The following is a 55,503-nucleotide window of genomic DNA, read 5'->3' as shown; positions in this document are numbered from 1 at the left end:
ATCGGCGCACGCACCCCGGCGGAGGTGGCGCTGTCGGTGTACGCCGAGATCATCGCGTTGCGGCCGCCGCGCGCCCGGGCCGTGCGGCCCGCAGGCGCCGCCGCCGGGGCGCCCACCGTCGTCGAGGCGGTCGATCCCGTGTGCGGCATGACCGTCGCGATCACCCCCGCCACCCTCTCGCTGGACCGCAACGGCGGCACGGTGTACTTCTGCGGGCCGGTGTGCCAGCACGCCTTCGCCGACGACCCTTCCCGTTACGCGCATGCCTGACCTCGACGCCCTCGTACCGGATGTCCCCGCCCTGCGCTCGCGGCTGGACGCCGTCGGCTATCTGGCGGACGACGCCCTGACCACGGCGCTGCTGCTGGCCGTGCGCATGCGGCAGCCGATCCTGCTGGAGGGCGAGCCCGGCGTGGGCAAGACCGAGGCGGCCCGCGCCCTCGCCGCCGTACTCGACACCCCGCTGATCCGGCTGCAGTGCTACGAGGGGCTCGCCTCGGCCGAGGCTCTGTACGAGTGGAACTATCCGCGCCAACTGCTGGCCATCCGGCTGGCCGAGTCCCGTGGGGAGTCCCTGCGTGACACCGACCTGTTCGCCGAGGACTATCTGCTGCAACGGCCGCTGCTCGCAGCGATCTCCCACCCGGGACCGCGGCCGGCCGTACTGCTCATCGACGAGGTGGACCGCGCCGACGACGAATTCGAGGCGTTCCTGCTGGAGTTGCTGGCCGATGCCGCGGTCACCATCCCCGAACTGGGGACCCGGAGGGCCACGGTGGCGCCGGTGGCGGTACTGACCTCCAACCGCACCCGGGATCTGCACGACGCGCTGAAACGCCGCTGCCTCTACCACTGGATCGACTACCCGGACACCACACGGGTCGCCGCGATCATCCGCAAACGGGTGCCGGAGTCGGCCGAGTGGCTGGCCGCGCGCGTGGCGTACGGGGTGGCGGCGCTGCGCGCCCGGCAGGAGCTCATCAAGCCGCCCGGCATCGCCGAGGCGATCGACTGGGCAGGCGCGCTGCAGGCGCTGGGCCTCTCCGTTCTCGACGCCGACGCCGCGGACCGCACCCTGGGCGCGGTGCTCAAGTACGCCGAGGACCTGCAGGCCGTGCGCCGGGCCGGGCTGGCGGAGCTGGTCGATGCGGAGGCCGGCCCCGATGCCTGACCTGCCGGAACTGGCCGCCTCGTTCGCCGCGGCCCTGCACGACGCCGGGATCGCGGTGGGCCCCGACCGCACACGGTGCTTCGCCCAGGCCATCACCCTGCTGGCACCGTCGACGACGCGCGAGTTGCGGCACTGCGCGCTCACCACTCTGGTGTCCGACCGCGAGCAGATCGAGCCGTTCGACGCGGTCTTCCGCGAGGTCTTCGGCGGCCCGGCCGACCGCGGAACACGGCGCGGGCAGCCCAGCGACCCGCCCCGATCGCTCCCGGGCACCGTCCCCGGCGCCGACAGGAAGGTCACCGCGGACGGAGACGGCCGGGAGGGCGACGCACAGCCGCGGGAGGTGGCCCTGCCCCTTGCCGCCAGTCCCCTCGACCACCTCGCCACCCGCGACTTCGCGGCCCTGTCCGCCGAGGAACTGGCGCGCCTCTCCGAGATGATGCGCACCGTCGCGCTTCGCACCCCGACGCGGCCGTCCCGTCGACGCCGGCCCGCGCCCCACGGCGAGCGAGTCGACCTGCGCCGCACGCTGTCCGTCAGCCGGCGCACCGGCGGATATCCCCTGCGACTGCGCCGCTTCGAACCGCGCACCCGTCCCCGCGATCTCGTCGTGCTCTGCGACATCTCCGGATCGATGGAGCCCTACGCCCGCGCAATGCTGCAACTGCTCTACTGCGCCTCGCGCGCAGCCCGGGCCGAGGTGTTCACCTTCGCCACCCGGCTCACCCGCCTCACGCCCGTCTTCCGGCGGGCCGGGCCGTACGACGCCCTGGCACGCGCCGGGCGGGCGGCCCCGGACTGGTCCGGGGGCACCCGAATAGCAGACTGCCTCGCGGAGTTCAACGAACGGTTCGGCCGACGCGGCATGGCGCGCGGCGCCGTGGTTGTCATCGTCTCCGACGGCTGGGACACCGGCGCGCCCGTCGATCTCACCACGCACATGGCACGGCTGTCCCGTGTCGCATACCGCGTCGTATGGGTCAATCCCCGTACGGCCAGCCCCCGTTACCGTCCGCTCGTCGGCGGCATGGCCGCCGCCTTGCCCTACTGCGACGCCGTCGTCAGTGCCCACAGCTTCGCGGCCCTGGACGACTTCGCCGCCGCCTTGTCCGCCCCTGGCCGCCGACGGTGACCCGGCAGTGTAAGCGGCGTCACGGGCAAGGGCGGAGCGGTCGGCCGTGTCTTGTGCGACGCGCACAGCCGGCGGTCTGCCGCGGCAAGCTGGATCAGGCGCGCGGCGCCGTCGGCGGGCGCATCGAGAAAGGGCCGTGCCAGGTTCTTCAGAACGGCGCCGACGGGGCCCATGTAGCGGCCGGAGTCGGAGGCGATGATGCCGGGATGGAAGTCGCCCCCGTCCGTGGCCGGGTGACGCCGGGCGAATTCGCGCAGCAGTGTCCCGGCGGCGAGCTTGGCACGGGCGTATGCCCTATCTCCGAGGACTACCTCGCTCGGCAGGACAGCGGGACCGATCCGCGGGACGGCGGCACGGAAACGTTCACGGCCTGACAGCCGGGGCACGCGCTTTCGGCACCGCGGGACAGAGCCTCGCCCCACGGTGCCTCCTGCGTTGCCTGTCAGGCGGTGTTGACCGTGACGTCGTCGACGATGAAGTCGGTTCGGAGGGAGGCGTCCTCGTTGCTGACCAGCTTGATCGTCACTGTGTGTCCCAGGTAGGCGGAGAGGTCGTAGGAGCGGTAGACGTAGCTGCTGTTGGCGTTCACGTTGGACAGGGTTCCCAGCGTGGTGGTAGTGGCGCCGTCGACGACCTGCACCTTGAGCGTGTCATACGCCACCTGGTCGGTCTCGAAGGTGCCGATGCGGCTGTAGTACCCCAACCACGCCTGGTTCACGTTGCTCGGGATCGTGACCTGCTGGGACATCGTCTCCGTTTCGGTCGCTCCATAGCCGCCGAACCAGGCGTAGTTGGAGCCGGTGTTGGCCGGGTACGTCGACCAGTTGCCGACGAACGACCCACCCATCGTGGCTGTCCAGTTCCAACCGGCCGTGCCTGTCTGGCCGCCTGACGTGTTGGCCTCGAAGCTGGAGTTGAGCAGGCTGGCCCGGTAGTCGATGGTGTGCCAGTAGACCCAGTTGCGGGTATTGTCCGACGTGTTCAGCCCGGCGCCGGGGCGGTCGTTCTTGAAGTACTCGCTGAAGCTCGACTCCCTGTGATTCAGCAGCAGGTTGATCGTGCTCGCTTTTCCACCATCGACCTGGTTCCACAGGTCGATCAGGGAGCCGGCCACGCGGCCCTCCACCGCGTCGCCGTTCTGCCAGTTGGTGCTGGAGACCGGAGAGCCGGAGTTGAACCAGGTGGAGTTCATCAAGCTCACCGAGGAGCCGTTGGGCCAGACGAACTGGTTGTCGCCCTTGACGCTGCCGGCGACAGCGTTGGCGAACCCCTCGGTCCAGGCGCACGAGGTGTTCAGAGCCCCCCAGATCATGTGATTGTTGCAATTTGCCGTGGGCCACCACCAGTTGTACAGATGGTGCATCAGAGCGTGACCGGATTCGTGGACCACGAGGTGCTCGGAGTCGGGGTCATTGTCCCGCAGCCTTATGTAACTGGCGGCTGCGTTGGCCCCGGGGACGTAGTAGCCGCCGTCAGCGTTGCCGGCCCACCATTGAGCCGTCATCTTGCTGCAGTTGCTGGTCTCGTGGGCGGTCCAGCAGCCGGTGTTGGAGCCGCGCCACCACCAGGTGAGGTTGAGGGTGTCGAAGGTGTGCCAGGCGCGCATCTGGGCTGCCGCCGGCGCCGTCCAGCCGAGATTCTGGTTGGTGGAGACGTTGTAGACGGCAGGCGTAGTGGTCGAGTACACCGACCCGCTGCCGTTGGTCACCTGCCAGACCGCACTCTCCGACCGGAACTCCACGAAGAGCAGGTACATCGAGTCGACCGGCAGGGTGAAGCAGAGGTTGTAGGCGCCGGAGTTGTCAGTCAGGCCGCTGGCGTAGACCTGCTGGGCGGCATTCGCGGTGGTCCGCCCCCACAGTTTAACGGTGAGGTTGCGGCCGCCCAGCCACGTCCCCGCCTGGTTGGTGAAGTTGAAGCCACCGCTCATGCAGACCTGCTGGCCGGCGACCTGGGCAACGACGCCGGTGCCTCCGCCGGCCTTCGGAACCTTCGCGAACTTCTTGCTCACTGAGGCCGACGTCGAGCGCCGCTCGCCCGAACGTCCCGGGAGCGAGGTGATGTCCACCCCCGACCGGGAGACGCTTTCGCCCGGTTTGTTCGTGCCGACGGTGAGCAGCACGGAACCGTGGGCTTCCCGCTCCGGCGACGGCGAGTCGACGTCGGAGAGGTTGGCCTCGATCTGGGCGGGCCCCTCCGCCGTGGCGCGGACATGCAGGGTGAAGGTCTGCTTGTTGGTGTCGAGGGCCACCACGCCCTTGGCGTCCAGCCAGGGACCTACCTGCTTGGGCGCGCTCAGAGGGGAACCCTCGGTGATGAGCTGGAAGGTGTCGGGCACCCGGACGGTCAGTCGGGCGTGTGCGACGTGGACCTGGGAACGGAGGCTGACCCGGAGGGCCACCGTCTCACCCTTGGCAGGGAGCTTGTCCAGCTTCACATCGACCGCGACACAACTGGACGGGGTCTCCGACCTGGGGCTGGCCGGGACGTTGAGCGTACATTTCGGGAGCGCGGACTGCGGGACAGCGGTCGCCGTCGACGCGAGCCCACTCGATATGGCGACGGCCGCCGCACCGATCACGGCGACCCATCGCGCGAACTTCGGAATCATCTCATTTCGGTCCTCTACTGAGACGGGAGCTCCGGGTGGGACTGCCAGGAGGTCGACACAGCATGGACGCACGGAAGTTGAGTGTGCAATATCACATCACACAAAACTTTGCGTTGTTCAACCAACACACAGTGTGATGAAGCCCCCGGCCGGCCATCGGCGGGGCGGGGAGGGGGTGGTCGGGAAACCAGCCCGGGGATCATTCACGGGACGCCCTTACACGGCGTCGAGTTCGGCGAATTCCGCTTCGGTGAGTGTCAGGTCGGCCGCTGCCGCCGGGTCACGGATGGTCGTCGGCCGGGACGATCCCGGGATCGGGATGACGACGGGTCACTTGGCCAACTCCCAGGACAGGGACACTTGCTGCGCGCCGACTCCGCGTTCCTCGGCGATTCGCGCGAACGCGGAGTGCGACGAACCCAGGCCGCCCGCCCGGGAGATATCACCCGGCGGGCTGTAAGGCTGCCCGCCTACACCCTTCAACGCCTTTGCGCCCGCCAGCACATCGCGCGGCGCAAGCACCGAGGCGGAGGCGTCCACCACGGCTCGCGGCACCAGCGACAGCCTCGCCGGAGAGCCCGCGGCTAAGGGTGGTTACCTGTAACGTCCGTCCTTCTCCTTCGGGCGGCACCCCACCGAGTGGACCACGACAGAAGCCGGCCGCCACGATCACCAGCAAGATCCGTCCGACCTTCGAAGACGCTGGTCGGAAGGTTTCTCCACGCGTAGCGCTCAGTGGGGCGGGCGGGACTCGAACCCGCGGCCGACGGATGATGAGTGCCTCGCTCACATCCTGCGGATACGCAGGTACCGCGCGAGATCCGGCAGCAACTGCCTGACAGCGACCACCAGGGCAGCCGCGGCAGCCGCGCCGCCGATGATTGTCCTCTTCATGCTTGTCTCCTCACTTCGCGGCCTCGCCGACCGCAGCCGGTGCCGCCGACAATTCCTGCTCGCTGTCCCGCAGCACGCCCAGGATCAGCCCTACTGCCTCCGGCACCGCGGCGGCCACCGGCGGGCTGAGGCCGATGCCTTCCTCCACGCCGGCGGGTTCACAGCCCACGACCAGGGTGCGCCGCGGTGGCCGGGCGCCGGTGCCCGCGCAGAGGGTCTCCAGGAGGGCCAGGACCGCGTCGGGGGACATCCGGTGGCCGTCCAGCAGGGCGCCCTGGGGCTCGATGTCGCCCGAGCGCTCGGCTTCGATCAGGTAGACCGTGCCGGGGACGCCGCCGCGTGCCGTGGCGTCGACCAGGACGAGGGTGTCGTAGCCGTCGAGGAGTTGATACGCCAGGTGTACGCCCCGTACGCCGATGTCCACGACCTCGGCGTGTTCGGGAAGCTGTTCCGCGGCCAGCCTGCGTACGGTCTCGACGCCGAAGCCGTCGTCGCCGAGGAAGATGTTTCCGACCCCGGCGACCAGAGTCCGGGCGTTGTTGTCCTGTGGCCGTTTCATCCGTCCTCCAGGGGGACGACCTCGTCGGGCTGGAAGTACAGGAAGCGGCCCTGCTCGCGGCGGATGTCGGCTCCCGGATCGCCCTCGACGGTCACCGCCAGGTGCACTGCCCCGTCCACGTCGTGCAGCACCGCCTCGACCCTGGCGCTGCGACCGTGCAGAAACAGATCCTGTGCGTCGGTGCGACGCAGGCCCGGGCGCAGCTGTACGCGGCTCCCGGCGCCCAGCGACCGGCCGTCGACGAGGACCCGGTCGTGTGCCGGGTCGAAGCCGGAGTCGCTTGCCGGGTCCCACCACGGGGTGTCCGGCCGCTGTACCTCGTCCGACATGTCGGAGCCGGTCACCTCCCGCAGCGAACGCACCGCGCCGTGCAGGCGCTCAAGGACTTCGGGGGGCATCGAGTCGGCCAGGTCGATCACGGCGGCGGCCCGTTCGTCGGTGCCGCGGGCCTCGCGCTTCTCCTCGTCGGTGAGGGCCGCGGTGCGCAGCGCGAGAATCTCGTCGATCTCGGTGGCGTCGTAGAGGGTCCCCGGACTCTCCGGGGCGATGGCGGGGTGGTCCTCCAGAATGATCGGGGAGGACAACACCAGGTCCGCGCGGCCGGGTTCCCCGGCGAGGACCGGCCAGGTGTGCAAGTTGCGGCAGGAAGCGATCGCGCCCTTGGCCCACTCGGGCGGATCCGTCATCGACAGGAACGACCCGGCGCTGAGGCCCATCAGAAGGTGCGCGGCCACCAGCGAGTACGCCAGCGCGGCGTCCCGGTCGGCCGAGCCGTCCGGGAGGCTCCAGGTGCTGGTGTTCTCCACGACAGCGGTCAGGCACATCACCCGGTAGGGCCCGTCGAGTTCACGCGCGGACAGCCGCAGGACGCCGTTGATCTCCTCGCATCGGCGAATGAGCCGGCCGACCGTCCGCCCGTCCGCGTCCAGGACGGGCTCGGTCTCTTCGCGGGCCGGGCGGGTGAAGGGGACCGTGAGGCCGTCTCCGGTCAGCCTCCCCACCGGGGCGAGCACTTCGACTCGTTCTTCGACGCCCTCGTCCCAGGGCACCAGGACGCGGTCCTCCAAGTGGAGTTCCGGCACCGTCTCGAAGCCGCCGTCCAGCAGGGCTTGTTGTACGGTCCGGCGCTGCGCGTGCAGGAAGCGCACCTCGACCGCGATACTCGCGCCCGCCTTCGGCTCCATCAGACACTCGGTGTGCTGGAAGTCGTGCTCCTCACGCTCGGCGCCCCACGCGGGCGGCACGAGCACACCGAACTGCCAGCGCAGCCGGTTCTTGGCGGCCGAGGCACGGTACGGGTAGAGCACATAGCCCTCGAAGAGCACAGCGTCCGCCACCTGCCGGGCATGGGCCAGCCTGGCTTCCGTCTCCGGTGCGAAGGCATTTGTCGTCACCGCGCCGTCCTCCCGGTTGCGTGTGGCAGCAACGCCCGGTCCAGGGCGTGGCCCGGCGGGAGCTCCGGCCTGTCGGCCTCGGCCAGCAGGGCCCGTACGGCCGCTTCCCAGGAGGGCAGCGCACGCTTTGACCGGAAGGCGAGCAGTGCGTCCACGGTGTCGCGGGGCAGCCGGATCCAGCCGCAGCCGGGGAAGTGCTGCTCGACCATCTCCTGCCACACCTCTACCGGCATCCGGAAGGCCGCCTCCCGGTCCCACGGCACGGGCTCGACGCGGAAGCCGCCCGCTCCCGTGAATGCCGTTCCGGAGAACAGCATGAGCAGCGGCACCTCGCCCGCCTCCAGGGCATTGAAGTACCGCGTGGCGGCGACGTCCATGTCGTACGTGCAGGGCACGGCGAGGTCGGTTTCCGTCTCCCCCGTGAAACCGGGAACCATGTGCGAGACCTGGGCGAACTGAACCGGCTGGAGCGTGCTGCCCCAGCGCGAGCGGTCTCCGAAGAGGTCGGCGAGCCCATCGGCCTCCGTGGGCTCGTAGCCGCGCCGCGCGGGCTCGATGCGGATCTGGCAGCGCAAGGCCAGGGCGTGCACGCGGGCGTTGTCGGACGCGGTGATGCGCAGCCTGAAGACGAGCGTCGGACCGGCGGCGTACGGGTCGGCTCGTACGCCCGTACAGGTGAAGGCGAACTCCGTCATGGCCGGCCCTCCCCCTGCACCGTCCTGGCGCGGCGGCCGACCTGCTCGAAGAACGCCTCCAGATCGGCCCGGGCCTCGGCTCCGCCGTCGAAGCCCTGCCACAACAGGCGCATGCGGCCCACCAGTTCGTAACAGATGTCGATCGGGACGAGGTAGCACTCGGGCCGGCCGCCGCCCTGTGTGCGGCGCAACAGCAGCGCTTCCACGTCGGGTTGGAGGAGCGCGGCCAGGCGACTGTTTCCCAGCACGGTCTGCCACGCCGAGGGTTCGAGTTCACTCTCGGTCGCGCCCGCGGGACTCGGGTAGAGCGCCACCAGGCGGTTGAGCGCCGCGTTGCGGAAGAAGAAGGCGACACCGACCGGGATCTGCAGAACGTCCCACGCGCTGTCGTCCAGCCGATGGTCCGGGTCGGCCAGATAGCGGTCCGGGACCGCCCGGAAGCGGCCTCCCGCGGCACCGGGCCGCTCGAACAGGAGGGCACACGAGACGCAGGCGCAGGCAAGTGCCCGCTTGTCCGTGTCCACCAGGTGGCGGTGGCTGTCTTCGGCCACCACCGCTCCGCACAGTTCGCATCTTGCCTGCGGGACTGGACGCTCCGTCAGAAACCGGCGCAGTCCGCGGATTTCACCAGCGAGCGGCGCAGGAAGCTGCTGCTGGACGCGAGAGGCGCTCACCGCGTCTTCGCCCCGGCCGCTCCTGGCCCGGTGCGGGAGGTGGGAGGGGTCCCGATCTGGAGCAGCGCGGGCTCCCCGGCGGCGGAGCCCGTCTCCACTTCCACGGCGGTCACCTCGGGCGCGAAGCAGGTGAGAGCGTCCTCGACGGCCTGTTGTGCCGCCGCGGTCGTGGCGGCACATCCGCAGCCTCCACCGCCTGCGGACCGCAGGCGCAGCGTTCCGGAGGAGTCGTCGAAGCCCGCCACCTCCCATGCCTGGTCACCGGCCGCGTCCAGGGCACGCGCGATGCGCGTGCCTGTGTCCTCGGGGTGCAGGTCGTGCAGGAGGAGCAGGCTCGAGACGAGTTCGTCTCCGAGCAGGCCGGACAGGCGGCTGCCGGCGCCGGGGGCGTCGAGCAGCCGGACGATCCGGGCCAGACCGGCGCCGTAGAAGTCCATCAGGACCCGGACCAGTTCCTCGGCCCCGGCACGTGCCGGTTCGTCACCGGTGGCGGCCAGCTTGTCGAGGACCTGTTCCACGCGCCGTCCTGCCTGCTCCGCGTTCATGACCCCGGTGGCGCCGTGTGCCGGCGGGGCCGCGGTGCGGGCTGCCGGGCTCATCCGGCAAGACCGCTCAGGCCGGTGGGCACGTGCATCGACTTCACGGTCTTACCGCCGCCGACGTACATGTGAACGCCGCAGGGCAGGCAGGGGTCGAAGCTGCGCACCGCGCGCATGATGTCGATGCCCTTGAAGTTCTCCGGCGAGTTCTCCTCGAAGATGGGTGTGTTCTGCACGGCGTCCTCGTACGGGCCGGGTGTGCCGTACGTGTCGCGCGTGCTGGCGTTCCACGGAGTGGGCGGGTACGGGTGGTAGTTGGCGATCTTCCCGTCCCGGATGACCATGTGGTGGGAGAGGACGCCGCGCACGGCCTCGGTGAAACCGACGCCGATGGACTGGTCCGGCACCTCGAACTTCTCCCAGGTCTGGGTGCGGCCGGCCCGCACTTCCTCCAGGCCCTTCTCGGCGCAGTGCAGGGCGATGGCCGCGGCGTAGGCCTGGAAGTAGGTGCGGGCGCGGTTGCGTTCCAGCGCGTTGCTCCAGCGCGGGATCTTCCACTCGAAGGTGGTCTCGGGCTTGGTCATCGTGCGCGGCAGGTTGATGACGACGCTGTTGCCGGTCGCCTTGACGTAGCCGACGTCGACGAGGCCGGACAGCGCCGTCGACCACAGGCGAGCGATCGGGCCGCCACCGGTGTCCAGCGGCAGATAGTCCTTGCCGTCGAACCAGCGCGGCGACATCACCCAGCTGTACTTGTCGTTGAAGTCCCGCTTCTGAGGGGCCGGGATGGTGTGCTGGTTCCACGGGTGGCGCGGGTCGACGGGGTTGCCGAGCGGGTCGTGGGTGACGAACTGCTCCTGGCCCTGCCAGTCGTCGTAGTACGAGCTGCCCAGCAGGATGCGGATGCCGAGGTTGATCTCGGTGAGGTCGTTCGTGACGAGCTTGCCGTCGACGATGATGCCGGGGGTGACGAACATCCGCCGTCCCCAGCTGCTCATGTTGGCGTAGGTGAAGTCGCAGTACTCGGGGTCGTTGAGTGCTCCCCAGCAGCCGAGCAGCACGCGTCGGCGGCCGACTTCCTCGTACCCCGGCAGGGCCTCGTAGAAGAAGTCGAACAGGTCGTCGTGCAGGGGGACGACCCTCTTCATGAACTCCACGTAGCGCATGAGGCGGCTGAGGTAGTCCGTGAAGAGCTGTACGGAGGCGACGGTGCCGACTCCGCCCGGGTAGAGCGTGGAGGGGTGCACATGGCGGCCCTCCATCAGACAGAACATCTCCCGGGTGTAGCGGCTCACTTGGAGGGCTTCGCGGTAGAACTCGCCCTCGATGGGATTGAGTGACCGCATGATGTCGGCGATGGTGCGGTAGCCGTGCTCGCCCGCGTGCGGCGCCTCGGTGCGCTCGGCGAGTTCGAGGACGCCGGGGTTGGTCTCGCGGACCATCTTTTCGCAGTAGTCGACCCCGACCAGGTTCTCCTGGAAGATGTTGTGGTCGAACATGTACTCCGCGGACTCGCCGAGGTTGATGATCCACTCACCGAGATGCGGGGGCTTGACGCCGTACGCCATGTTCTGCGCGTACACCGAACACGTCGCGTGGTTGTCGCCGCAGATCCCGCAGATCCGGCTGGTGATGAAGTGCGCGTCCCGGGGGTCCTTGCCGCGCATGAAGACGCTGTAGCCGCGGAAGACGGACGAGGTGCTGTAGCACTCCGCGACCCGCTTCTGCTTGAAGTCGATCTTTGTGTGGATACCGAGACTGCCCACGATCCGGGTGATCGGATCCCAGGACATTTCCATCAGGCCACTGCCGTCGCCGGCCGCCTTCGTCGTCGGTGCCATCGTGAGTGCCGTGCCCTTCTTCAAGCGGGAGTTGGGTCGCGCGGAGAGGTCTCATTCGGATGCGGCGCGGGGAGGTCTGATGCGGATGGGGCAGGGGATCACCAGGGCCGCCGGTAACCGGTGGTCAGCTTCTCCCCCGTGTGGCGCCACTTCGGCTCCTTGTCCACCGTCTTGGCCGTGATGGACCGCAGCCTGCGGACCACCGTGCCGTACACGCCGCTGGCGGCGCTGGAGATCTTCGCGCCCGGCGGTTCGTCCATGAACGGCATGAACTTGTCCGGGAATCCCGGCATCGTGCAGGCGATGCAGATGCCTCCGACGTTCGGGCAGCCGCCGATCCCGTTCATCCAGCCCCGCTTGGGCACGTTGCACTTGACGACGGGTCCCCAGCAGCCGAGCTTGACGAGACACTTGGGTGAGTCGTACGTCTCGGCGAACTGGCCCTGTTCGTAGTAGCCCGCGCGATCGCACCCCTCGTGCACGGTGGCACCGAACAGCCAGGTCGGCCGGAGCTTGTCGTCCAGCGGGATCATCGGAGCAGAGCCCGCCGCCTGGTAGAGCAGGTAGGTCAGGGTCTCGGAGAAGTTGTCTGGCTGGATCGGACAGCCGGGCACACACACGATCGGGATGCCGGCCTTGGACTTCCAGTCCCAGCCGAGATAGTCGGGCACACCCATCGCGCCGGTCGGGTTGCCCGCCATGGCGTGGATCCCGCCGTAGGTGGCACAGGTTCCGATCGCGACGACAGCCAGTGCCTTGGGCGCGAGCCGGTCGATCCATTCGCTGGTGGTGATCGGCTGGCCGGTTTCGGGGTTGTCGCCGAAGCCGCACCAGTAGCCTTCCGGCTTGATCGACTCGTTGGGGACCGATCCCTCGATCACCAGGACGAACGGGTCGATCTCGCCGCGCTCGCCTTTGAAGAACCATTCGATGAACGTGTCCGCTCCCTCGACCGGACCGCATTCGAAGTCGATCAGGGGCCAGTGGACAGCGATCTTGGGCAGGCCGGGCAGCGCTCCGGTGACGATCTCCTCGATACTCGGCTGCATGGCCGCCGTCAGGGCTACCGAGTCGCCGTCGCAGCTCAGCCCGGCATTGATCCAGAGGATATGGATCGGGGCCGCTTCGTCGGCAGGTCCCCCGGCGGCGTCCGCGTCCTGGGCCGCGGTCGGCGTGGCTGCATTCATCAGGATGCCCCCTCGGGGAGGTATGGCAGGAAAGTCGGCATTTCGGTCTCAGTCTTCTTCGTAGCAGGCATCCGGCTCCGGGGCCGAGTTTTCGGGGTCCGGTTCAGTGACACGGGGCTCGGAGCGGAGCTGATCCGTCACGCGCGCTCCCGGCACCGCAACGCCCAGATGCGGCGGCGTTCGCTGCGGCTTCTCCTTGCGGACAAACGCGCGACGCAACGCGTGGTACGGGGCGGACGGGTCGGAGAAGGTCCGCCGCATGCGGGCCAGCTCCTCCTCCCGGAAGGCGGCGAGCGGCCTGAGGCTCTCCTGGTGGTCCCGTTCGGCCTTCTTCGCGGCGATCCGTTGCTGCACGGCGGGCAGGGAAGCGAGATGCCCGGCGAGCCGGGCGGCCTCTGCGGCGAAGTCCTGTGGAGTGCACTCGACGAGGCGGTCGACGAGGCCCAGTCGCTGCGCGGCCGTCCCGCTGACGGGCAGGGCCTGGCGCATCAGACGCTCGGCCACCGCCGGACCGACTCGGCGAGGCAGCGTGTACGTCCAGAACTCGGAGCCGTACAGCCCCATCAGCCGGTAGTGCGGGTTCAGCACGGTGCCCGCTCTGCACCACACCTCGTCCGCGGCCAGTGCGAGCATCACCCCGCCCGCCGCGGCGCACCCGCCGACGGCGGCGACCACCAGCCGGTCGGTGGTCGTCAGCACGGCCTCGACCAGATCGTCGATGGCGTTGATGTTCGCCCAGGACTCCGCACCGGAATCTTCGGCTGCCTCGATGACATTGAGGTGGATGCCGTTGGAGAAGACCCGGCCGCCGCCGAGGACCAGCACCGACGTAGGGCGCGAGCAGGCCTCGCGATAGGCCGCCAGCAGGCGCCGGCACTGCGTGGTGCTCATCGCGCCGCCGGGGAAGGAGAACGAGAGGAAGCCGACATTGCGCTCCTCGCGGTAGCTGATGTCGGTCCACCCACGCCGCTGACCGTCCGGACGCGACGGCGCGGGGCTCTGTGGCAAGGCGGGCAGCCGGCCGGCGAGCGCCGTGACGGCAGGCAGCCTGAACGTGGGGGGCTGCCCCGGCCCGCGCCGGGCCCGCAGCTCGGGAATCCACACCGCGCCGTCCGTCGTCGCCCGGCAGACGGCTCCGGCCCGGGTCGCAAGAAGGTCGCCGGGATGGCCGCGCAGCTCGTACTCGCGGTGGCCGCCGTGCAAGTACCACTCGCCGCCCAGCAGTTCGTCCAATACGCCCGGCTGCGAGTCCGCGGCCCGCAGCTTGCGGAGAATCGACTCGGTGGACTCCGAAGACCAGTCGATCCGCCGGACACTCTGATCGAGATACGGCCGGGCTCGGCCGGAACCCGCACCGCCTTCGGTCTGCGCCCGCGGGGAGTACGTCCCGGTGGCGAACCGCTCCACCGCCAGCAGCACCGCAGCCACCGCCGCGTCGGACACCTCCCCGCGGTAGAGGTCGCTCTTGGCCACCGGCGGCACCGGGCAGGCGACAGAGGCCCAGACGTCGCCCGCGTCCATCTCCGCGTTGGCCTGCAGGACCGTCACACCCCACTCGCCGACGTCCTCGTGAATCGCCCAGTCGAGGGACGAGGGCCCGCGGTCTCCGACGGGCCCCGGATGGACGACAAGACATGTGTACGCGGACCACACCTCGCGCGGGATCGCCGTCTTCAGCATCGGCGCGACGACGAGCTGAGGCTCATGACGGCGTACGGCGTCCGTCAAGGACTCGCCGTGCACCGCGAGTTCCACCGCCACGCTGTGACCGTCATCCCTCAGTTCGGCGTGGAGGCGCTGCGTGAGGCTGTTGAACGCCGTGGCGACAAGCAGAATGTGCATGGCGGGCCTCCCAGCGGTCGACGTCTCAGGCAGGGGTCTCCCCGGCCGCCTGTGATCGTCGAGTACGCCGGATCGGCCAGGGCGGCGCCGGGCCACGAGGGTCACCCGAAAGCGGACATGGCGACGGCCACCCGGCGGTTCGGTCCCGCCGCATGCGCGGCCCGGCGGCCCGCGCACGACGCTGTCGGGTAGGCACGTCGCATGACTCTTCAGCATCCCGCCGACCGCGGTGGCGACGAGCGCGCCCTGTTCGCCCGGCTGGCGGAGCGGGCATCGAACTTCACCAGCTCACCCGTGTTTTTCGGAGGGTGTCTGGCGTTGGTGGCACTCGTCGCCATCGTCCACGCCCTGAAGCTTTCGGACGAGTGGCTGCTGCTCACCGGAGAATCGATGACTGCCGTCACTCTGCTGCTCCTGGCCCTCCTCAAGAACTCGGAGCGGCGGGCCGAGCATGCGATCCAGCGCAAGCTCGATGCCATCGCCGCAGCGCTGCTGGAGATGCACGAGAACAAACCCGGCCAGGCGTTCGAGGACCTCAGGAAGGCCATCCGTATGGAAGAGGAGACCTGACGGACAGCCAGGATCCGTCCTTGCGCCGGGCATTGGGCGGGACTTGACTGATCCGAGGGAGTTTCGGGGCGGAGGAGACCCATAGGCTGGGCCCGAATGATCACTACCGAGCCCAGAGGAGCCCTTGTGACGCCACCCCTGCAGCAGCCTGTCAGGCACCCAACTCCCCACCGGAGAGCCGCCGTTGTCGCGGCAGGCCTCCCCGCCGCCGTCGTGGCGCTGCTCGCCGCGGCCGCCGGACCCGCGGCGGCCGCTACGACGGGCTCGTCCGGTGTGGGGGACCCGTATTTTCCCCTGGCGGGCAACGGTGGCTACAACGTCCACCACTACGACCTCACCCTCGGATACGACCCGAAGACCCGTCACCTCGAAGGACGCGCTGTCATCACGGCCCGGGCCACCGAGCGGCTGACCCGCTTCGACCTCGACCTGAAGGGACTGAAGGTCACGAGCATCACGGTCAACCACGCGAAGGCGGCCTTCCGCCGCGATGGACAGGAACTCGTGGTCTCCCCGAGGAAACCCCTTCGCAAGGACCAGGAGTTCCGCACCACGGTCACTTACGCGGGCACTCCCGGGCCGGTCACCGATCCGGACGGATCCCTGGACGGGTGGATCCCCACCGATGACGGGGCGTTCGTGGCCGGTGAGCCACAGGGCGCCATGACCTGGTTCCCCGCCAACAACCACCCCAAGGACAAGGCGTCCTACGACTTCGCGATCACCGTCCCCGCGGGGCGCACCGCCGTGTCCAACGGTGTCTTCCGGGGGCAGAAGACGGCCAACGGACGTACCACTTTCCGCTGGCGGCAGTCCGAGCCGATGGCGGCCTACCTCGCCACGGCGACGGTGGGCACGTTCAAGGTCGAGCAGTACACGGCCCCCGGCGGCCTCAAGGTCTTCAACGCCGTCGACCCCCGCGAGGCGGCCGCCTCGGCGCCCGTACTCAAGAAGCTGCCGTCGGTCCTGGCGTGGGAGAGCAAGCTCTTCGGCCCCTACCCCTTCAAGGGCGCGGGAGCCATCGTGGACCGTGCCCCGCAGGCGGGATACGCCCTGGAGACCCAGGCACGGCCGGTGTACGACCGGGCGCCGGACCTCAGCACCCTGGTCCATGAGAGCGCGCACCAGTGGTTCGGGAACTCCGTCTCCCTCACCACTTGGAAGGACATCTGGCTCAACGAGGGCTTCGCGACCTACGCCGAGTGGCTCTACGACGAACAGCACGGCGGCCAGAGCGCACAGAAGACCTTCGACGCCCTCTACGCCAGCCCGGCGAGCAGTGACCTGTGGGCATTCCCGCCCGCCAACCCCGGCAGCGGGGCGCACATCTTCGATGCGCCCGTCTACTCACGCGGGGCGATGGCCCTGCACAAGCTGCGCACGGCGGTCGGCGACAAGACGTTCCTCCGGATCCTGCGCACGTGGGCGTCCGACCACCGCGACGGACACGGAACCACTGCCCAGTTCATCCGCCTGTCGGAGCGGCAGTCCGGCAAGGATCTTGACCAGTTGTTCCACACGTGGATCGGCACGAAGGGCAAGCCGTCCAAGCCGTAGGCGCCACGGCGATGTGACGGGCCCGCTGGAGGCGGCGGCAGCGCTCGGGCGATGCCCGGTCGCCGCTGCCCCAGCGGAAATGCGCCGGTACCGTCCCGCCCGCTCGGGCTTGAACGGGACGGTACCGTCCCGCCCACAGGTACCCTTGAGTCGTGTCCGAAGTCTCCCGACGCACCCCGACCGGCAACGCCCTCTTCCGGCCGCGGATCACCTCCGCCATCACCGAGGCCGTCCTGGAGGAACTGGCCGCGCACGGCTACGCGCGACTGGCGATGGAGGCGGTGGCCAGACGCGCCGGGGTCAGCAAGAGCGCCCTCTACCGCCGCTGGCCGTCCAAACACGACATGGTGATCGCGGTGCTGTCGGAGTTCAGCGTCCCGCTCGCCGACCATCCCGAGGGCGTCTCGCTCCGCGAGGACCTGCAGTGCGTGCTGCAGGCGCTGCACGACTGGCTGACCCATCCCCACATGGCAACGATCCTGCCGGACCTGACCGCCGAGGGCGTGCGCAACCCGGCTCTGGCCGAGGCGATCCGTACCACCATCGGCGAACCGAGCCGCGCACTCGGCACGGTCGTACTGCGGCGGGCCGTCGGGCGCGGCGAACTACCCACCGACCTCGATCTCGAACTCGCCCTCGACCTGCTCGCCGCCCCCGTCTACTGGCGGTTGAGCGTCCGCCACGCGCACCTGGAGCCCGATTACTTCGACCGCCTGGTCGAGCACCTCCTGCGCGCCCTCGACGCCCGGCCCGCGCCGCCGAGCCAGGCGCGCGACAACGCCGTCACATGAAGCCAAGTGCCACCCTTGCGGCCCCTGACCCGAGGAGGTCCGTGATGACGAACAAAGCCCGTCCGACCCTGCATCTACAGCGCATCATGCGCGCACCGCGCGCGGCTGTGTTCCGGGCCCTGACCGAACCACAGGAGCTGGCGAAGTGGTTCGGCCCGGACGGATTCGCCATTCCCCGTGTGGAAAGCGACCTCCGGACCGGCGGCGACTATCGCATCGCCATGCAGCCGGCGGAAGGAGATCTCTTCCACCTGACGGGCCAGTTCCTCGATGTCGACCCGCCGGCTCACCTGTCCTACACCTTCCGGTGGGAGCCCCCCACCCCCGACGACCGGGAGACAGTGGTGACGCTCGCCCTCCACGATCTCGGCTGGACGGCCACGGAGCTGGTCCTCACACAGGGCGACTTCGCCACTGAGGAGCGCTACGCCCTGCACGAGGCAGGCTGGACTCAAGCTCTCGACAAGCTGGAGAGACTGCTGTCGGCAGAAAGACCGGTATAGCACTCGCGAAGGCAAGGGCATCGGTGACGGGTGAATCCCCTAGCCTCCGTTCATGCGTCGGCTACTCAAGTACCGTACGGGGGACCTTGATCACCCGGATGGGGACATACCGCGCGAACAAGTCTCCAAAATATTGGAGACCTTGGGCTGGGTGCCCAAGGAAAGTCCCTTCGCCGCGCCGCGCTGAAGAGCAGTTGAAGGCGACGTGGTCCCCACGAGGCCGCGTTCATGTCCGACTCGGACGCGCTACCCGGCCGCCTCCAGGAGGATCCGCGCCAGCTCGTGCGGCTGGGAGAACATGGGCCAGTGGCCGGTGTCCATGCTGACCAGCCGCCAGTGCTCACTGGTCAGCAGCTCGGCCACGTCGGGGTTCGGTTCGGGGCCGTCGAGCAGGCATTTGATGTACGTCGCCGGAAGCTCGCCGAGCGGGCGTGCCAGCACCGCCGGCTCTGCCAGAGAGGCACCCGGGTGCGGTGTCGAGCCGCCCACGATGCGTGCGATCTGCTCATCCGTGAGCCCCTGGCCGTCGCAGTCTGCCGCGGTCAGCGGTGCCCAGAAGCCGCCGTTCCCGGCGATCGCAGCCTCGAGCTTCGACGGGCCCTCCCACCAGCCGGACACGAACGACTCGCCGTCGGCCGGAACGTTGGAGTCGACGAAGACCACGCGGGCCAGGCGGTCGCCGATCCGCTCGGCGGCCTGACCGACCGGGATACCCGAGTAGCTGTGTCCGACCAGGACGACATCGCGCGGATCGAGGCGTTCGACCTCGTCGACGATGTCCTGGACGTGGGTCTGCTGCCCGGCCGGAACGCCTTGCTTGTCGGCGAGACCGGAGAGCGTCAACGGGTGGGCGCCGTGGCCGGCCGCACGCAGCTCCGGCACCACCTCGTCCCACGCCCACGATCCGAGCCACGCGCCTGCAACGAGTACGAATTCCGTCATGGTGGCAACGTAGCGGAGGGGTCTGACATCCCGGTCCGGGGCGCTTCGACAGATGCGGCCGCGGCTTCAGCGTCGGCGGGCGACGCCTGCGCTGTCCACCACGGACTGCAGGGAACGCAGCGCGAGCAGCAGGACGCCGATGTCGTCGAGAAGCACCGGGTCGGGCAGGAGGTCGACCGGGCTCGCCAGGTAGATCAGGGCGCCCCAGAAGATCACCTTGTTCTCCACCGGAATTCCGGCGTCCCGCAGCCGCCGCCGTGCCCTCACCAGTCTGACCAGGAGCACACCTGACAGCACCACGGTGGCGGCGATCAGTGCCGCGACGACCGCCACCACAACCCACATCTCGGTACGCATGACTGCTCCCGTCTCCTGGAAACAGGCATACCCCACACAACGTCCGGTGTCAGCTACCGAGGATCTTGGCCTTCTGTGCCGCGAATTCCTCTTCGGTCAGTACCCCTTGGGCCTTGAGGTCACCCAGTTGCTTGAGCTGATCCATCTTGGCCGTCATGTCGTCGCCGGGGGGAGGCGGCGGTTCGGCGGGAGGGGGCGCCGCCGCCTGCTCGCTCCCCTGTTGCTGATCCTGCTGTGCCCATCGGCCGCCCTGCCGCCGCGACACACGGTTGGACACCGCGGTGGCGGTTCCGGCGACGACGGCGGTGCGGGCGACACCACGAAGAAGTCCGGGCATGTTCACTCATCTCCCAGGGTGTGCGGGCGCCTTCGGTCCGTGATCCGGCCGGTCAAGAGGTCGCTTCGGTCGCGTCCAGCGAGGCCAGCAGGGCCTGGACGGGGATGCGCCCGCTCGCCACCAACTGCGCACCGCTGCGCCGCATGGCCCGCGCGAAGGGTGCCGCCCAGACGTTCTCGTAGACAAGGATTCCGGCGGAACTGTTCGGCTCCAGCGCGTTCGCGGCCTCTTCGATGTCGTCCTGGCCCAGCAGCCCGGACGAGGCGCCGTCGAAGACGGTCAGATCAACCTCGTCCCCAAAATCCTTCAGGTCCAATGCCGCAACCGAGCCATCGCTGTCCTTACGGATGAAAAGGAGGTCGAGGATACGGATGATGCCGCGCTCGACCAGGTCGACGAGGAGCGGGAGGCCCTCGCCCGTCATTCGGTTGCCGGGGAACTCGACGACCAAGTAGTCGACGGGTCCCATTTGTTCCACGTCATCGCTCATGGCCACTCCTCACGAGCGGTTCGGGGTCCGGGACTCGCCCGCCGCACATGTCCGGCGGCGCTCGCCGCGAGAGACGGCGACGAACGGCCGTTTCAACCATTGCAGCACCCTGCGCAGGGCTTCGCACTTCCGCAGAGTGCCCCACCTCAGACCGCCGAGTGCCGCGCGTCAACTGGTCAGCTCGTAGATGCTGTTCCCGGTCAGCCACAGGCCGAGCAGGAGACAGATCACCACGATCGCCTGTTCCTGGTGGCCTTGCATCCAAGCGCGCAGTTTCATCAGCCGCGCCTGGGCGGCCTCAGGAGCGAACACGACGTACAGCTCGGCGGCCAGCAGGCTCGCGGTGGCCAGGATCGCGAAGCCGAACAGCGCCAGGTACGACGAAAAGTGCGACAGGTCAGCCTCGACGACCGTGGCCGCGCCCGCAGCGACCATGCCCCAGGGCTGCAGGAACACCGCAAGCCCTGCCGCCGCCCACATCGAGCTGCGGTCCATTCGGGAGGTCGTGGAGGCGGACGTCTTGGAGCGGCAGGACGCCGACTCGCGGGCCGATCGCAGGCGCCGCCGCCGACGTTCGCCGTAGAGGACCAGCGCGACGCCGATGGCCAGTTTGACCGCGAGCCCCGCCGTCGAGGGCGAAGATTTGGGCGACGGGGGATCTCCGCCGGTCAGTGTCAGCACCAGAGCCATCACGGCGACGAGACAGGCCAGCCAGGCCAGGATGAAGACCAGCCCTTTCCACACGCCCCTGGTGGACGACACCACCAGGACGAAAGCCATGATCGGCAGTGGGTCGAGCGTGATGGCCAGCGCGATGAGGAGGAGGTCGAGGACCATGGCGCCCCAATCGTGCGGCGATGTCACGAGCCTACGCAATGACCAAGTGAGCGGCACTTTTTGGTCAGCGTGTGCCGCCCTTGCCGAGATGCCGCCGCGTCCCGCGTCCCCCACGCTGGACGCAAGGAAGGAGCAACGCCATGACGCCTATCGGACGGGTGCCGTCGCGGGTGAGGAGCCGGTCGCAGAACCCGGGTGCAGCACCGGTCGGCTGATGCCCCGCAGAGAGCCCGAGGATCTCGGGGCGCAGTCGGGCAAGGGGAGGCAGGGGGAAGGGGGCGTATCGGGCCGCCGCGTCGGCTCGATCTTCCGGCCGTCGTGGTGGCGGGTCCGGTCCCAGGAGCTGGTCACCAGCGCGAAGTGGCTGCACAAGCAGGCCGAGGCACGCTTCCCGGTCATCACCCATCTCGCCGCTCGTATGGTGTCGGTGAACATCTTCGACTCCGCCACCCGGCTGGCGGCGCAGTGCTTCCTGACCGCGGTCCCGCTGCTCTTCGTCGTCGGAGCCTTCGCCCCGGAGGCCGTACGCAACCAGCTCATCAGCTCCCTACGCGCGGTCTTCGGGCTCAGCGGCGCCGCGAACGAGGAGCTGGCGAAGGTGTATCAGTCCAGCACCAACAGCCTGCGCGAGGCCACCGGTGTGGTGGGGGCACTGTTGCTGCTGCTTTCCACGACCGCCGTCAGCCGGGCGATGCAGCGGCTGTGCAAGCGTGCCTGGGAGCTGCCGAGGACGGGCACCAGGATCGCCGCCTGGCGGTGGCTGGCATGGATCGGCGTCTGGCTGGCCGTCCTGATCGTGCAGGCGCCGCTGCGCAACGGCTTCGGCGCAGGGCTGTGGCTCGGCATCCCGGTCACCGTCGTGTCCCAGACCGGGCTGTGGTGGTGGAGCCAGCACCTCCTGCTCGGCGGCCTGATCCGCTGGCCGCCCCTCCTGCCGGGTGCCTTCCTCACGGCGATCGGCGTGACCGGTCTGTCGGTCGCGGCGCAGTACTACATGCCACGGGCGCTCAATCGCGCGCTGTCCGAGTACGGCTCGGTCGGCACCGTCTTCGTCATCCTCTCGTGGCTCATCGTGGTCTGCGTGGCGATCGCCATGGGCATCACCGTGGGAGCCGTAGCGGCCCAGCAACCGCTCCTGGCCCGTCACCTGCGCAGTCCGCGTTCCGCCATGCAGAAGAGCGGGCATGCCTGAGGCAGACCGACGGCACCGCCCGGAAGCCTGTCGGCGCGTACGCCGTGTCGGGCGGGTCGGCTGTCGGGAGGCGCAAAAGAGTCACCGGCCGTGACCCTCTGGCCCTGATAGGGGGTTCCATGACGGACGATCGAACGCGCGGGGGCTGCAGCCCGTCCCGCCGCGCCCGGCCACCGCGCGCAGCAGTCCATGTGCCGGCGGTGCCATGAGCGGCGGCGCGTGGACGGACGTGGCGGTGGCATCCGTCACCGCCGGTTACGCACTGTGCTCACGACGACTCTCCTCCACTCCCGTCAGCCCTGCGATGGTGTTCACCGGCTTCGGGGTGCTCATCGGCCCGGTGGGGCTCGATCTGCTCGATCTGGAGCACGACGCCGGCCCTGTGCTGACGCTGATCGAGGTCGCCCTGACACTGGTCCTGTTCACCGACGCGATGGCCCTGCGCCCACAGGACCTGCGCGGCGGTGGGTTTCTCCCCGCCCGCCTCCTCGCCTTCGGACTGCCCCTGACCATCGGGGCGGGCTGGCTGCTGGCCTGGCCCCTGCTGCCGGGTCTGACGGCATGGGAACTCGCCCTGGTCGCCGCCGTCCTCGCCCCCACCGACGCCGCTCTGGGCAAACAGGCCATCGTCAACCCTCGCGTCCCGGCACTCGTACGGCACGGGCTCAACGCCGAGAGCGGCCTCAACGACGGCATGGTGCTGCCGTTCTTCGTCCTCTTCCTCGCAGCGCTGCCCGGGACGACGGCATCGGAGGAGGGAACGGCAGGGATCTTCTGGCGCGCGCTGGTCCTCAGTACCGCACTGGGCCTGGCTGTCGGGTGGTGCAGCGGGCGGCTGCTCCAAGGGGCGCGTGCCAGAGGGTGGGTAAGTGCCGCGTGGCGGCAGATATTCGTCCTGGCCGTCGCCGCGGGTTCGTACGCGCTGGCAGTCGTCACGGAGGGCAGCGGCTTCATCGCCGCTTGGGTCGCGGGCTTCGCCTTCTCTGCCGCTCTGCGCAACCGAACGTCACAGGGACAGTCGTACGAAGAGGAAAGCGCGGACCGTCCTGCCGACTTCGTCGAGAACCTTGCCGAGCTGCTGACCGCGCTGTGCTTCCTGGTCTTCGGCGCGGTACTCCTCGGACCGGCTGTGGAGCATCTGAGTTGGCGGATCGTCGCCTATGCGGTGCTCAGCCTCACGGTGATCAGGATGCTGCCGGTCGCCCTCGCGCTGATGGGGAGCAGGCTGCGACCGCCCACGGTGGCGTACATCGGCTGGTTCGGTCCGCGCGGTCTCGCCTCCATCGTGTTCGGGCTCCTGGTGGTGGAGGAACACGTCCCGGGGAGCGAGCTGCTGGGTAACGTTGTCGCCATCACCGTCGGTCTCAGCATTCTCCTGCACGGTATGTCGGCGGTCGCCATCGCCCACCGCTACGGAACGTGGCACTCGGCAGCGGCGGCCGGATCGGTGAAGCTGCGGGAAGATACGCCGGCACCGGCCACGCGCCGCAGGAACAGGCCTCCCGACAAGCCTGAACCATAGGGCCGAGGGTGGACGCGGCAGTCCGGCAGCCCGGCAGTCGGCGCATCTCGGACCGTCATCCGGAACGGGCGAAGAGACCACCCGTGGAAGGTGATGCGTCGGGCGCCTCGCAGCGGTGCAATGAGCCACAGCCGGCGGCGGGAGGGTGCATGGAGATCGTGGCCGGGTCGCGCAGCGCCCGGGCGAGACGTTGGCTCTCTCGTTCGGCGATTGCCGCTGGGGCCGCGGCCGTACTCGTGCTGGTGGTGTTCGCGGGACTGAAGAGCGTGGCCCTGGTGGCCCTGGGGCTTGGCGGACTGGGCCTGAGCGTGGCCTGCGCGTGGTGGGCACTGACCCGCCGCGGACTCGGCAGGATTCTCGCGTTCGTGGTGGGGGCGGCCGCGCCGGTGGCCGTGCTCGTGCTGTACGTGCTGTCCGACCTGCTGTGGGTGGTCATCGTTTCCCTCGCGCTGTGCGCGGCGGCGGGCTCCGCCGGGCGGGCCGCCCTCAGGTCCCCGAAGCCCGCGCCCACTCCTGAATTCCGGGCTCCGCCGCCGAAGCGTCCGTTCCTGATCATGAACCCCTGGTCGGGCGGGGGAAAGGTGGAGAAGTTCCGCCTCAAGGAAAAGGCCGAGGCACTGGGCGCCGATGTCCTGGTGCTGGAGGCGGGCCCTCCACAGGATGTCTCCGAGCTCGCGCGCCGGGCCATCGGCGATGGCGCCGACCTGCTCGGCGTCGCTGCCGGCGACGGCACACAGGCCCAGGTCGCAGCGGTCGCTGCGGAACAGGACATTCCCTTCCTGGTCCTCCCGGCAGGAACGCGCAACCACTTCGCCCTGGATCTGGGCCTCGACCGGGACGACCCGTCGACATCCCTCGACGCACTCACCGACGGCGTGGAACTCCTTGTCGACCTTGGCTTCATCGGAGAGCTCGCCTTCGTCAACAACGCCTCCTTCGGCACGTACGCGGCAGTGGTGCAGAGCCCCGCCTACCGCAACGACAAGGTGCGCACCATCCTGCGGATGATTCCGGACCTGCTCACCCACCGCAGCGGCCCCCGCCTGGTCCTGCGCGCCGCCGACGAGGCAACCGGCGAGCACGAGGCCGTACTCGAGCCCCAGGCCGTACTGGTCAGCAACAACCCGTACCGGGTGGGCGATCCCGCCGGACTGGGGCGCCGGGACCGGCTGGACTCCGGCAACCTCGGCGTCCTGGGCATCAAGGTCGACAGCGCGGCGCAAGCAGCCGACATGCTCCGCGGCAAACATGCGCGCGGACTCACTGTGCTGACCGTCCGTGAGGTGGTCGTCGACGCGGACGAGCCCGAAGTCCAGGTCGGCGTGGACGGCGAGGCGCTCACCCTGCCGACGCCCGTCCGCTGCCGGATCCAGCCGCGGGCCCTGCGCGTCCGGGTTCCGCGCGACCGCCCCGGCGTGCCCCCGACGAGGCCGCCGATGGACTGGCGGCGGCTGGGGAAGCTCGCGATGGGCAAGAGCTGAGGCCCCGCCAGGCTGCCGGGTGCCTGAAGGCAGGGCGTGCGCAGGGGAGTTCAGTAACATCGGGCGATGCATCCTCCTCGGCTGATCGCCACCGATCTCGACGGCACCCTCCTGCGCAGTGGCGGAGTTCTCTCGGAGCGCACGATTCGCGCCCTGCGTGGCGCGGTCGACGCCGGCACGGAGGTCGTCCTCGTCACCGCCCGGCCACCGCGCTTCGTCGACATGCTCACCACTGCGAGCGGGCTGGTCGGAACGGCGGTATGCAGCAACGGTGCCCTCGTCTACGACGCCACGGCGCGCACCGTCGTGGAAACACGAGCCCTGTCCGTAGCCGCCGCCCGCCACGTGGCCACCGCGCTGTCGGAAGCCGCACCCGGACTGGGCTTCGCCGTGGAAACCGGCCATCAGGTCCTGTATGAACCGGGGTTCGGGCTGCGATTCCCCGGAGCCGCCGACACCGAGATCCCCGTGGCGTCCCTGCCGGACCTGTGGCTGACCGATGTCCCCATCACCAAGCTGCTCGCCTGGTCGGCGCAGCTCGACGCGGACTTCCTGCTCGCAGCCGCGGAGGCTTCGGCGGGCGGAGTGGCACAGTTCACCCACTCGGGCGGGGCGGGACTGCTGGAGATCAGCGCGCCGGGTGTCAGCAAAGCAAGCACCCTCGCCGCACTGTGCGCCGCGCGGGGAATCGACGCCACGGACGTGGTCGCGTTCGGCGACATGCCCAACGACCTGACATTCCTGCAATGGGCAGGCACCGGCTACGCCATGGCCAACGCACATCCGGCAGTACTCGCGGCGGTGCCGCGGCGCACCGCGTCGAACGAGGAGGACGGGGTGGCGGTCGTCCTCGAACAGCTCTTCAGCAACGCTTGAACCTAGGCCCTGTCCGGGTGGCCGCCGCCACCGTTCTCGTTCTCCCCGCACCAGGCGCGGTACGCGGCCACCGCCGTGGGCAGGGTGGGAAAGATCCGGTCCTCGCCCACGGACCGGGTGAGCCCGTACGCCTCCAGTTCGTCGCGATGGGGCCCGTACCGCGCGTCAGCGCAGGTGCCGCTCCCAGTCCGCGGGCACCGCGCCCTGGGGGCCCGGTGTCGGCTGTCTCGTCGGATGCGAGGTGGGGGGAGCCAACTCCGGCCCCTCGTAGTACTCCTGTGTGTTCACGTTCCAGAACCAGCTTTCCCCCGGCTCGAAACTGGTGATGAACGGGTGCCCCACCTGCTTCGCGTGCTTCGTTCCGTGCTGTGAGGGCGACGAGTCGCAGCAGCCGATGTGTCCGCATTCAGCGCACCGCCGCAGGTGGAACCACCAGCCTGGACCGTCACCGGCCAGACACTCGACGCACCCGTCACCGCTCGGCCTGGCTGCGAGGTCGATGCCCGGAATCTGGTCGTGTGCCATCTCTTCTCTCCTCGCTCATCCTGAGGCAGGTTCGGTTCGGGAAGTTGGGGAAGTTGGGGAAGTTCGGAACGTGTCGGCAGCGGCGGGCGGCGGTTCCTCGGCGTCCGCGGGCGGTGTGATCGGCAGGCATACGCGGAATCTCGTGTCGCCCGGCTGCGAGTCCACTCTGATGTCGCCGTGGTGCTTGTTGACGACGATGCGGTAGGAGATGTCGAGGCCCAGGCCGGTGCCCTCGCCGACCGGCTTCGTGGTGAAGAAGGGCTCGAAGATCCGCGGACGGATGTCGGCCGGGATGCCGGGACCGGTGTCGCGGACCTCGACGAAGAGGTGGTCGCCGTCGCGCCAGGTGGCGATCGTGAGGGTGCCGCTGCCGTTCATCGCGCCGAGCGCGTTGTCGATGAGGTTCGTCCAGACCTGGTTGAGCTCCGCGCCGTACGCCGGGACGGTCGGCAGGTCGTGGTCGTACTCCTTCACGACCCGCACGCCCGAGGGGATCTTGGCCTGCAGCATCACCAGCGTGGCGTCGAGGAGTTCGTGGACGTCGACGGGCTGCTGAGCGGCGCGGTCGAGCTGGGAGTACTGGCGTGCCGCTTCCACGAGGCCGGAGATGCGGCTGACGGCGTCCTCGATCTCCCCCATCAGCAGCTCGGTGTCGATGGTGTACATGAGCCAGCCCACCGCGGCCTGCCGGTTCTCGTCGCCGAGGCGGTCGGTGGCCGCGGACAGCCATGCAGGGTCGATGCCACCGGCGACCAGGACAGGGGCGATGTCCCAGGACCGGTCGATGTCGTGGTTCTCCAGCCAGTCGGTGACCTCGTCCTCGGCGTCGGCGGCCTCGATCGCCGACAGCTTGGGGGCGTTGTAGGCACGCTTGACGGCCTCGTCCTGCATCTCGACGAGATGGTGCAGACGGGTTCCGTCCACCCGGCCGTCGGCGATGAGGGCGAGTTTGTGGCGCATCTTGGTGACCCGGTCGCGCAAGGTGTCGGTGGCTCGTACGGCCGCGGCCGCGGGGTTGTTGAGCTCGTGCGTGAGTCCGGCGGTGAGTGAGCCGAGGGCCTCCAGGCGTTCGCGTTCGCCGATGATGGTGTTGCTGGCGCGGGTGCCGAAGAAGAGGCCTTCGAGCAGATGCAGGGCCATGGGGAACCAGGTGCGTATCGCGTGGGCGAACTCTTCGGCGGGCAGCACGAAGAGTTCGACGTCGGTGATGGCCTTGAGTGTGTTGGGGTAGACCTGGTCCACCCGGTCCCCGAGGTAGGCCTGAGTGGCTCCGCTGTAGACGCCCACCTGGTCGGTGCGGCCGAACTCGATGTCGTCGCCGTGGAGGCGGCGGACGACGGCGACCGTGCCGCTGAGAAGCACGAAGAAGCAGGTGGCGGGCTCGCCCTGGGAGTAGACGGGCGTTGCGCCCTGACGTACTTCGACGCGGCCGCGCTCGGAGAGCCAGGCCAGTTGCTTGTCGTCGAGGGCCTCGAAGAGGAAGAGGGTCCGCAGTTCGGCCGGGCTGAGTCTGTCGCGGATCGGGGCATTCATTGCGCCTCCAGGTAGCGGTGCACCAGGGAGACGGCCATGGCGCCTTCCCCCACCGCGGATGCGACCCGTTTGACCGAGTCGGCCCGTACGTCGCCGGCGGCGAAGACACCGGGCACGCTCGTCTCGAGGTGGTACGGGTCCCGTGCCAGCGGCCATCCCGCGGGGCGCGCCCCCTCGGACAGCAGGTCGGGGCCGGTGAGCACGAAGCCCCGTTCATCACGGGAGACGACGCCTTCCAGCCATTGTGTGGGCGGTTCGGCGCCGATGAAGACGAAGAGCCATGAGGCATCGGTCGTGGTGACAGCGTCGGTGCGGTTGTCGCGCAGTACCAGGCGCTCGAGATGCGACTCGCCCTCGCCGGCCGCCACTTCGGTGTGCGGGTGCACCTGGATGCTGGGGATGCTGTCGATCTGCTGGATCAGGTAGTGCGACATCGCCCGGGTCAGGTCGGGGCCGCGCACGAGGAGATGAACGCGGTCGGCGTAGCGGGAGAAGTAGACGGCTGCCTGGCCCGCGGAGTTGGCTCCTCCGACGATGTACACGTCTTCCCCGATGCAGCTGGCTGCTTCGAAGGATGCCGAGCCGTAGAACACGCCCGCTCCGGTGAACTGGTCCAGGCCCGGCCCCTCCAGCCGCCGGTAGGAGACCCCCGTGGCCAGGACGACGGTGTGGGCCCCGATCTCGGTCCCGTCGCTGAAGCGCAGCACCCGGCCGGCCCCTGCCGCCTCGAGCGAGACCACTTCCCGTGCACTGAGGATCTCGGCGCCGAAACGGGTGGCCTGCCGACGTGCCCGGTCCGTCAGCTGCGCACCGGAGACTCCGTCGGGGAAGCCCAGATAGTTCTCGATACGGCTGCTCTGACCGGCCTGCCCGCCGGTGGCGCTCCGCTCCACCAGCACCGTGCGCAGGCCCTCGGAAGCCGCGTAGACGGCGGCGCCGAGACCTGCTGGGCCCGCGCCGATGACGACAACGTCGTAGAAGTCGGCCGCGGGGGTGGTGCTCAGCCCCACCTGGGCGGCGAGTTCGGCCTCGGTCGGCGCCTGCAGGGTCTTGCCGTCGGTCGTGATCACCAGGGGCACGTCATCGGCACTGAGGCCGGCCGCGTCCAGGAGCCGCCCGCCTTCGGGCTCGTCGGCGGCTATCCAGCGATAGGGCACGAGATTGCGGGCGAGGAATTCCCGTACGGCGAAGGACGGCGCCGACCAGCGGTGGCCGACGATCCTTGTCTCTCCCACCTCAGGGTCGGGTGCGCTCGCCCACACTTCCAGCAGTGCGTCCAGCACCGGATAGAGGTTCTCCTCCGGGGGACTCCACGGCTTGAGCAGATAATGATCGAGATCGACGATGTTGATCGCGTCGATGGCCGCGCCCGTGTCGGCGTACGCCGTCAGAAGCACCCGTCTGGCCAGCGGGAAGAGGTCCATGGCCGCTTCGAGGAACTGCACGCCGTTCATCGTCGGCATGCGGTAGTCGGCGATCATCACGGCGAGCGGCTCGCCTCGCAGCTTGACCTCGCGCAAGGCGTCCAATGCCTCTTCACCCGAAGGCGCGCGAATGACCCGATACCGGTCGCCGTACCGGCGTCGGAGGTCACGGGCGATGGCTCGGGAGACTCCCGGATCGTCATCGACGGTCAGGATGGTCGGCTTCGCCATGCCCCCCATAATGCGCCGCATCGATCACGAAAGCGATGCGAATGCCCATGGTGACGGGCGGGGTGCGGGCCCCGGCCCACCGGGCACTCGTCCGCGGTACTGGGGCGGGCCACCGGCGTCGGCCGGTTCAGCGTCCCTTCAGGTGGGCCGGCGCATCATGTCTCTGCACAGCGACTCTCGGCGAGAGGCAGCAGCCATGAACCGCAGGACCATGTGGATCGTCGGCGCGACGGCCGCGGCCGCCCTCATCGGCGCAGGAACGGGCATCGCCGTGGCGGGCTCCGGCGACGACGACAGCACACCGGCCATCACCGGACCCGCCCTCGACAGGGCAAGCAGCGCCGCGCTCGCCCACACCGGCGGCGGCACGGTCACCGGCACCGAGGCCGGCGACGAAGAGGGCTACTACGAGGTCGAGGTCACGCTCACCAACGGCAAGCAGGCGGATGTCCACCTGGACAAGGACTTCAAGGTGCTCACCAGCGTGGCCGACAGCGAGAGCGGCGACCAGGACGGGTCCGGCGACAAGGGCTGAGGGCCGCTCGGCCCCGCTGAGCCCCGGCACGCGGCACCGCGGGAGTCGCGGTGCCGCCGCCGGGTGAGGTCCTACTTCAGACCGAGTTGGACGCAGGCTGCCTTGTACTTCGGGGTGCAGATCTCCGCGGCCGTGTAGACGCCGTCCTTGATGACGGTCTCCCGGATGTTTTCCTTGGTCAGCGAGATGACAGGGACCAGCACCGAGGGGATGGCCTTGGTGGTCGGGCTGTCGACGTCCGTCTGAGCCATGCCGAGCGCCATGCCCCTGGCCAGCAGGATGGCCATCTCGGCGGCGGCAGCGGCTTCCGGCGCGTACGGCTTGTAGACGCTGGCGTACTGCTCACCCGCGACGATGCGCTGCACGGCGGCGAGCTCGGCGTCCTGGCCGGTGACCGGCGGGATCGGGAAGATACCGGCCGACTTGAGGGCGGCGATGACGCCGCCCGCCATGCCGTCGTTGGCGGAGTAGACACCGATGATCTTGTCGTTGCCGATCGACTCGATCGCCGCCTGCATGTTCGCGGTGGCGTTCTCCGGCTTCCAGTCCTTGGTGTCGTACTCCTCGCCGATGTTGACCTTGCCGTCGAGCTCCGTGTGCGCGCCCTTCTTGAACATGGCGGCGTTCGGGTCGGTGACGGCACCGTTCATCACCACTATCTGGCCGTCCTTGGCCTTGGCGCCGAGTGCGGTGAGCAGCGCCTTGCCCTGCACATGGCCGACCTCTTCGTTGTCGAAAGAGGTGTAGGCGTCGATCGGCCCCTCGGCGAGGCGGTCGAAGGCGACGACCGGGATACCTGCGTCGTGGGCTTTCTTGATCGAGCCCGCGATCGCCTTGGAGTCCACCGCGTCCACGATCAGCACATCGACCTTGTCGGCGACCATCGTTTCGACCTGCCGGCTCTGCAGCGTCGCGTCCTGCTTCGCGTTGGCGTAGACCACCTTGCCCTTGTCGTTCGTCAGCTGTCCGATCTTCTCCTTGATGACCGGCAGGTCGAACTTCTCGTAGCGAGCAGCCTCGCTCTCCGGAAGGAGCAGACCGACGGTGATGTCGTCGCTTATCCTCACGCCCGAGCCCTGCTCGCCGCCACAGGCGGCGAGCGAGACAGTCATGGCGGATGCGGCGACAGCAACGGCGGAACGACGCAGTAGTGCGTTCATCTGTGGAACTCAACCTCCCTGACCGACCGCGTCACTACGGTCGAGGTGGCTGGAAGTCAACTCCACCCCCATAAAAGCGTCAAGAAGTACAATCCTAACGAGACAGCAACGGGGCTCATTCGTTAGCTAAGTGAAGGCAAACGTGCCCGCCGACCAGCAGCTACGCCTCGCCTCGGGGACGACAGACCGCACCACTGACCGGCCTCAGGCGTCGGCCGCGTACCGCCAGAAGTCCCGCATCAGACCGGGCGGGGTCGGTCCGGCCATCGCACGCTGGCTGAGCAGGATGGTGACCGCGCCGGTGGACGCCGTGATGTGCGCAGCCGTTCCGGTGCCGCCCACCCAGCCGTAGCGTCCCGGGACGTTCCAGGGGTCGATGGCCTCGACGTCGACCGAGCCGCCGAAGCCCCAGCCCTGGCCCTCCAGGAACAACGTGCCCGCAGCGCGCTGGGACTGGGTCAGCTGGTCGGTGGTCATCTGCCGCACCGACTCGGGCGACAACAGCGCGCGGCCGTCGGCGGTCCCCTCGGCGAGCAGCATCCGGGCGAATGCGTGCCAGTCGTCGAGGGTCGAGACCAGCCCGCCGGCGCCGGACGGGAACACCGGGACGCTGCTCCACTGCCCGTCGGGGGCGTCGACCAGTTCAAGAGCGCCCGCCGGATCCGTTCGGTAGTAGCTGGTGAACCGGTCGAGCTTGTCGGCCGGGACCTCGAATCCGGTGTCGATCATGCTGAGCGGCTCGAACAGCCGCTCAGCCAGGAACTCGGGCAGCGGACGGCCCGAGACTCTGGCGATCAGCACGCCCTGAATGTCGGAGGAGGTGTTGTACAGCCACGCGTCCCCCGGCTGGTACAGCAGCGGAATACGGGACAGCGCCCCCATCCACTTATCCGGCGCCGGGACCAGTTGAGGCTGCGGCGGTCCCTGCTTCAGCTCACTGAACAGCAATTGGACCGCCGGGAGCGAGAAGTCCGACGGGAAGCCGTGCCCGGCGCGGGAGCTGAGCACATCGCGCACGGTGATGGGCCTCGCTGCCGGCACCACGTCGTCGACCGGACTGCCCGGCGTGCGGACGACAGTCGGCTTCGCCAGCTCCGGCAGCCACTGGCCGACCGGGTCGTCCAGCGCGATGCGGCCGTCCTCGACCAGCATCATGACCGCCGCGGCGACCACAGGCTTGGTGAGCGAAGCGATACGGAAGATCGAATCCCTGGCCATCGGTGCGATTCCGTCGACGTCGACGGAACCGACGGCCGCCACCTCGACGCGGTCGCCGCGGGCCACCAGGCCCACCGCGCCGGGCACCGATCCGTTGCTGACGTTCGCCTGGAGGGTGTCGTGCAGGTTGGTCATCGGTCCACCTTCTCGAGTGTGCGGTCGGAAGGAAGACTCCCCATGCGGCACAGAATCATCGCGCGCCGGTGCCGCCGATTCACGATCAGCGAGGGAGATCAGCTTCCCTCGGCACGCGGCTCGATGCGGAAGTTGAAGGCGACGGTCCCGGGATCAAGCGCCGTCGCCCCGCCGTCGACGGTGAGCACCGCCCCGTTGACGAACGACGCGGCGGGTGACAGCAGCCAGGCGATCGCCTCCGCGACCTCGTGCGGCTCTCCGGGGCGGCCTGCGGGAAGCAGCCGGGTCGCCTCCTCGTACGCCGCATCGACGCCGTACGCCACATCGACGCCGCGCTCCCCCAGCCTCGCCTCTTCGGCGAATCGCACCATGCGCCGGTCAGCCATCTCGGTACGCACCCAGCTCGGGCACACCGTATTGGCGCGCAGCCCGTGTGGCCCGTAGTCGACGGCGAGCGAGCGGCACAGCTGGAGGAGGGCCGCCTTGGACGTTGCGTACGCGGCGTTGGCCGACCCGTTGCGCAGCGCGGAGACCGAGGCGACGGCGACCACCGAGCCCTTGGCCTTCAGCAGGTGCGGGAGTGCGGCGCGCAGGAGCAGGAAAGGGCCGGTGACGTTGGTCCGCATAACGGTGTCCCAGTCCTCGACCGACAGGTCGCCGACCGCTCCACCTCTCCCCACGCCGGCATTGAGTACGACACCGTCGAGTCGGCCGTAGGCGGCCACGGACGCCGCGACGAGATCGCGCACGGCGTCGGGATCACCGATGTCGGACGGGTGGGCCAGAACTCCGGTCTCCTTCGCGAGGCGCTCCAACGGCTCCGGCCGGCGTCCCGAGACAACGACGTGGTGCCCGGCCCCGCGCAGCAGACGGGCTGTGGCAGCGCCGATCCCCGTACCTCCGCCGGTAACGAGAACAACTCGCTTGCTCACCATGACTGTTGGCCCTCCTCAACGGGACGTCGATCTGCTTCCTGACGGCGAGCACCATGTCCCAGTCGAGCTCAGCCGGATGCCCCCGACATCAAGGGAACGATGATCAACCATGGCCGGAACCTACGTGAGGGTTCCGGCCTCCGCTGCGAGGTTCACCCGCAGCCGAACCGTTCCCGGTCGGGAGACGGTCGACAGAGGCGGAACAAAGCAGGCGTAGGCTGGCCAGAACGCCCCATTGCACCGCGAATGAACCATGGAGGCGCGGCGCATGACCGACCCCTTCGGTTTCCTCAAGATCCCCCGGCGGCCCGTCCCTGCGCGCCCCGTCGAGGAGCGGCTGAGCGACTGGAACGAGGTCTACGCGGGGCAGGTCCTGCTTCCGCTCGTCTCCGAGCAGGCGGGGCGCTGCATGGACTGCGGCATACCGTTCTGCCACAGCGGCTGCCCGCTGGGAAATCTCATCCCCGAATGGAACGCGTACGCGACGCACGGCGACTGGCGGGCCGCGGCAGAACGGCTGCACGCGACGAACAACTTCCCCGAGTTCACCGGGCGGCTGTGCCCGGCGCCGTGCGAGGACGCCTGCGTGCTGGCCATCAACGCCGATCCGGTGACGATCAAGAACGTCGAGCAGGCCATCGCGGACCAGATCTGGGAACGCGGGTACGCCGCCCCGCAGCCGCCGGAGCGGCTCAGCGGGAAGACCGTCGCCGTCATCGGCTCCGGACCCGCCGGACTGGCCGCCGCGCAACAGCTCACCCGTACCGGACACACCGTCGCCGTCTACGAACGGGCCGACCGCATCGGCGGGCTGCTGCGCTACGGCATCCCCGCGTTCAAGATGGAGAAGCGGCACCTGGACCGCCGCATCGAGCAGATGCGGGCGGAGGGGACCAAATTCCGCACGGGCGTGGACATCGGCAGCGATCTCGACGCCACCGAACTCAGAAGGCGCCATGACGCCGTGGTCGTCGCCGTCGGAGCCACGCAGCAGCGGGAGCTCCCCGTCCCCGGCCGCGAGCTGTACGGCATCCATCAGGCCATGGAGTATCTGACCCTCGCCAACCGGGTCAGGGAAGGCGACTACGCCGCGCCCCCCGTCACCGCCGAGGGCAAACACGTGGTGATCGTCGGTGGCGGGGACACCGGCTCGGACTGTCTGGGCACCGCTTTGCGCCAGGGCGCGGCCTCCGTGGTGCAGCTGGACATCAATCCGGAGCCCGGCGGCTCCCGGCCGGACGCCGAGCCCTGGCCCACGTATCCGAAGGTCTACCGGATCTCCCACGCCCATGAAGAGGCTCGGGGGCGGGAGGGCACGGATCCAAGGGTCTTCGCCTCCGCCACGCTCCGCTTCGAAGGGGACCCCGCCGGACAGGTGCGCGCGCTGTGCCTGACTGAAGTGGAACCCGGGCACCGAAGGCCGCGGCCGGACACCGAGCGGGTGATCCCGGCGGAGCTGGTCCTGCTCGCCCTCGGCTTCTCGGGTCCCGAACGGGGCACCGGTCTGATGGAGCAGCTGGGGCTCTGGCTGGACGAGCGGGGGAACTTCGCGCGGGACGCCGCCTTCGCGGCCGAAGCGACGGAGCCGGCCGAGGGGACGGGCCGCACCAGGAGGGACGGGGTCTTCGTGGCGGGCGACGCGGGACGCGGCCAGTCCCTGGTGGTGTGGGCCATCGCGGAGGGGCGCTCCGCCGCGGCAGCGACGGACCGCTATCTGACCGGCTCGACCGTGCTCCCGGCTCCCGTCGCCCCGACGGACCGGCCCCTGGTGGCCTGACGATTATTCGCGTGCCCGCGCAGCCGCTCCGGAGCTACTGTGAAGCTCGTTCAGGTGCGCAGGCTGCGGCTACTTCTCCTGTCAAGAGAGCAACGCGGGTTCGAATCCCGCCGCCGGCTCGCGCCGGTGTCGTCCAGCGGCCGAGGACACTTACGTGCCGTCGCCGATCTTGATCTCTGAACATCACGACGCGGGCCGTCCGCCTTGAGAAACCAGGCGGACGGCTTCGTCGCAGCTGCCCTTCTCCATTGCTCACGGCACAGTGGGACGTATGAACGCACATGACACGAGCATTCTCGCCGGCGCACGCGTGGCGACCAGGCTTCCCGCCCAGGACCTGGGCCGGGCGCGGCAGTTCTACTCCGAGACGCTCGGGCTCGAACCGGTCGACGAGCGGCCCGGCGGGCTGCTGTACCGCTGTGGAGGCGTGGACTTCGCCCTGTTCCAGTCCGCGGGATCGTCACCCGGCACCTTCACCCAGATGGGGTGGGAGGTCGACGACATCGAGGCCGTCGTGTCGGAACTCGGGCGACGCGGCGTCGTGTTCGAGGAGGTCGACCTTCCCGGGGTGCGTACGAGTGGTGGGATCGCCGAGATCGACGGGAACTACCCGAGCAAGGGTGCACGGGGAGAACGCGGCGCCTGGTTCCGCGACAGCGAGGGGAACATGCTGGGCATCGGAGAGCCGGTCGTCTGATCACCGGGGCGCGACAGCTCGGGTCTTCAAAGTCCCGTCACCGGGGCGTCGGGGACGGCGTGGCGCCGGGCTTCGGGCCGTACGCCGTCAGGAAGCGGTCGCGGAAGGCGTCCATCTTCCAGACCGGGCCCTTCGGGTCGGGCTTCAGGCCGTCGTGCCAGCCCCAGCCGGAGATCCGGTCCAGCACGGCCGGGTCGTGGGCGACGATCGCGATCGGTACGTCCCGGCTTGCGTGGTCGCCGGAGACCTTCGACACGGGCTGGTGGTCGCCGAGGAAGACGAGCACGGTGTTCTTGTTGCCGTACTTCTCCATGTAGGAGGTCAGGCTCTCCAGCGAGTACTGGATGGACTTGGCGTACTCGGCGCGCACCTCGCCGGAGTCCTTCCACACGTCCACGGGGTCCTTGCCCGCCTTCTCGATGGCGTCGTATTCGGAGCCGTCACCGATCTCGTCCCAGCCGAGGGTCTTGGGGAGGGGTGCCCAGGGGTTGTGGCTGGAGGTCAGGATGATCTCCGACATCAGCGGCTTGTCGTGGTTCTTGCCGTGCTCCAGGCGCTCGAAGGCCTTCAGGGCGTACTGGTCGGGCATGGTCGACCAGCTGAACTCCGGGCCCTCGTACCCGAGATGCCGCGAATCGTAGACCTTGTCGAAGCCGTAGAACTTTCCCTCCGGCCAGTTCTTGGTGACGCCCGGCATGATGCCGACCGTCCGCCAGGCGCCGGTGCTCCGGAAGGCGCCGGGGAGGGTCAGATGGTCCCCTGCGGTGATGGTGCGGTAGCGCTGCTGGTTCTCGATCCACAGGCCCGACGCGAACGTGGAGTGGGCCAGCCAACTGCCGCCGCCGTACGTCGGAGAGGTGAGCCAGCCACTCCTGGCCGAGTACCCGGCCGCACGCAGCCGCTTGGTCCCGTCCGCGAGTGCCGCGTCCACCCGGGGCGCCATCGACGGGTCCTCGACCGCGCTGCGGCCGTAGCTCTCGATGAAGGCGAAGATGACGTCCTTGCCGCGCAGTCCGGTCAGCAACTGGTCGGGCGGGGTGTCGCGGAAGGCGTCGACGGCGGCCTCCTTGGCGAACGCCTTCTCGTCCTTCATAGTCGCCTTCACGAGGGCCGCACGGTTATGCACGAGCGCGTACGTGTTCCTGGAGGCGACCGGCGCACCGGCGAGCTGCAGGCCGAGCGCCGTGCAGGTTATCCAGGCGGTCCCGAGTACCAGAGTCGTACGGGTCGCCACGGCGCTGTGCCGGGCCATGAGGTTGCTGAGCCGGACGACCGCCAGCGTCATGAGGACGAGCAGGGCGAGCACGAAGATCACGACCACGATGACGACACCGATCGCGCCCGCCCGGCCTATCGAGTCCTGGAGGAACGACTCGCCGTCGTCGAGCAGGATCCAGTCGAGCACAAGGTTGAACCCTCGGCCGAAGACCTCGTGGAAGCCCATGTCGAGGAAGTTGAGGAGGGTCAGCATGCCGAGGACCGCCCCGGCGAGGACCGCCGCCGCACGCCTCGCCCTCGTCGGCAGGGCAAGCAGTGCAGCGGCGCCGAATATCCCCTCCACCGGTATGCGTACGAACGTGCTGGGCGTGAGGCGGGCGACGTCCTGCGGCATGAGGAGGGCGAACAATACGAGCAGCGCGGCCAGGGCGGTGGTCGTCCACGCCACCGCACGCGCCGCGGCCGGATACCTGTCCCGCCAGCCGCCGTCGGTGACGGGCTCGTGCGGGTCGTCGCCGGCGGCGTCACCGCCGGTGGTGTCCCGACCCGCGGCGTCGTGGTCCGGTGTGCGCTCCGAGGGGCCGTCCGGCGCCGGGCCCTCCTCTGTGGATGCCATATCCGCGGGGGGCAGCTGGCTGGAGCGCGTGAAGAGCGACACGCCGGGGGTCCTTCCGTACGAAGCCGGGTGGTGGCACGCGGTCCAGGCTCGGGAGGTCGGGGGCCGCGCCCATGTGTACGGCCTGCCTGCGGCTTCTGTTCAATCACCGGGGTCGCCCGCGCGGGAAGCGTACGCCGGGAGGGTGAACTGGTTGACGGGGTCCCCCTGTTGTCGGGGCTGACCAGCCCGTCGCTCAGGCAACACCCGTGGTCCAGCGCTGGTCGCGGTCTCCGTCCGCGGGGTCGAAGTCGAGGGGAGCGCCCTCGGAGCCGCCCAGGGGTTCAAGGGCGAAGTCCGGCGCGATCCGTGGGCGTATGGCTCCCGATCCATCGACGGTGAAGAGCAGATTCAGGCCGTTCCTGCCCTCGACCGAGGCGCAGGACCAGATACCGACGCCACGGTCGGTGCCACCGCGCGAGTCCAGGCAGTAGTCGGGGTCCTCTTTACTGTGCAGGAGTCCGATGGAGTCCAGGCTCCACTGCTGGGTCGGGGCGCCACTGCAGCGGGCGGTGACGACGTCGGTACGGTTCTCCATCACGCCGTTCACGATGTCCAGGCACAGCCCGGAATCCGCATTCACGACCTGCGTGTAGCCGCCCCCCGCGACGATCAGCGACGGCGGGGGCGGGAGCTTCTTCGAGGCAGTGGGCGCCGGGGTCTTGGTGGCGGCGGCCGGGGCGGTGGGGCTCGGCGAGGGTGAAGGCTTCTTCGACGGCTGCCGGGTGGGACTCTTCGTCGGGGCGGGGGCGGGCGCGGCAACGGCCGGCCAGCTCTCCCTGAGCGGGGGCTCCTTCACGCGGACGCGTGCCGGACCGGAATCCTCGGAGGCGTATCCCAGCAGAGTGCCGGCGACGACGGCGCCCGCGACCGCCACAGCGACGAGGACGACGGTCCGGGACGGCCGGCTCGCGCCCTTCCGCGACGTCCCGTCGCGCTGCGTCAGCGTCCCGGAAGCGCCGAACGCCGGCATGGTGACCGTGGCCTTCGACCGGTCGGGCTGCGCCGGAACGGCATCGAGCAGCCCGCGCACCGGACCGCGGGCCGCGTACGCCGATCCGCCCCAGCCGAGCAGCCCTTCGGCGAACACGGCACGGGGGTCGTCCCCCATCCGCGCCAGCTCCGCGAGCAGCCGGGTGCAGCTGGGGCATTCCGCCAGGTGGAGCGTCAGGTCCTCGCTGTGTCGCCGGTCCCCCGGCCGCGCCGCCGCCTCGATGATGCGGCGGAAGCCCAGGCACTTCCTGTTCCCGCCACGCTCCAGATATGCCCACAGATAGGCCTGCCGCATGGCGTCCTGTGCCTTGTCCCGCAGCTCCGGAACGAGATCCGGCTTGACGCTGAGGAAGGTGGCGACGGTGGCGTCCGGTTCCCCGTCCACCACCGCGTACCAAAGGATGCCCCGTGTCAGCTCCGGCAGCCGGTAGAAGCCGGTGAGCATCGCGGACGACGCCTCGAACCGGAGCCGGGACATGGGCACATCCGGTGCGGTGAAGTCGGCCGTCTCATCGGTCCATGCGGCGAAATCGGGTTCGAGCCGGTCCCGGCGGCTGCCGACGGCCCAGGCGAGACCCACCCGCTGAACGAGCATCAGCACATGGTGCCGCCAGTTCCCCCGGGGTTCGATGCCCCGGCAAGCCTCCTGAACGGCCAGGTCGAAGGCCTGCACGGCCAGTTGGTGCCCGGCGACCTGATTGCGTCCGCAGAGCCGGGCGTAGGTGAGGACGGCAGGCAGGTGGCGGCGCTTGAGCTCCTGGGCGGCGGGATGGGCGGCCGGGGCACCGGCGCGGATACGTTCGGTGAGCTCCGAGTCCGCCAGGGCGGCGTAGACCGGCTTCTCGTCCGCGGAACCGGGACCGATCTGGTGGAGCTCTGGCACCCTCTTGACTCCTCGTTCACTACAGCGCGAGCGACCCGCTGCCCAGTGGAAACACGCCGGTGTTACCGGCAAGAAACAAGAGCCCATAGTGAGGCAGTCGGCACGTCAGGGAAAGGTGTTTCCGCGGGTAAGTCGCTGCTCGCGGCCAGACCGACTGCCGGCGCTCAACTCGCCCACCACGGCGCGAAGCAGTCGCTCCTGCCCATTCCTCACTCGGCACCTTTCCGAGGCAGGCGAACAGCCCGACGGCACTGCGTCCGAGCTGCTCCGGTGCGATGCTGGACAAGAGACGCGGAGGTCGCCATGGGGTTCTACGCCGAGCGAGTCCTACCGCGGGTTGTCAACGTCGCCTGCGGAGCCAAGACCGCCCAGCCGCTACGACGCCGAGTCTGCGAGGGCCTGAAGGGCGAAGTCGTCGAGATCGGGTTCGGGACGGGGCACAACGTTCCTTTCTACCCGGAGACCGTCACCGGCGTGGCCGCGGTCGAGCCTTCCGATGTCGGATGGAGGATTGCCGCCGAGCGCGTGAGGGCGTCACGGATCCCGGTGCGGCGCGCCGGGCTTGACGGGCAGTCGTTGCCCTTCGAGGACGACAGTTTCGACGCCGCGTTGTCCACGTGGACGCTGTGCACCATTCCCGATGCCGACGCCGCCCTGCGCGAAGTGCGCCGCGTCCTCAAGCCCGGTGGGACCCTGCATTTCGTCGAGCACGGGCTGGCCCCCGAAGGGGACGAGAACGTCCGTCACTGGCAACGACGCCTCGAGCCGGTGAACAAGCGGCTCTTCGGCGGGTGTCACCTCACCCGGCCGATCGTCGACATGCTGACCGGCGCGGGGTTCACGATTTCGGAACTGGACGTCTTCTACGAGAAGGGTGCGCCGAAGCCCATGGGAGCCGATTCCCTCGGCGTCGCCCTGTCCGCCTAGGGCTGATCCAAACGACAGGCCCTAGCTCGCCCCAGTCCTCCTCGTGATCGTCGGCCGGGCCGGCAGCACCTCTCCTGGGCCGCCAGGAAAATGTATGGCAATCAAGGTAGAAATTAGATGGCCACGCGGCTAAAGTTTCTTGCGTAGCCGATCAAGTCGGCGATACGCAACACAGCCGACTGGTGCGAGCGCACGCCAAGCCGTGTGCGGCACCAGATGTCCGGAGCAGCACGCCCCGAAGAAAGAGAGGAGCAGACGCCATCAGGATCGCCCGGGCGATACTCCGGTTCGCCCGGGTACCGCAGGCCCCGATTGGAAGGTGGTCCCCGGTCACGCATCCGCGATCCCCGCACGTCCGGCCTCAAGGACGGACCAGCGGAATACGAAAGCCAGCGCACAGCGCCGGCAGATGGTGTTGATACCCCTCGGGGCCCCGGTGTGTACGCACCGGGGCCCCTCGACGCGTTTCAGAAGAGGTGCGAATGCCCCAAGAAACCCCCTCGCCCACCGCCGACCGGTTCGACGATGACGATTACCCCGCCTACACCATGGGCCGCGCCGCCGAAATGATCGGCGCCACGCCCGGCTTCCTCCGGGCCGTGGGCGATGCCCGACTGATCACCCCACTGCGGTCCGAGGGCGGCCATCGCCGCTACTCCCGCTACCAGCTGCGCATCGCCGCCCGGGCACGCGAGCTCGTCGACGGCGGGACGCCGATCGAGGCAGCCTGCCGCATCGTCATTCTGGAGGACCAGCTCGAGGAAGCCCTGCGACTCAATGAAGAACTGCGACGGTCCACGGCAGACTCGAGCGGAGCAGCCGACGCCTGACGACGCCCCCGAGCTCGACGGGCAGCCAATATCTGTCGCGGCAGGCATAGATATTCGGGCAACGGGCGATGAGGGTTTATGGCGCGACGGGCGGAGTGATATTACTCGCCGCGCTCGGCCGCTTGCGTCGTGCTACCGTTGTTCTCAGTTGCAGTTGTGGTTCCCAAAGACTTCAAGTGCTCGGACCGGTATCAATGCCGGATCGTGCACTTATGTATTGCCGGATGCATTTCCGGACGGGGCAATCATCAAGGCGACGCGGAGCTCGCACAGTGCGGGCGCCGGCACTGCCCCGAAGGAGATATGACATGGCTACTGGCACCGTCAAGTGGTTCAACGCGGAAAAGGGCTTCGGCTTCATCGAGCAGGAGGGTGGCGGCCCCGACGTCTTCGCCCACTACTCGAACATCGCCACCCAGGGCTTCCGTGAGCTTCAGGAAGGCCAGAAGGTGAACTTCGACGTCACGCAGGGCCAGAAGGGCCCGCAGGCCGAGAACATCGTTCCCGCCTGAGGCTGAAACGCACAACGCAGCTGGGGCCCGCACCTTGGGGTGCGGGCCCCGGCTCGTTGCTTTTTCCGGGTTTGGCCAGGTCCGCAGTGACGTCATATGCGGCGAGACGTCATACGTTTTCACGCCGCAGGGCGGTCGATCCGCCCCCCTGCTCCTGCCGGACACAGGTCCGCCCGATCCCCCATGATTCGGCATCGCAGCCGCTCCGGCGCATGTCACTCATTTTGACGTATCGGCCCCCCGCTTTCGCCGGCGGCCGTACTTCGTCTTCGTTTTCATTCCGGCTCGTTCTTGCGATTCTCATGGCTGCTCATTTTTGCTGCCGGGAACCCCTCGATACGTGCCGCATCGAGGAAAGGTTCTGCATGAACCGCACAGCTCGCACGAACGACCGCTACTCCCGCAGCCGCAAGGGCAGCGCCGGCTCCGGCAGAAGCGGCGGCTTCCGTACGCAGTCGCAGGGACGCCAGGGCGCTCCGGGCCGCTCGTCCGCCCCCAGCCGCTCCGGAGGCTACGGGCGCCGCCCCGCAGCGCGCCAGGGAGAGTTCGCCCTGCCCGTCACCATCACCCCGGCGCTGCCCGCTGTCGAGGCCTTCGAGGACCTGGAGATGCCCGCACCCCTGCTGGCGGCGCTCCGCTCCGAGGGTGTGACCGTGCCGTTCCCGATCCAGGCGGCCACCCTGCCGAACACGCTGGCCGGCCGGGACGCGCTGGGCCGCGGACGCACCGGCTCCGGCAAGACCCTCGCCTTCGGCCTGGCGCTGCTGGCGCGGACCGAGGGCAAGCGCGCCGAGCCCCGGCAGCCGCTGGCCCTGGTCCTCGTTCCCACCCGCGAGCTGGCTCAGCAGGTCACCGACGCGCTCACCCCGTACGCCAGGTCGCTCAAGCTGCGAATGGCCACCGTGGTCGGCGGCATGTCGATCGGCCGCCAGGCCGGTGCGCTGCGCGGCGGGGCCGAGGTCGTCGTGGCGACCCCCGGCCGGCTCAAGGACCTCATCGAGCGCGGCGACTGCCGCCTGGACCGCGTCGGCATCACCGTGCTGGACGAGGCCGACCAGATGGCCGACATGGGCTTCATGCCGCAGGTCACCGAGCTGCTCGACCAGGTACGCCCCGAGGGCCAGCGGATGCTCTTCTCCGCCACCCTGGACCGCAACGTCGACCTTCTGGTCCGCCGCTACCTGCACGACCCGGTGGTCCACTCCGTCGACCCGTCGGCAGGCGCGGTCACCACCATGGAGCACCACGTACTGCACGTCCACGGCGCCGACAAGCACGCGACCACTACCGAGATCGCGGCCCGCGACGGGCGGGTGATCATGTTCCTGGACACCAAGCACGCCGTGGACCAGCTGACCAAGCACCTGCTGAACAGCGGCGTACGGGCCGCGGCCCTGCACGGCGGCAAGTCCCAGCCCCAGCGCAACCGCACCCTCGCCCAGTTCAAGACCGGCCACGTCACGGCGCTGGTGGCCACCAATGTCGCGGCCCGCGGCATCCACGTCGACAACCTCGACCTCGTCGTCAACGTCGATCCCCCCAGCGACCACAAGGACTACCTGCACCGCGGCGGCCGCACGGCCCGCGCCGGCGAGTCCGGCAGCGTCGTCACGCTGGTCCTTCCCAATCAGCGCCGCGACATGACCCGCCTGATGGCCGACGCCGGCATCACCCCGCACGTCGCCCAGGTGCGCTCCGGCGAGGCCGAACTGAGCCGCATCACCGGAGCCCAGGCGCCCTCGGGTGTTCCCGTCACCATCACCGCACCGGTGCCGGAGCGTGCGAAGGGCGGCTCGTCGTCCTCCCGCGGCAAGCGCAGCCGTCCCTCCCAGGCTCGCCGCTCCCGCACCGCGTCCCAGGGGCGGGCAGGTACCTCGCAGCGCCAGTCCTCGTTCAAGAGCGCCGCATGACATCGCAGCCCGGCAGGCACGCCCAGCCGGTTGATCATCCACGGAACACGAAAGGTGTCCTTTGACGCTGATTCTCACGCAGCCACGGCAGACGGACCGCATCGGGCTGACTGCCGCCGACGCCATGACCGCACCCGGACCGCAGGTCGGCGACGACATGATCGTCGACGTCGCCCTCTCCGTCCTCATCGGCGCCGGCGTGGGGCACCTGATCATCCGCGGTGAGGACGACCGCTGTGCCGGTCTTGTCTCACGCGCCCAGCTCACGGCGTACCGCGGCGGCTCCTGGTACACCGAGGACACTCGGTTGCGGGACATCGTGCACGACCGCGGACCGTTCACCCTGTCCGAGACCTCGCTGCCCGAGGCGGAATACGCCATGCGGGCCCGATCCCTCGGCTCATCGCCCGTGGTCGACGAAGAGGGGTACATCCTCGGCGTCCTCGCTCTCAGAAACTGATCTCCCCCTGGTCGGCATCCCTGTCCGCCCTTCCCTCCAACCCTGTTGAGGCACTATGCGCTGCGTCATCGCCCGCTTCCCCTTCGACCTGGTCAAGAGTGACGTGCAGCAATCGATGAAGGGCATCAAGCCCGAACCCGTCACGGGTGAGTCAGTGACCATCGGCCGCCGCGTCTTCCCCGTCAAGCAGGTCGGCGAGGTGATCACCGGTCAGGACCGCCGTGACTTCACCGCCGGCGAGGTGACCAGGGCGCTCACGCGCCTCGGCTTCACCTGCCATGCCACCCCCGCACCCGTCGTTCCCCCCGTCCTCACCCCGCTCGAATCGGCGTCCGTGCAGCTCGGCACAGCGGCGCGCATCTGACCGACAGCGGGACGGGCGCGAACCCCGGACCGGACAGCATCGAGGGCCCCGACCGGCAGCCGGTCGGGGCCCGCTTCCGTCTGTCTGCGACCAGGTCGCCGGGCCCGGCGTGACGCGTCGCGGCCCGGAATCCACCGCGCCTCAGGTCAGTGCCGAGCCGGCGTCGAGCCGATCCCGAGCGCGGACCTGGACGATCGCGCTGACCGCCCGCCCGCTGCGCCCGTCCACGCCTCAAGGGGGAAGAGCCATGTCCGACGCCGTCGTGACGCACGGTTTCACCGATGCGGCCGAACTGCGCCGCACCAACCGCGCCACCGTCGAGATGTACATGCACACCACAGGTCCCGACCGGCTGCGCCGGCACGAGCTGTTCACCCCCGACGGCAGCGGTGGGCTGTGGACCACCGACAACGGGGAACCGATCGTCATCAGCGGCCGGGACCGGCTGGCCGAGCATGCCGTCTGGTCGCTGGCCTGTTTCCCGGACTGGGAGTGGTACAACATCCAGATTTTCGAGACACAGGACCCGAACCGTTTCTGGGTCGAGTGCGAAGGCCGCGGAAAGATTCTCTTCCCGGGCTATCCGGACGGCTACTACCACAATCGCTTCCTGCACTCCTTCCTGCTCGACAACGGAAAGATCAGGCAGAACCGCGAGTTCATGAACCCCTGCGAGCAACTGCGCGCGCTCGGCATCCCAGTGCCCCGGATCAAGCGCGAAGGGCTTCCCACCTGAAGGCCGGCCGGGAACGAGGGTTGATGTGATGGAAGACCTGCTGAGCGAGACCCGGTTCGACAACGCGCTGCACCAGCCGCAGTGGAGCGACCCCGTACAAGTACGACGGCTGCGCCATGCCCTCGCCGCCCGGCCCGCACTCGTACGGCCCGAGGACCTGCGTACGCTTTCCGGTCTCCTGGCCCAGGTCGCGGCCGGACGGTGCGTGGTCGTGCAGTGCGGCGACTGCTCCGAGGACCCCGGCGAGTGCACGCCCGCCCACGTCAGCCGCAAGATCGCCGTACTGGAACTGCTCGCCGGAACTCTGCGTATGGTCACTGCCCGGCCGGTACTGCGCGTCGGCCGGATCGCCGGACAGTTCGCCAAGCCGCGTACGCACCGGACCGAGCAGGTCGGCGACCTCGAACTCCCCTCCTACCAGGGGCACATGGTCAACGGGCCACAGCCGACGCCGGACAGCCGCAGGCCCGATCCCCTGCGCATCCTCACCGGCTACATGGCCGCCAGCGACATCATGACCCACCTGGGCTGGGCAGCACCGCCCGGCAGCGCGCGTATCGACGCGCCCGTCTGGACCAGCCACGAAGCGCTGCTCCTCGACTACGAAGTGCCCATGCTCCGCCGGGACGAAGGGGGCAGGCTGTATCTCGGCTCCACCCACTGGCCCTGGATCGGCGAGCGCACCCGTCAGGTGGACGGCGCCCATGTCGCCCTCCTCGCCGCCATCGCCAACCCGATCGCCTGCAAGGTCGGCCCCTCCGTCACCCCGGGCGAGCTCCTCGCCCTGTGCGAGCGCCTCGACCCTGAGCGACAGCCCGGCCGGCTCACCCTGATCGCCCGGATGGGCGCCGACACCGTGGCCGATCGTCTGCCCGACCTCGTCGCAGCGGTCCGCGCCGCCGGACACCCCGTCAGCTGGCTGACCGACCCACTGCACGGCAATACCGTGCAGGGGGCCAACGGCGCCAAGACCCGCGTCGTCCAGCACGCGATCCGCGAAGTCATCGCGTTCCGGCAGGCGGTCCGGGCAGGCGGGGGCATCGCCGGGGGACTGCACCTGGAGACGACTCCGGACGATGTCCTGGAGTGCGTCAGCGACGAGACGGACCTGGCCAGGACAGGCGAGCGCCACTCCACGAGCCTGTGCGACCCCCGCCTCAACCTCGACCAGGCCCTGTCCGTCGTCTCCGCCTTCTCCCCCGCCGGCTCCCACCTGGACGAGGACCCGGCATGAGTACACCCGTGACCGGCATGGCAGCCGCAGCCGGGCCGCCCGCCAACACCGCCCGCTGGAGCGTCGATCCCGACCGCGCCGTACTGCTCATCCACGACATGCAGCGCTACGTCCTCGCACCGCTCCCCCACTCGCTGCGCGGCGAACTCGTCCACAACACCGCACTCCTGCGCGCACAGTGCAGGGTCCACGGCATCCCCACCGCCTACACCGCAGCCGACGCGTTCAGTCACGACTTCCAGACCTTCCTGGTCCCCAACGCCGTCGCCGGCTTCTCCCTCGACGGCCACCGCATGGCCCTCAGCTACGCCGCCCGGTGCTGCGCCATGGTCATCACCACCAAGGAGGCCCTGGCATGACCACCCTGCTGGACCGGATCCTCCGCGATCCCCCGCCGGCGTACGCCATCCTCCACCGCCCCCACATCACGGGCCCCGGCCAACTGGACATCCTCACGGGCAGCGTGACGCACCCCGCGACGCTCGCCCGGATCCAGCTCCCGCGCACAGCCACGCCCGGCCGCCACGAAACACTCGTGCTCATCCCCTACCGGCAGATCACCGAACGCGGATTCGCCTGCCACGACGACCACTCCCCGCTGATCTCGATGACGGTGACCGGGCAGCAGACCATGCCGCTCGGCGAAGCGCTCGCCCGGCTGCCGCGCGTCGCGACCTCCCTGTCGGGCGGGCACTTCGACGGCGACGACGCCACGTACGCACAGACCGTCAAGCGGGTGATCACGGACGAGATCGGCACGGGCGCCGGGGCGAATTTCGTCATCCAGCGGTCCTTCGTGGCCGACATCACCGATTACGGGCCCCACAGCGCTCTGGCCTTCTTCCGCCGACTGCTGGAGAGCGAGGGGGGTGCGTACTGGACCTTTGTCGTCCACACCGGCTCACGCACCTTCGTCGGGGCATCGCCGGAGCGGCACATCAGCGTACGAGGCGCGACGGCGGTGATGAACCCGATCAGCGGCACATACCGCTACCCGGCCGGGGGCCCCAGCCTGACCGGCGTCATGGACTTCCTCGCCGACCCCAAGGAGAGCGACGAACTGTGCATGGTGGTCGACGAAGAACTCAAGATGATGGCCCGGATCTGCGAGCCGGGCACCCGCGTCACCGGCCCCTGTCTCAAGGAAATGGCGCGGCTCGCACACACCGAGTACTACATCCAGGGGCGCACCTCCCGCGATGTACGCAGCATCCTGCGTGAGACGCTGCTCGCGCCGACCGTGACCGGCAGCCCGCTTCAGAGCGCCTGCCGCGTCATCGCCCGGCACGAGCAGCAGGGCCGCGGCTACTACAGCGGAATCGCCGCCCTCATCGGCCGCGACGAGCAGGGCGGCCGCACTCTGGACTCGGCCATCCTCATCCGCACCGCCGACATCAGCCCGGCCGGGCGCGTGCGGATCGGGGCCGGCTCGACCCTCGTGCGCCACTCCGACCCGGGTGCTGAGGCGGCCGAGACACGGGCCAAGGCGGCCGGACTGATCGCCGCCCTGGAGTCCGGACCCGCCGCACCACGCGAAACGCACCCCGGCGAAGTCGCCCGCTTTGCCGCGCATCCCAGCGTCCGCGCCGCGCTGGAGCGCCGTAACGACACCCTCGCGTCTTTCTGGCTGCGGCCGGGCACCCCGCTGGAGCAGTCGCCGCCCGAACTGACCGGACGCAGCGTGCTGGTCATCGACATGGAGGACACCTTCACCTCCATGATCGCCCATCAACTCCGGTCCCTCGGGCCGGCGGTGACCGTGCGCCGGTTCGACCAGGCACACACCTTCGACGGCTACGACCTGGTGGTGCTGGGACCCGGACCCGGCGACCCCGGCGAGCGGGGCAACCCCCGCATGGAGGCCCTGCGCTCGGCGGTGCACACGCTGCTCGCGCAGCGGCGGCCGTTCCTCGCCGTCTGTCTGAGCCACCAGGTCCTCAGTCTCCGGCTCGGCTTCCGTCTGGAGCGCCGCGATCATCCCAACCAGGGCGCGCAACAGGAGATCGACTTCTTCGGAGACCGGGTCCGGGTCGGCTTCTACAACACGTACGCCGCACACAGTCGCCACGACACGGCACACATCGACGGTGTCGGCAGGGTGGATGTCTCCCGCGACCGGGTGAGCGGCGAGGTCCACGCGCTGCGCGGCCCTCACTTCACGTCGATGCAGTTCCACCCCGAATCCGTACTCACCCAGCACGGAGTCCGCCTCGTGGCACAGGCCGTACGCCAGGCGATGCGCCCGACCCTCGCACCCACCGGCACCACCGAGCACCCGGCCGCTGTGCCCGCCTGACCCCGAAGCCGCTGCTCCCAGCGGTGATTGGAGACATCGGATGCACCCCTACGTCGTCGTGGACGTCTTCGCCCGAGAACGCCTGCTCGGCAACCCCGTGGCGGTCTTCTTCGACAGCGACGACCTCAGCCCGGAGCTCATGCAGCGCATCGCCCGCGAGATGAACCTCTCCGAGACCACCTTCGTCCTGCGCCCGCGTCAGGGCGGCGACGCCCGGATCCGTATCTTCACGCCGGTCAACGAGCTGCCGTTCGCCGGGCATCCACTGCTGGGCACCGCCCTCGCACTGGCCCGCCGCATCCCGGGCGACCGCCTCCAGCTGGAGACCGCCGTCAGCGTCATCCCCTTCGAACTGGACCGCACGGACGGGCGGGTGGTCACCGCCCGGATGCAACAGCCGCTGCCCACCTGGGAACCGTTCGACCGGACCGAGGAACTTCTCGAAGCGCTGGGTGTGCCCGCCTCGACGCTGCCCGTGGAGATCTACCACAACGGGCCCCGCCACGTGTTCGTCGGACTGGACAGCGTGAGCGCACTGTCCGCGCTGAATCCCGACCACCGCGCGCTGGCCGCCTTCGAGGACATGGCGACCAACTGCTTCGCCGGTCACGGCGCGCACTGGCGCAGCCGGATGTTCTCGCCCGCCTACGGAGTGACCGAGGACGCGGCGACCGGCTCGGCCGCGGGCCCGCTGGTCGTCCACCTCCTGCGGCACGGCGCTCTCACCCGTGGCCGCTGCATCGAGATCATGCAGGGCGTCGAGATGGGCCGCCCCTCCCGCATGCTCGCCCGCGCCGAAGGCGTCGGAACCCACATCGAGTCGGTCGAGGTCGGCGGCGACGGCGTGATCACAGCCCAGGGGACCCTCCATGTCTGACCTGCCCATGAACGCGCGCCCCGGCACCCGGTCCGGCTCGGAATCCCTTACGGCGACCATAGACATCGCCTTCCCCGAGTACGCGGCGCCGCCGCCCGACCCGATCGCTCTGCTGCACAGCTGGCTTGATGACGCGCACGCTCACGGTGTACGTGAACCCAGAGCCCTGGCTCTGGCCACGACCGACGCCCAGCGCCGGACTTCCCTGCGGACCGTGGTCGTCACCCGGCTCACCGAGTGCGGCCTGGTCTTCACCACCCACCGAACCAGCCGCAAGGCTCGCGAACTACGGGCCAACCCCTGGGCCTCCGGCCTGCTCTACTGGCGCGAGACCAGCCGGCAGGTCAGCCTCAGTGGCCCGGTACGAGAGCTGTCCGACGCCGATACCGAAGCCCTGTGGGCCCAGAGGCCGGTATTCACCCACGCGATGACAACCGCATCCCGCCAGAGCGAGCCCCTGGACGACGTGCCCGCCCTGCGCGCCCGCGCCCACGCCCTCGCCCAGGCGGGACCGCAGCCACGCCCGCTGACCTATATCGCCCTCGAACTGGTCCCGCACGCCATCGAGTTCTGGGCGAACGGCACCGACCGGCTGCACGAAAGACTCCGCTACGACCGCACACCGAACGGCTGGAGCGCCACCCGCCTGCAGCCCTGAGAGATCCGTGCTCCCCGGCACAGGTGCGAGCGCATGCGTAAGTTCGAAGACCCGCTGCCCATGGGTCGTTCGCCGCCCGGCTCAGTGACCCGCGAGGAGCTTCACGCCCACGACCCCTACGCCGATCGCAGTGTCCAACAGGCCTGAGACGAGTGCGCTCAGCGGCCCGTTGCCCATCCGCAGGCCGGTTCGCCAGCCCCACAGGAAGAGGGTCGCCACTTCCACCCCGGCGCTGATCATCAGTGCGGTGCCCAGATCCATCGCGCCCAGCGCCGACACGCCGATCAGCACCAGTGGCCCCACCGCGCTCAGCAACAACGGAGCGGAGACATGCAAAGTCGTCCGGATCTCCGCCCGGTTCGCGCCACGCTTGCTCACGGCACGGTGCGCCTGCTCGTCGGCGACCAGCGTTGCCAGCCAGACCCCGAGAGCTGCCCCGGCCACGGTGAGCGCCGCCTCCTCGGGGTCGTGCGTGTCTGCCTCCGAGAGAGTCACCACCACTGCGGCCAGGGTGATGGTCGCGTAGATCCGTTCCTTGAGTCGTGCGGCCGCGGTGTCGCCGGCGCGGGCGGCGGTGGCGGCGGTGCTCTGCGCGACGTCGCCGCGTCGCGGTTCCGGGTCCGGTGTCGTCATGCCGGTACGGAACCGGGCGCGCCGACCACAGTGTCGGCCAGGATCGAGGTCATGCGCGCGCCCTTCCGCCGTGACGTCACCATGCCCGAAATACAGGCATTTTCAGTGACAAACGGTAGCCGACGTGACACAGCGCAGCTGCCACGAGCGCGCCGGTGTCGGGCCCGGCCACGCCTACCGGTGCGGCCGGCCCGCCGGGCCGCGGGATCACTCGACCGGCCAGGTATGCGCAGGCGCGTTGAGGTGCATGTACTCCATGTACTGCCGTGTCATCCGCCGCAGCGCCTCATGGTGGCTGACATGGGCGGTGGCATCGATGTGGTGGAACATCTCCTTCTGCCAGACCGCGCCGTTGCGGCCGGTGACGCACCGCTGCTCGATGATCCCCAGCAGCGGCTCGCGCCACGCGGCATCCATTCCCGACTGCTCCAGCCCCCGGTGCGCCAGCGGCAGGAGGCGTCTCAGTACGAGTTCTGACGCAGGCACCTCGCCCATCCCGGGCCAGTACAGCCGCGCGTCGATCCCGTTGCGGGCCGCGGCGTGCAGGTTGTCCTCGGCGGCCGAGAACGACATCCGCGACCAGACCGGCCGTTCCTCGTCAACCAGGGCGCGCGTCAGCCCGTAATAGAAGGCGCCGTTGGCGAGGACGTCGGCGACCGTGGGGCCGGCGGGGAGCACGCGGTTCTCCACCCGCAGATGCGGCTTGTCGTGGGCTACGGCGTAGACCGGGCGGTTCCAGCGGTAGATCGTGCCGTTGTGCAGCGTGAGTTCGGCCAGTTGAGGAGTGTCGCCGCCGTCCAGGGTGTCCTTGGGGTCCTCTTCGTCGCACAGGGGCAGCAGTGCGGGGAAGTAGCGCACGTTCTCCTCGAAGAGGTCGAAGACGCTGTTGATCCAGCGTTCTCCGAACCACACCCGTGGTCGCACCCCCTGCACCTTGATCTCTTCCGAGCGGGTGTCGGTGGCCTGCTCGAAGAGCGGGATGCGCGTCTCGTGCCAGAGCTCCTTACCGAACAGGAACGGCGAGTTCGCGGCCAGGGCTACCTGAACCCCCGCGATCGCCTGTGCCGCATTCCAGTACCCCGCGAACTCGTCGGGCGAGACCTGCAGGTGAAACTGAGTACTGGTGCACGCCGCCTCCGGCGTGATGGTGTCCGCGTACGTCCGCAGCCGGTCCACGCCGTCCACTGCGATCCGCAGATCCTCACCGCGGGCCGCGAACACCTGCTCGTTCAGCAGCCGGTACCGCGGGTTCTCCGACAGCGCCGCCTCACTCACGTCCGGCTGGCGCAGCGTCGGCAGGACTCCCACCATGATCAGATGCGCGCCGACCGCCGCGGCGCGGCCCTCGGCGTGATTGAGCGCGTCCCGGATCTCCTGCTCCCACGCGTCGGGACCGCCGGCCGTCAGACGCCGCGGCGGAATGTTGATCTCCAGGTTGAATCTGCCCAGCTCGGTCGCCCAGGCGGGATCCGCGATCGCCTCCAGCACGTCGGTGTTGCGCATGGTGGGCTCGCCGCTCGCGTCCACCAGATTGAGTTCGATCTCCAGACCCACCTGGGGCCGCTCGAACTCGAATCGCGACTCACGCAGCATCTGCGCGAACGCGTCGAGGCATTCCTGCATCTTGATCCGGTACCGGCGGCGGTCGTCACGGGTGAATTCCAGCGCCGGGACGTCTCGTCCCATCGGCCCTCCCGAGTCCCCTCGGCAGACACCCCACTCATAGGGTCCCACTCCCCCGCCACCCGGACCAGCCAAGAGGTCCGCGCTCCGGCGTGCACTCGCTCGTAGGCTCGGCACGTGAGTCACAGCGAAGAGCGCGCCGAGGGCGCCGGACCGTTCACCACGCGTCTCACCTGGCGCTTCGCCGAGGGCGGCACAGCGGTCTGGGAATCACGTGCGGCCCGCAAACGCGGGACGCTCACGGTCCGGCCCGAGGGAGCCGAGGCCATCACGCAGTACGCCGACGAGGAAGCCCTCCACCGGCTTCGCGCCCTCAACGCGGTGGCCGCGGTGTCGTTCACGATCGGTGGAGCCCTGTTCGTCCTCGGCGCCACACTCGCCCAGTTCGGGTCCGGCGATCCGACGCCGAGCGCCACGGTCTACCTCGTCGGGGGCCTGTTCTTCACCGCCGGCGCGTACGCCTCCCTGCTCCAGACGGTCAACGCCCCGAGGCGCCGCAGCGACGCCGGCACCCTGGTCACGCATCGGTGGCGGTGGTGGAGTTACGAGCCCCTGCAGATCGACTGGCTGAGCACGTTCGTCCTGTTCGCGGGCACGCTGGTGTTCGGCGTCAACCTTCTGGACTCCTTCTTCCGGGGGCTCTCCTCCCAGCAGGTGAACCGGCTGATCTGGACGCCGGACCTCATCGGATGCCTGCTCTTCCTCATCTCCGGGCACCTGGCCCTCGTCGAGGTCAGCCACGGCCCTCCCCGCCTGCGCGTACGGAACCTCGGCTGGTGGATCGTCGCCGTCAACCAGCTCGGCTCTGTGCTGTTCCTGGTCGCGGCACTGGCCGACTTCACCAACCCGAGCACCGGGGATGTGATCAACGCCGCCGTCGCCAATTGGGGGACCATCACCGGCGCTGCGTGTTTCTCGGTCGGAGGCGTACTGCAGCTCTTCGAGCGCCCCTAGGGTCGTGTCTTGCGATGCGGCAGGATGCCGTACGTGCCGGGCGTGGTCATCATGGAAGGGCCTGGCCAGCGGGCGCGCCGGGCAGGAAGGGTGCCGCGATGGAGCTGTTCCCGCCGATACCGCTCAGTCAGTGGCAGGACACCAAGGAGACACTGCACCGATTCGAGCAGCTCGTCGGCAAGATCCGCCTCGCCGCGAGTCCCCGGCGCAACCACTGGTGGAACGTTCCCTTCCATCTCACCGGCCGCGGCATCACCACACGTCCGATGAGAGACGTCGACGGCACCTCGGTCTTCACTGTCGACTTCGACTTCGTCGACCACCGACTCGTCGTCTCGACGCTGGACGGCAGAGCGAGATCGTTCCCACTCGCGGGCCAGTCCGTCGCGTCTTTCCACGACAACACTCTCGATGCTCTGGCCGCCCTGGGCCTCGGCGTGAGAATCAACATTCCCAGGCCCTACGACCTGCCCGACGCAGGTCGGCCGTTCGCCAAGGACACCGAGCACGCGGCCTACGATCCCGTACTGGTCAACCGCTACTGGCGAGTCCTCAGTCAGGTGGCCGTGGTGCTGGAGGAATTCGCTGCCGGCTTCGCGGGAAAGGCCAGCCCCGTCCATCATTTCTGGCACACGCTCGACATCGCCCACACCCGGTTCTCGGGGCGGCACACCGATCAGCCGCCGGAAGTCGATCCGGTGACGCGAGAGGCGTACTCACGGGAGTTGATCAGCTTCGGATTCTGGTTCGGTGACGAGCTGTATCCCGAGCCCGCTTTCTACTCCTACACGGCGCCCGAGCCCGCGGGGCTGACCGGGGAGCCGCTCGAGCCCGCGTCGGCGTCCTGGGTTGCGCGCTACAAGACCCACCTGGCCGTGCTGCCCTACGACGCGGCACGCGCCGAGAGCGATCCTCGCGCCCTCGTCCTCGCCTTCTACGAGAGCGCGTACCAGGGCGGTGCCCGGCGCGCGGGCTGGGACGTCGGCCAGTTCGCCTCCCCAGGCGGAATCACGGACCCGCAACTGCCCCTCCCGCCCGGCGGACTCTGAACCCGCCGGGGCTCACGGACGCAGGCCCGCCGTGGACCCGGCAGCGGCACGCTTCGCCGTGCCGGGTCCGCCCGGCGTCAGCCGCACCTGCGGCCGCTGTTGATGCAGCTCACCGCCTTCCTCATCAGCGACGAGGACATCACGTTGATGAAGTCACCGTGGTCTGTACCGGGCTTGTGCAACTGCTCGGGGAAGCTGTCGACGGCGAAGACCGAGCCGGGCGCAATCTTGTAGGTGATCCGCTGGACCAGCTGGGGTATGGCCGTGAATCCCTTGGGACACGTGCCGTTGGGGCGGGCGAAGGCCACATGCGTGCGGTGGTTCGCGCTGTCGGTGTTGCTGCCGTCCCAGCAGCTCTGGAAGTTGAACGTACGCACCACATTGCTGCCCTGCGGGCACAGCGGGTACTTGTCCTTCAGCTGCCGGTTCTCGAAGCCGGTGCAGCTCCAGGACGCGTTGGCGTTGGC

At 69.4% G+C, this 55,503-nt stretch carries 56 protein-coding genes (2 of these 56 running past the window's edge); 29 read left to right on the top strand and 27 right to left on the bottom strand.

Features of this window, described 5'->3' with window-relative positions:
• The 4 genes from OG905_RS37075 to OG905_RS37060 form a co-directional block, all read left to right on the top strand.
• Nucleotides 1-270, top strand: the 3' end of a protein-coding gene (locus OG905_RS37075) for an XdhC family protein (RefSeq protein ID WP_328681444.1). The gene continues 657 nt to the left of window position 1, outside the view; 270 of the gene's 927 nt are visible here — the last part of the coding sequence; its start codon lies off the left edge, out of view; the stop codon is at nt 268-270.
• Nucleotides 263-1,171 carry an AAA family ATPase gene (locus OG905_RS37070; protein WP_328681442.1) on the top strand — a complete coding sequence of 303 codons (909 nt, stop codon included), beginning with the start codon at nt 263-265 and terminating at the stop codon, nt 1,169-1,171. The genes OG905_RS37075 and OG905_RS37070 overlap by 8 nt, the downstream gene beginning before the upstream one ends.
• On the top strand, nt 1,164-2,303 hold the full coding sequence (locus OG905_RS37065; protein WP_328681440.1) for a vWA domain-containing protein: 1,140 nt from the start codon (nt 1,164-1,166) through the stop codon (nt 2,301-2,303). Before OG905_RS37070 ends, OG905_RS37065 begins: the two co-directional genes overlap by 8 nt.
• Nucleotides 2,304-2,509: 206 nt before the next feature.
• Nucleotides 2,510-2,677, top strand: coding sequence for a hypothetical protein (locus OG905_RS37060; protein WP_328681439.1), 168 nt, complete (start codon nt 2,510-2,512; stop codon nt 2,675-2,677).
• A 68-nt stretch (nt 2,678-2,745) separates the two neighbouring features.
• Here OG905_RS37060 and OG905_RS37055 read toward each other — a convergent pair whose 3' ends face one another.
• The 11 genes from OG905_RS37055 to OG905_RS37010 all read right to left on the bottom strand — a co-directional run bounded on the left by OG905_RS37055 (nt 2,746) and on the right by OG905_RS37010 (nt 14,539).
• The gene (locus OG905_RS37055) at nt 2,746-4,914 is read right to left on the bottom strand and encodes a hypothetical protein (protein WP_328681438.1); all 2,169 of its coding nucleotides are present in this window, start codon (nt 4,912-4,914) and stop codon (nt 2,746-2,748) included.
• Nucleotides 4,915-5,244: 330 nt separating this feature from the next.
• Entirely contained in the window at nt 5,245-5,469 is a 225-nt protein-coding gene (locus tag OG905_RS39260; RefSeq protein WP_443044037.1) for a hypothetical protein, read from the bottom strand.
• Nucleotides 5,470-5,700: 231 nt separating this feature from the next.
• Entirely contained in the window at nt 5,701-5,808 is a 108-nt protein-coding gene (locus OG905_RS39255; RefSeq protein ID WP_443044036.1) for a DUF6893 family small protein, read from the bottom strand.
• Nucleotides 5,809-5,818: 10 nt separating this feature from the next.
• Entirely contained in the window at nt 5,819-6,367 is a 549-nt protein-coding gene (locus tag OG905_RS37045) for a hydrogenase maturation protease (protein ID WP_328681436.1), read from the bottom strand.
• A complete protein-coding gene (locus OG905_RS37040; RefSeq protein WP_328681434.1) occupies nt 6,364-7,761 on the bottom strand; it encodes a hypothetical protein in 1,398 nt (465 codons plus the stop codon). Before OG905_RS37040 ends, OG905_RS37045 begins: the two co-directional genes overlap by 4 nt.
• Nucleotides 7,758-8,456, bottom strand: coding sequence for a DUF6084 family protein (locus OG905_RS37035; protein WP_328681432.1), 699 nt, complete (start codon nt 8,454-8,456; stop codon nt 7,758-7,760). The genes OG905_RS37040 and OG905_RS37035 overlap by 4 nt, the downstream gene beginning before the upstream one ends.
• Nucleotides 8,453-9,070 (bottom strand): DUF5947 family protein, encoded by a 618-nt coding sequence (locus tag OG905_RS37030; protein WP_328682804.1) that lies wholly within the window; start codon nt 9,068-9,070, stop codon nt 8,453-8,455. Before OG905_RS37030 ends, OG905_RS37035 begins: the two co-directional genes overlap by 4 nt.
• A gap of 56 nt (nt 9,071-9,126) precedes the next feature.
• Nucleotides 9,127-9,729 (bottom strand): hypothetical protein, encoded by a 603-nt coding sequence (locus OG905_RS37025; RefSeq protein WP_328681430.1) that lies wholly within the window; start codon nt 9,727-9,729, stop codon nt 9,127-9,129.
• Entirely contained in the window at nt 9,726-11,510 is a 1,785-nt protein-coding gene (locus OG905_RS37020) for a nickel-dependent hydrogenase large subunit (RefSeq protein WP_328681428.1), read from the bottom strand. The genes OG905_RS37025 and OG905_RS37020 overlap by 4 nt, the downstream gene beginning before the upstream one ends.
• Before the next feature lie 98 nt (nt 11,511-11,608).
• The gene (locus OG905_RS37015; protein WP_328681426.1) at nt 11,609-12,697 is read right to left on the bottom strand and encodes a hydrogenase expression protein HypE; all 1,089 of its coding nucleotides are present in this window, start codon (nt 12,695-12,697) and stop codon (nt 11,609-11,611) included.
• Nucleotides 12,698-12,745: 48 nt separating this feature from the next.
• Nucleotides 12,746-14,539 carry an enoyl-CoA hydratase-related protein gene (locus OG905_RS37010; RefSeq protein WP_328681424.1) on the bottom strand — a complete coding sequence of 598 codons (1,794 nt, stop codon included), beginning with the start codon at nt 14,537-14,539 and terminating at the stop codon, nt 12,746-12,748.
• Between the two features lie 201 nt (nt 14,540-14,740).
• On the opposite strand from OG905_RS37010, the gene OG905_RS37005 reads away from it, so the two are divergent.
• From OG905_RS37005 to OG905_RS36990, 4 genes are all read left to right on the top strand, one after another.
• The gene (locus OG905_RS37005; protein ID WP_328681423.1) at nt 14,741-15,109 is read left to right on the top strand and encodes a low affinity iron permease family protein; all 369 of its coding nucleotides are present in this window, start codon (nt 14,741-14,743) and stop codon (nt 15,107-15,109) included.
• 126 nt (nt 15,110-15,235) lie between these two features.
• Nucleotides 15,236-16,666, top strand: a complete 1,431-nt coding sequence (locus tag OG905_RS37000; protein WP_443044035.1) for a M1 family metallopeptidase — start codon at nt 15,236-15,238, stop codon at nt 16,664-16,666.
• Between the two features lie 152 nt (nt 16,667-16,818).
• Nucleotides 16,819-17,457, top strand: a complete 639-nt coding sequence (locus OG905_RS36995) for a TetR/AcrR family transcriptional regulator (RefSeq protein ID WP_328681421.1) — start codon at nt 16,819-16,821, stop codon at nt 17,455-17,457.
• Between the two features lie 44 nt (nt 17,458-17,501).
• Nucleotides 17,502-17,960 (top strand): SRPBCC family protein, encoded by a 459-nt coding sequence (locus OG905_RS36990; protein WP_328681419.1) that lies wholly within the window; start codon nt 17,502-17,504, stop codon nt 17,958-17,960.
• A gap of 246 nt (nt 17,961-18,206) precedes the next feature.
• On the opposite strand, the gene OG905_RS36985 is transcribed toward OG905_RS36990, so the two are convergent.
• From OG905_RS36985 to OG905_RS36965, 5 genes are all read right to left on the bottom strand, one after another.
• Nucleotides 18,207-18,902 carry an alpha/beta fold hydrolase gene (locus OG905_RS36985; protein WP_328681418.1) on the bottom strand — a complete coding sequence of 232 codons (696 nt, stop codon included), beginning with the start codon at nt 18,900-18,902 and terminating at the stop codon, nt 18,207-18,209.
• Between the two features lie 66 nt (nt 18,903-18,968).
• Complete coding sequence (locus OG905_RS36980; RefSeq protein WP_328681415.1) at nt 18,969-19,259, bottom strand: YkvA family protein; 291 nt, start codon at nt 19,257-19,259, stop codon at nt 18,969-18,971.
• A gap of 49 nt (nt 19,260-19,308) precedes the next feature.
• Nucleotides 19,309-19,596 carry an SHOCT domain-containing protein gene (locus OG905_RS36975; RefSeq protein WP_328681413.1) on the bottom strand — a complete coding sequence of 96 codons (288 nt, stop codon included), beginning with the start codon at nt 19,594-19,596 and terminating at the stop codon, nt 19,309-19,311.
• 52 nt (nt 19,597-19,648) lie between these two features.
• The gene (locus OG905_RS36970; RefSeq protein WP_328681411.1) at nt 19,649-20,086 is read right to left on the bottom strand and encodes a DUF6325 family protein; all 438 of its coding nucleotides are present in this window, start codon (nt 20,084-20,086) and stop codon (nt 19,649-19,651) included.
• A gap of 168 nt (nt 20,087-20,254) precedes the next feature.
• On the bottom strand, nt 20,255-20,923 hold the full coding sequence (locus OG905_RS36965) for a GAP family protein (protein ID WP_328682800.1): 669 nt from the start codon (nt 20,921-20,923) through the stop codon (nt 20,255-20,257).
• 214 nt (nt 20,924-21,137) lie between these two features.
• Between OG905_RS36965 and OG905_RS36960 the strand changes: the two genes are divergently transcribed.
• The 4 genes from OG905_RS36960 to OG905_RS36945 all read left to right on the top strand — a co-directional run bounded on the left by OG905_RS36960 (nt 21,138) and on the right by OG905_RS36945 (nt 25,994).
• On the top strand, nt 21,138-22,115 hold the full coding sequence (locus OG905_RS36960; RefSeq protein ID WP_328681409.1) for a YhjD/YihY/BrkB family envelope integrity protein: 978 nt from the start codon (nt 21,138-21,140) through the stop codon (nt 22,113-22,115).
• A gap of 205 nt (nt 22,116-22,320) precedes the next feature.
• Nucleotides 22,321-23,637 carry a cation:proton antiporter gene (locus tag OG905_RS36955; RefSeq protein ID WP_328681407.1) on the top strand — a complete coding sequence of 439 codons (1,317 nt, stop codon included), beginning with the start codon at nt 22,321-22,323 and terminating at the stop codon, nt 23,635-23,637.
• Between the two features lie 149 nt (nt 23,638-23,786).
• Complete coding sequence (locus OG905_RS36950) at nt 23,787-25,118, top strand: diacylglycerol/lipid kinase family protein (protein WP_328681406.1); 1,332 nt, start codon at nt 23,787-23,789, stop codon at nt 25,116-25,118.
• Nucleotides 25,119-25,184: 66 nt separating this feature from the next.
• Nucleotides 25,185-25,994 carry a Cof-type HAD-IIB family hydrolase gene (locus OG905_RS36945; protein WP_328681405.1) on the top strand — a complete coding sequence of 270 codons (810 nt, stop codon included), beginning with the start codon at nt 25,185-25,187 and terminating at the stop codon, nt 25,992-25,994.
• Nucleotides 25,995-26,159: 165 nt separating this feature from the next.
• Here OG905_RS36945 and OG905_RS36940 read toward each other — a convergent pair whose 3' ends face one another.
• The 3 genes from OG905_RS36940 to OG905_RS36930 are packed head-to-tail and all read right to left on the bottom strand — an operon-like array spanning nt 26,160 to nt 29,707.
• Nucleotides 26,160-26,519: a UBP-type zinc finger domain-containing protein gene (locus OG905_RS36940; RefSeq protein ID WP_328681404.1), complete on the bottom strand. Its 360-nt coding sequence runs from the start codon at nt 26,517-26,519 to the stop codon at nt 26,160-26,162.
• 15 nt (nt 26,520-26,534) lie between these two features.
• Nucleotides 26,535-28,052 carry an ATP-binding protein gene (locus OG905_RS36935; RefSeq protein ID WP_328681403.1) on the bottom strand — a complete coding sequence of 506 codons (1,518 nt, stop codon included), beginning with the start codon at nt 28,050-28,052 and terminating at the stop codon, nt 26,535-26,537.
• Nucleotides 28,049-29,707, bottom strand: a complete 1,659-nt coding sequence (locus OG905_RS36930; protein WP_328681402.1) for an FAD-dependent oxidoreductase — start codon at nt 29,705-29,707, stop codon at nt 28,049-28,051. The genes OG905_RS36935 and OG905_RS36930 overlap by 4 nt, the downstream gene beginning before the upstream one ends.
• Nucleotides 29,708-29,903: 196 nt before the next feature.
• Here OG905_RS36930 and OG905_RS36925 point away from each other — a divergent pair, with 196 nt between their 5' ends.
• Nucleotides 29,904-30,242, top strand: coding sequence for a PepSY domain-containing protein (locus OG905_RS36925; protein WP_328681400.1), 339 nt, complete (start codon nt 29,904-29,906; stop codon nt 30,240-30,242).
• A 71-nt stretch (nt 30,243-30,313) separates the two neighbouring features.
• Here OG905_RS36925 and OG905_RS36920 read toward each other — a convergent pair whose 3' ends face one another.
• From OG905_RS36920 to OG905_RS36910, 3 genes are all read right to left on the bottom strand, one after another.
• Nucleotides 30,314-31,402 (bottom strand): sugar ABC transporter substrate-binding protein, encoded by a 1,089-nt coding sequence (locus OG905_RS36920; protein ID WP_328681399.1) that lies wholly within the window; start codon nt 31,400-31,402, stop codon nt 30,314-30,316.
• A 204-nt stretch (nt 31,403-31,606) separates the two neighbouring features.
• Nucleotides 31,607-32,755 (bottom strand): serine hydrolase domain-containing protein, encoded by a 1,149-nt coding sequence (locus OG905_RS36915; RefSeq protein ID WP_328681398.1) that lies wholly within the window; start codon nt 32,753-32,755, stop codon nt 31,607-31,609.
• A gap of 98 nt (nt 32,756-32,853) precedes the next feature.
• Nucleotides 32,854-33,690: an SDR family NAD(P)-dependent oxidoreductase gene (locus OG905_RS36910; protein WP_328681397.1), complete on the bottom strand. Its 837-nt coding sequence runs from the start codon at nt 33,688-33,690 to the stop codon at nt 32,854-32,856.
• A 268-nt stretch (nt 33,691-33,958) separates the two neighbouring features.
• Here OG905_RS36910 and OG905_RS36905 point away from each other — a divergent pair, with 268 nt between their 5' ends.
• Nucleotides 33,959-35,467, top strand: a complete 1,509-nt coding sequence (locus OG905_RS36905; protein WP_328681395.1) for a glutamate synthase subunit beta — start codon at nt 33,959-33,961, stop codon at nt 35,465-35,467.
• A 271-nt stretch (nt 35,468-35,738) separates the two neighbouring features.
• Nucleotides 35,739-36,164, top strand: a complete 426-nt coding sequence (locus OG905_RS36900; protein ID WP_328681393.1) for a VOC family protein — start codon at nt 35,739-35,741, stop codon at nt 36,162-36,164.
• 37 nt (nt 36,165-36,201) lie between these two features.
• Here the strand turns inward: OG905_RS36900 and OG905_RS36895 are convergent, their stop codons facing one another.
• Both OG905_RS36895 and OG905_RS36890 read right to left on the bottom strand, forming a co-directional pair.
• Entirely contained in the window at nt 36,202-38,040 is a 1,839-nt protein-coding gene (locus tag OG905_RS36895; protein WP_443044034.1) for a sulfatase, read from the bottom strand.
• A 193-nt stretch (nt 38,041-38,233) separates the two neighbouring features.
• Nucleotides 38,234-39,913, bottom strand: a complete 1,680-nt coding sequence (locus tag OG905_RS36890; RefSeq protein ID WP_328681391.1) for an RICIN domain-containing protein — start codon at nt 39,911-39,913, stop codon at nt 38,234-38,236.
• A 303-nt stretch (nt 39,914-40,216) separates the two neighbouring features.
• On the opposite strand from OG905_RS36890, the gene OG905_RS36885 reads away from it, so the two are divergent.
• The 12 genes from OG905_RS36885 (at nt 40,217) to phzG (ending at nt 50,717) form a co-directional block, all read left to right on the top strand.
• Complete coding sequence (locus OG905_RS36885; protein WP_328681389.1) at nt 40,217-40,840, top strand: class I SAM-dependent methyltransferase; 624 nt, start codon at nt 40,217-40,219, stop codon at nt 40,838-40,840.
• A gap of 482 nt (nt 40,841-41,322) precedes the next feature.
• Complete coding sequence (locus tag OG905_RS36880; protein WP_328681387.1) at nt 41,323-41,670, top strand: MerR family transcriptional regulator; 348 nt, start codon at nt 41,323-41,325, stop codon at nt 41,668-41,670.
• Between the two features lie 308 nt (nt 41,671-41,978).
• On the top strand, nt 41,979-42,182 hold the full coding sequence (locus tag OG905_RS36875) for a cold-shock protein (RefSeq protein ID WP_018536328.1): 204 nt from the start codon (nt 41,979-41,981) through the stop codon (nt 42,180-42,182).
• A gap of 365 nt (nt 42,183-42,547) precedes the next feature.
• Nucleotides 42,548-44,092, top strand: a complete 1,545-nt coding sequence (locus OG905_RS36870; RefSeq protein WP_328681376.1) for a DEAD/DEAH box helicase — start codon at nt 42,548-42,550, stop codon at nt 44,090-44,092.
• Between the two features lie 61 nt (nt 44,093-44,153).
• Entirely contained in the window at nt 44,154-44,552 is a 399-nt protein-coding gene (locus OG905_RS36865; RefSeq protein WP_266485221.1) for a CBS domain-containing protein, read from the top strand.
• Nucleotides 44,553-44,607: 55 nt separating this feature from the next.
• A complete protein-coding gene (locus tag OG905_RS36860) occupies nt 44,608-44,916 on the top strand; it encodes an SCO5918 family protein (protein WP_328681373.1) in 309 nt (102 codons plus the stop codon).
• A gap of 247 nt (nt 44,917-45,163) precedes the next feature.
• Nucleotides 45,164-45,652, top strand: a complete 489-nt coding sequence (locus OG905_RS36855; RefSeq protein WP_328681371.1) for a PhzA/PhzB family protein — start codon at nt 45,164-45,166, stop codon at nt 45,650-45,652.
• Between the two features lie 28 nt (nt 45,653-45,680).
• Nucleotides 45,681-46,886: a 3-deoxy-7-phosphoheptulonate synthase gene (locus tag OG905_RS36850; protein ID WP_328681369.1), complete on the top strand. Its 1,206-nt coding sequence runs from the start codon at nt 45,681-45,683 to the stop codon at nt 46,884-46,886.
• Nucleotides 46,883-47,245: an isochorismatase family protein gene (locus OG905_RS36845; RefSeq protein ID WP_328681367.1), complete on the top strand. Its 363-nt coding sequence runs from the start codon at nt 46,883-46,885 to the stop codon at nt 47,243-47,245. Before OG905_RS36850 ends, OG905_RS36845 begins: the two co-directional genes overlap by 4 nt.
• Nucleotides 47,242-49,182: an anthranilate synthase family protein gene (locus OG905_RS36840; RefSeq protein WP_328681365.1), complete on the top strand. Its 1,941-nt coding sequence runs from the start codon at nt 47,242-47,244 to the stop codon at nt 49,180-49,182. The genes OG905_RS36845 and OG905_RS36840 overlap by 4 nt, the downstream gene beginning before the upstream one ends.
• A 40-nt stretch (nt 49,183-49,222) precedes the next feature.
• Nucleotides 49,223-50,059, top strand: a complete 837-nt coding sequence (locus OG905_RS36835) for a PhzF family phenazine biosynthesis protein (RefSeq protein WP_328681363.1) — start codon at nt 49,223-49,225, stop codon at nt 50,057-50,059.
• Nucleotides 50,052-50,717, top strand: coding sequence for a phenazine biosynthesis FMN-dependent oxidase PhzG (gene phzG, locus OG905_RS36830; protein WP_328681361.1), 666 nt, complete (start codon nt 50,052-50,054; stop codon nt 50,715-50,717). The genes OG905_RS36835 and phzG overlap by 8 nt, the downstream gene beginning before the upstream one ends.
• Nucleotides 50,718-50,798: 81 nt before the next feature.
• Here phzG and OG905_RS36825 read toward each other — a convergent pair whose 3' ends face one another.
• Nucleotides 50,799-51,350: a hypothetical protein gene (locus OG905_RS36825; RefSeq protein WP_328681359.1), complete on the bottom strand. Its 552-nt coding sequence runs from the start codon at nt 51,348-51,350 to the stop codon at nt 50,799-50,801.
• 207 nt (nt 51,351-51,557) lie between these two features.
• The gene (locus OG905_RS36820) at nt 51,558-53,036 is read right to left on the bottom strand and encodes a glutamate--cysteine ligase (RefSeq protein WP_328681357.1); all 1,479 of its coding nucleotides are present in this window, start codon (nt 53,034-53,036) and stop codon (nt 51,558-51,560) included.
• A 114-nt stretch (nt 53,037-53,150) separates the two neighbouring features.
• Here OG905_RS36820 and OG905_RS36815 point away from each other — a divergent pair, with 114 nt between their 5' ends.
• Both OG905_RS36815 and OG905_RS36810 read left to right on the top strand, forming a co-directional pair.
• Nucleotides 53,151-53,987 carry a hypothetical protein gene (locus tag OG905_RS36815; protein WP_328681356.1) on the top strand — a complete coding sequence of 279 codons (837 nt, stop codon included), beginning with the start codon at nt 53,151-53,153 and terminating at the stop codon, nt 53,985-53,987.
• A 98-nt stretch (nt 53,988-54,085) separates the two neighbouring features.
• The gene (locus OG905_RS36810) at nt 54,086-55,036 is read left to right on the top strand and encodes a DUF5996 family protein (RefSeq protein WP_328681355.1); all 951 of its coding nucleotides are present in this window, start codon (nt 54,086-54,088) and stop codon (nt 55,034-55,036) included.
• 77 nt (nt 55,037-55,113) lie between these two features.
• On the opposite strand, the gene OG905_RS36805 is transcribed toward OG905_RS36810, so the two are convergent.
• Nucleotides 55,114-55,503 carry the end of a DUF1996 domain-containing protein gene (locus OG905_RS36805; RefSeq protein WP_328681353.1) on the bottom strand. The gene runs 978 nt beyond the window's last position, so the window shows 390 of its 1,368 coding nt (coding positions 979-1,368); the start codon falls outside the window, past its right edge — the gene reads right to left on this strand; its stop codon occupies nt 55,114-55,116.

It is taken from the genome of Streptomyces sp. NBC_00322, from assembly GCF_036147535.1.
Taxonomy (GTDB): Bacteria; Actinomycetota; Actinomycetes; order Streptomycetales; family Streptomycetaceae; genus Streptomyces.
This window is presented reverse-complemented; position numbering and strand designations above follow the sequence as displayed.

What these genes read in the sequence shown, in the direction of transcription:
- OG905_RS36945 (WP_328681405.1), top strand. Translation starts at nt 25,185, where the DNA reads ATGCATCCTCCTCGGCTGATCGCCACCGATCTCGACGGCACCCTCCTG.
- OG905_RS36835 (WP_328681363.1), top strand. Translation starts at nt 49,223, where the DNA reads ATGCACCCCTACGTCGTCGTGGACGTCTTCGCCCGAGAACGCCTGCTC.
- OG905_RS37055 (WP_328681438.1), bottom strand. Translation starts at nt 4,914, where the DNA reads ATGATTCCGAAGTTCGCGCGATGGGTCGCCGTGATCGGTGCGGCGGCC.
- OG905_RS36965 (WP_328682800.1), bottom strand. Translation starts at nt 20,923, where the DNA reads ATGGTCCTCGACCTCCTCCTCATCGCGCTGGCCATCACGCTCGACCCA.
- OG905_RS36875 (WP_018536328.1), top strand. Translation starts at nt 41,979, where the DNA reads ATGGCTACTGGCACCGTCAAGTGGTTCAACGCGGAAAAGGGCTTCGGC.
- OG905_RS36825 (WP_328681359.1), bottom strand. Translation starts at nt 51,350, where the DNA reads ATGACGACACCGGACCCGGAACCGCGACGCGGCGACGTCGCGCAGAGC.
- OG905_RS37010 (WP_328681424.1), bottom strand. Translation starts at nt 14,539, where the DNA reads ATGCACATTCTGCTTGTCGCCACGGCGTTCAACAGCCTCACGCAGCGC.
- OG905_RS37005 (WP_328681423.1), top strand. Translation starts at nt 14,741, where the DNA reads ATGACTCTTCAGCATCCCGCCGACCGCGGTGGCGACGAGCGCGCCCTG.
- OG905_RS37045 (WP_328681436.1), bottom strand. Translation starts at nt 6,367, where the DNA reads ATGAAACGGCCACAGGACAACAACGCCCGGACTCTGGTCGCCGGGGTC.
- OG905_RS37025 (WP_328681430.1), bottom strand. Translation starts at nt 9,729, where the DNA reads ATGAGCCCGGCAGCCCGCACCGCGGCCCCGCCGGCACACGGCGCCACC.
- OG905_RS36840 (WP_328681365.1), top strand. Translation starts at nt 47,242, where the DNA reads ATGACCACCCTGCTGGACCGGATCCTCCGCGATCCCCCGCCGGCGTAC.
- OG905_RS37035 (WP_328681432.1), bottom strand. Translation starts at nt 8,456, where the DNA reads ATGACGGAGTTCGCCTTCACCTGTACGGGCGTACGAGCCGACCCGTAC.
- OG905_RS36990 (WP_328681419.1), top strand. Translation starts at nt 17,502, where the DNA reads ATGACGAACAAAGCCCGTCCGACCCTGCATCTACAGCGCATCATGCGC.
- OG905_RS36820 (WP_328681357.1), bottom strand. Translation starts at nt 53,036, where the DNA reads ATGGGACGAGACGTCCCGGCGCTGGAATTCACCCGTGACGACCGCCGC.
- OG905_RS36845 (WP_328681367.1), top strand. Translation starts at nt 46,883, where the DNA reads ATGAGTACACCCGTGACCGGCATGGCAGCCGCAGCCGGGCCGCCCGCC.
- OG905_RS37060 (WP_328681439.1), top strand. Translation starts at nt 2,510, where the DNA reads ATGGAAGTCGCCCCCGTCCGTGGCCGGGTGACGCCGGGCGAATTCGCG.
- OG905_RS36970 (WP_328681411.1), bottom strand. Translation starts at nt 20,086, where the DNA reads ATGAGCGATGACGTGGAACAAATGGGACCCGTCGACTACTTGGTCGTC.
- OG905_RS36810 (WP_328681355.1), top strand. Translation starts at nt 54,086, where the DNA reads ATGGAGCTGTTCCCGCCGATACCGCTCAGTCAGTGGCAGGACACCAAG.
- phzG (WP_328681361.1), top strand. Translation starts at nt 50,052, where the DNA reads ATGTCTGACCTGCCCATGAACGCGCGCCCCGGCACCCGGTCCGGCTCG.
- OG905_RS36885 (WP_328681389.1), top strand. Translation starts at nt 40,217, where the DNA reads ATGGGGTTCTACGCCGAGCGAGTCCTACCGCGGGTTGTCAACGTCGCC.
- OG905_RS37070 (WP_328681442.1), top strand. Translation starts at nt 263, where the DNA reads ATGCCTGACCTCGACGCCCTCGTACCGGATGTCCCCGCCCTGCGCTCG.
- OG905_RS36900 (WP_328681393.1), top strand. Translation starts at nt 35,739, where the DNA reads ATGAACGCACATGACACGAGCATTCTCGCCGGCGCACGCGTGGCGACC.
- OG905_RS36950 (WP_328681406.1), top strand. Translation starts at nt 23,787, where the DNA reads ATGGAGATCGTGGCCGGGTCGCGCAGCGCCCGGGCGAGACGTTGGCTC.
- OG905_RS36960 (WP_328681409.1), top strand. Translation starts at nt 21,138, where the DNA reads ATGCCCCGCAGAGAGCCCGAGGATCTCGGGGCGCAGTCGGGCAAGGGG.
- OG905_RS36860 (WP_328681373.1), top strand. Translation starts at nt 44,608, where the DNA reads ATGCGCTGCGTCATCGCCCGCTTCCCCTTCGACCTGGTCAAGAGTGAC.
- OG905_RS36930 (WP_328681402.1), bottom strand. Translation starts at nt 29,707, where the DNA reads ATGGCGAAGCCGACCATCCTGACCGTCGATGACGATCCGGGAGTCTCC.
- OG905_RS36925 (WP_328681400.1), top strand. Translation starts at nt 29,904, where the DNA reads ATGAACCGCAGGACCATGTGGATCGTCGGCGCGACGGCCGCGGCCGCC.
- OG905_RS36920 (WP_328681399.1), bottom strand. Translation starts at nt 31,402, where the DNA reads ATGAACGCACTACTGCGTCGTTCCGCCGTTGCTGTCGCCGCATCCGCC.
- OG905_RS37065 (WP_328681440.1), top strand. Translation starts at nt 1,164, where the DNA reads ATGCCTGACCTGCCGGAACTGGCCGCCTCGTTCGCCGCGGCCCTGCAC.
- OG905_RS36910 (WP_328681397.1), bottom strand. Translation starts at nt 33,690, where the DNA reads ATGGTGAGCAAGCGAGTTGTTCTCGTTACCGGCGGAGGTACGGGGATC.
- OG905_RS36905 (WP_328681395.1), top strand. Translation starts at nt 33,959, where the DNA reads ATGACCGACCCCTTCGGTTTCCTCAAGATCCCCCGGCGGCCCGTCCCT.
- OG905_RS36975 (WP_328681413.1), bottom strand. Translation starts at nt 19,596, where the DNA reads ATGCCCGGACTTCTTCGTGGTGTCGCCCGCACCGCCGTCGTCGCCGGA.
- OG905_RS37020 (WP_328681428.1), bottom strand. Translation starts at nt 11,510, where the DNA reads ATGGCACCGACGACGAAGGCGGCCGGCGACGGCAGTGGCCTGATGGAA.
- OG905_RS36935 (WP_328681403.1), bottom strand. Translation starts at nt 28,052, where the DNA reads ATGAATGCCCCGATCCGCGACAGACTCAGCCCGGCCGAACTGCGGACC.
- OG905_RS36940 (WP_328681404.1), bottom strand. Translation starts at nt 26,519, where the DNA reads ATGGCACACGACCAGATTCCGGGCATCGACCTCGCAGCCAGGCCGAGC.
- OG905_RS39255 (WP_443044036.1), bottom strand. Translation starts at nt 5,808, where the DNA reads ATGAAGAGGACAATCATCGGCGGCGCGGCTGCCGCGGCTGCCCTGGTG.
- OG905_RS36980 (WP_328681415.1), bottom strand. Translation starts at nt 19,259, where the DNA reads ATGCGTACCGAGATGTGGGTTGTGGTGGCGGTCGTCGCGGCACTGATC.
- OG905_RS36915 (WP_328681398.1), bottom strand. Translation starts at nt 32,755, where the DNA reads ATGACCAACCTGCACGACACCCTCCAGGCGAACGTCAGCAACGGATCG.
- OG905_RS36985 (WP_328681418.1), bottom strand. Translation starts at nt 18,902, where the DNA reads ATGACGGAATTCGTACTCGTTGCAGGCGCGTGGCTCGGATCGTGGGCG.
- OG905_RS37015 (WP_328681426.1), bottom strand. Translation starts at nt 12,697, where the DNA reads ATGAATGCAGCCACGCCGACCGCGGCCCAGGACGCGGACGCCGCCGGG.
- OG905_RS36850 (WP_328681369.1), top strand. Translation starts at nt 45,681, where the DNA reads ATGGAAGACCTGCTGAGCGAGACCCGGTTCGACAACGCGCTGCACCAG.
- OG905_RS36855 (WP_328681371.1), top strand. Translation starts at nt 45,164, where the DNA reads ATGTCCGACGCCGTCGTGACGCACGGTTTCACCGATGCGGCCGAACTG.
- OG905_RS36955 (WP_328681407.1), top strand. Translation starts at nt 22,321, where the DNA reads ATGAGCGGCGGCGCGTGGACGGACGTGGCGGTGGCATCCGTCACCGCC.
- OG905_RS36870 (WP_328681376.1), top strand. Translation starts at nt 42,548, where the DNA reads ATGAACCGCACAGCTCGCACGAACGACCGCTACTCCCGCAGCCGCAAG.
- OG905_RS36880 (WP_328681387.1), top strand. Translation starts at nt 41,323, where the DNA reads ATGCCCCAAGAAACCCCCTCGCCCACCGCCGACCGGTTCGACGATGAC.